The sequence below is a fragment of the Candidatus Ichthyocystis sparus genome (assembly GCF_900078745.1).
GTDB classification, from domain to species: Bacteria; Pseudomonadota; Gammaproteobacteria; order Burkholderiales; family 2013Ark19i; genus Ichthyocystis; species Ichthyocystis sparus.
The window spans coordinates 173,015-230,685 of the sequence record NZ_FKII01000049.1 but is presented as its reverse complement, the minus strand read 5'-3'; the positions used below and the strand labels follow the sequence as shown (position 1 = coordinate 230,685).

44 protein-coding genes, 1 tRNA gene and 1 other RNA gene (1 of these 46 cut by a window edge) are annotated in these 57,671 nt (G+C 37.1%); 24 read left to right on the top strand and 22 right to left on the bottom strand.

The features are described 5' to 3' along the window. Nucleotides 1-570 precede the first annotated feature (570 nt). The gene (locus A6733_RS04975; protein WP_092460537.1) at nt 571-2,907 is read left to right on the top strand and encodes a hypothetical protein; all 2,337 of its coding nucleotides are present in this window, start codon (nt 571-573) and stop codon (nt 2,905-2,907) included. A 460-nt stretch (nt 2,908-3,367) separates the two neighbouring features. Continuing rightward, on the top strand, nt 3,368-4,144 hold the full coding sequence (gene xth / locus A6733_RS04970) for an exodeoxyribonuclease III (protein WP_092411134.1): 777 nt from the start codon (nt 3,368-3,370) through the stop codon (nt 4,142-4,144). Nucleotides 4,145-4,150: 6 nt separating this feature from the next. Here xth and A6733_RS04965 read toward each other — a convergent pair whose 3' ends face one another. Both A6733_RS04965 and A6733_RS04960 read right to left on the bottom strand, forming a co-directional pair. Further along, a complete protein-coding gene (locus tag A6733_RS04965) occupies nt 4,151-4,819 on the bottom strand; it encodes a response regulator transcription factor (protein WP_092402830.1) in 669 nt (222 codons plus the stop codon). A 126-nt stretch (nt 4,820-4,945) separates the two neighbouring features. After that, nucleotides 4,946-7,507: a PAS domain S-box protein gene (locus A6733_RS04960; RefSeq protein ID WP_092402831.1), complete on the bottom strand. Its 2,562-nt coding sequence runs from the start codon at nt 7,505-7,507 to the stop codon at nt 4,946-4,948. A 295-nt stretch (nt 7,508-7,802) separates the two neighbouring features. On the opposite strand from A6733_RS04960, the gene A6733_RS04955 reads away from it, so the two are divergent. The 4 genes from A6733_RS04955 (at nt 7,803) to dut (ending at nt 10,298) form a co-directional block, all read left to right on the top strand. Beyond that, nucleotides 7,803-7,879 (top strand) — tRNA-Arg (locus A6733_RS04955). A 164-nt stretch (nt 7,880-8,043) separates the two neighbouring features. Further along, nucleotides 8,044-8,511, top strand: coding sequence for an RNA polymerase-binding protein DksA (gene dksA / locus A6733_RS04950; protein WP_092402832.1), 468 nt, complete (start codon nt 8,044-8,046; stop codon nt 8,509-8,511). 46 nt (nt 8,512-8,557) lie between these two features. Next, nucleotides 8,558-9,868 carry a bifunctional phosphopantothenoylcysteine decarboxylase/phosphopantothenate--cysteine ligase CoaBC gene (coaBC, locus tag A6733_RS04945; RefSeq protein ID WP_141663098.1) on the top strand — a complete coding sequence of 437 codons (1,311 nt, stop codon included), beginning with the start codon at nt 8,558-8,560 and terminating at the stop codon, nt 9,866-9,868. Then, nucleotides 9,849-10,298 carry a dUTP diphosphatase gene (dut, locus tag A6733_RS04940; protein ID WP_092402834.1) on the top strand — a complete coding sequence of 150 codons (450 nt, stop codon included), beginning with the start codon at nt 9,849-9,851 and terminating at the stop codon, nt 10,296-10,298. The genes coaBC and dut overlap by 20 nt, the downstream gene beginning before the upstream one ends. Here the strand turns inward: dut and A6733_RS04935 are convergent. Continuing rightward, nucleotides 10,257-10,559, bottom strand: a complete 303-nt coding sequence (locus A6733_RS04935) for an RnfH family protein (protein ID WP_242641497.1) — start codon at nt 10,557-10,559, stop codon at nt 10,257-10,259. The genes dut and A6733_RS04935 overlap by 42 nt on opposite strands. 1 nt (nt 10,560) lies before the next feature. Further along, the gene (locus A6733_RS04930; protein ID WP_176695661.1) at nt 10,561-11,064 is read right to left on the bottom strand and encodes a type II toxin-antitoxin system RatA family toxin; all 504 of its coding nucleotides are present in this window, start codon (nt 11,062-11,064) and stop codon (nt 10,561-10,563) included. Here A6733_RS04930 and smpB point away from each other — a divergent pair. After that, complete coding sequence (gene smpB, locus A6733_RS04925; RefSeq protein ID WP_092402837.1) at nt 11,050-11,499, top strand: SsrA-binding protein SmpB; 450 nt, start codon at nt 11,050-11,052, stop codon at nt 11,497-11,499. The genes A6733_RS04930 and smpB overlap by 15 nt on opposite strands. Nucleotides 11,500-12,454: 955 nt before the next feature. Here the strand turns inward: smpB and A6733_RS04920 are convergent. The 8 genes from A6733_RS04920 to gyrA all read right to left on the bottom strand — a co-directional run bounded on the left by A6733_RS04920 (nt 12,455) and on the right by gyrA (nt 29,038). Continuing rightward, nucleotides 12,455-13,147, bottom strand: a complete 693-nt coding sequence (locus A6733_RS04920) for a hypothetical protein (RefSeq protein WP_092402838.1) — start codon at nt 13,145-13,147, stop codon at nt 12,455-12,457. 1,082 nt (nt 13,148-14,229) lie between these two features. Next, nucleotides 14,230-15,222, bottom strand: coding sequence for a hypothetical protein (locus tag A6733_RS04915; RefSeq protein ID WP_092460535.1), 993 nt, complete (start codon nt 15,220-15,222; stop codon nt 14,230-14,232). A 2,266-nt stretch (nt 15,223-17,488) separates the two neighbouring features. Beyond that, nucleotides 17,489-19,288: a hypothetical protein gene (locus tag A6733_RS08840; protein ID WP_092460530.1), complete on the bottom strand. Its 1,800-nt coding sequence runs from the start codon at nt 19,286-19,288 to the stop codon at nt 17,489-17,491. Between the two features lie 1,525 nt (nt 19,289-20,813). Continuing rightward, complete coding sequence (locus A6733_RS08835; protein WP_175330590.1) at nt 20,814-20,966, bottom strand: hypothetical protein; 153 nt, start codon at nt 20,964-20,966, stop codon at nt 20,814-20,816. A 464-nt stretch (nt 20,967-21,430) separates the two neighbouring features. Beyond that, nucleotides 21,431-22,549 carry a hypothetical protein gene (locus A6733_RS04900; protein ID WP_092403472.1) on the bottom strand — a complete coding sequence of 373 codons (1,119 nt, stop codon included), beginning with the start codon at nt 22,547-22,549 and terminating at the stop codon, nt 21,431-21,433. A 1,194-nt stretch (nt 22,550-23,743) separates the two neighbouring features. Continuing rightward, nucleotides 23,744-24,694: a hypothetical protein gene (locus tag A6733_RS04895; protein ID WP_092403476.1), complete on the bottom strand. Its 951-nt coding sequence runs from the start codon at nt 24,692-24,694 to the stop codon at nt 23,744-23,746. 493 nt (nt 24,695-25,187) lie between these two features. After that, entirely contained in the window at nt 25,188-26,432 is a 1,245-nt protein-coding gene (locus A6733_RS04890; RefSeq protein WP_092411136.1) for a serine hydrolase, read from the bottom strand. A gap of 59 nt (nt 26,433-26,491) precedes the next feature. After that, nucleotides 26,492-29,038, bottom strand: coding sequence for a DNA gyrase subunit A (gyrA, locus tag A6733_RS04885; RefSeq protein WP_092411153.1), 2,547 nt, complete (start codon nt 29,036-29,038; stop codon nt 26,492-26,494). A 155-nt stretch (nt 29,039-29,193) separates the two neighbouring features. Here gyrA and ispF point away from each other — a divergent pair, with 155 nt between their 5' ends. From ispF to A6733_RS04850, 7 genes are all read left to right on the top strand, one after another. Continuing rightward, on the top strand, nt 29,194-30,414 hold the full coding sequence (ispF, locus tag A6733_RS04880) for a 2-C-methyl-D-erythritol 2,4-cyclodiphosphate synthase (protein ID WP_175330545.1): 1,221 nt from the start codon (nt 29,194-29,196) through the stop codon (nt 30,412-30,414). A 150-nt stretch (nt 30,415-30,564) separates the two neighbouring features. After that, the gene (locus A6733_RS04875) at nt 30,565-31,362 is read left to right on the top strand and encodes an OmpA family protein (protein ID WP_092460528.1); all 798 of its coding nucleotides are present in this window, start codon (nt 30,565-30,567) and stop codon (nt 31,360-31,362) included. Between the two features lie 54 nt (nt 31,363-31,416). Then, nucleotides 31,417-32,085: a bifunctional 2-polyprenyl-6-hydroxyphenol methylase/3-demethylubiquinol 3-O-methyltransferase UbiG gene (gene ubiG / locus A6733_RS04870; RefSeq protein WP_092402570.1), complete on the top strand. Its 669-nt coding sequence runs from the start codon at nt 31,417-31,419 to the stop codon at nt 32,083-32,085. After that, complete coding sequence (locus A6733_RS04865) at nt 32,082-32,732, top strand: HAD family hydrolase (RefSeq protein ID WP_092402572.1); 651 nt, start codon at nt 32,082-32,084, stop codon at nt 32,730-32,732. Before ubiG ends, A6733_RS04865 begins: the two co-directional genes overlap by 4 nt. An 82-nt stretch (nt 32,733-32,814) precedes the next feature. Continuing rightward, nucleotides 32,815-33,199: a transfer-messenger RNA gene (gene ssrA / locus A6733_RS04860) on the top strand. 227 nt (nt 33,200-33,426) lie between these two features. Beyond that, entirely contained in the window at nt 33,427-33,987 is a 561-nt protein-coding gene (locus tag A6733_RS04855; RefSeq protein ID WP_092402574.1) for a YbhB/YbcL family Raf kinase inhibitor-like protein, read from the top strand. Between the two features lie 110 nt (nt 33,988-34,097). Continuing rightward, nucleotides 34,098-35,567 carry a catalase gene (locus tag A6733_RS04850; protein WP_092402576.1) on the top strand — a complete coding sequence of 490 codons (1,470 nt, stop codon included), beginning with the start codon at nt 34,098-34,100 and terminating at the stop codon, nt 35,565-35,567. A 63-nt stretch (nt 35,568-35,630) separates the two neighbouring features. Here A6733_RS04850 and A6733_RS04845 read toward each other — a convergent pair whose 3' ends face one another. The 3 genes from A6733_RS04845 to mutS all read right to left on the bottom strand — a co-directional run bounded on the left by A6733_RS04845 (nt 35,631) and on the right by mutS (nt 38,928). Then, the gene (locus tag A6733_RS04845) at nt 35,631-35,909 is read right to left on the bottom strand and encodes a hypothetical protein (RefSeq protein WP_092402578.1); all 279 of its coding nucleotides are present in this window, start codon (nt 35,907-35,909) and stop codon (nt 35,631-35,633) included. A gap of 152 nt (nt 35,910-36,061) precedes the next feature. Continuing rightward, nucleotides 36,062-36,262, bottom strand: coding sequence for a hypothetical protein (locus A6733_RS04840; RefSeq protein ID WP_092460525.1), 201 nt, complete (start codon nt 36,260-36,262; stop codon nt 36,062-36,064). 86 nt (nt 36,263-36,348) lie between these two features. After that, nucleotides 36,349-38,928: a DNA mismatch repair protein MutS gene (mutS, locus tag A6733_RS04835; RefSeq protein ID WP_141663522.1), complete on the bottom strand. Its 2,580-nt coding sequence runs from the start codon at nt 38,926-38,928 to the stop codon at nt 36,349-36,351. Nucleotides 38,929-39,102: 174 nt separating this feature from the next. On the opposite strand from mutS, the gene A6733_RS04830 reads away from it, so the two are divergent. Further along, nucleotides 39,103-39,918: a hypothetical protein gene (locus tag A6733_RS04830; RefSeq protein WP_092415116.1), complete on the top strand. Its 816-nt coding sequence runs from the start codon at nt 39,103-39,105 to the stop codon at nt 39,916-39,918. Nucleotides 39,919-40,050: 132 nt separating this feature from the next. Here the strand turns inward: A6733_RS04830 and A6733_RS04825 are convergent, their stop codons facing one another. Continuing rightward, a complete protein-coding gene (locus A6733_RS04825; protein WP_092402638.1) occupies nt 40,051-40,638 on the bottom strand; it encodes a superoxide dismutase in 588 nt (195 codons plus the stop codon). Between the two features lie 952 nt (nt 40,639-41,590). Between A6733_RS04825 and A6733_RS04820 the strand changes: the two genes are divergently transcribed. From A6733_RS04820 to A6733_RS04810, 3 genes are all read left to right on the top strand, one after another. Then, a complete protein-coding gene (locus tag A6733_RS04820; RefSeq protein WP_092460521.1) occupies nt 41,591-42,214 on the top strand; it encodes a hypothetical protein in 624 nt (207 codons plus the stop codon). 68 nt (nt 42,215-42,282) lie between these two features. After that, nucleotides 42,283-43,008, top strand: a complete 726-nt coding sequence (locus tag A6733_RS04815) for a hypothetical protein (protein ID WP_092402634.1) — start codon at nt 42,283-42,285, stop codon at nt 43,006-43,008. Between the two features lie 193 nt (nt 43,009-43,201). Then, a complete protein-coding gene (locus tag A6733_RS04810; protein WP_092402632.1) occupies nt 43,202-43,747 on the top strand; it encodes a hypothetical protein in 546 nt (181 codons plus the stop codon). A 410-nt stretch (nt 43,748-44,157) separates the two neighbouring features. Here A6733_RS04810 and xseA read toward each other — a convergent pair whose 3' ends face one another. Beyond that, the gene (gene xseA / locus A6733_RS04805) at nt 44,158-45,507 is read right to left on the bottom strand and encodes an exodeoxyribonuclease VII large subunit (protein WP_092402630.1); all 1,350 of its coding nucleotides are present in this window, start codon (nt 45,505-45,507) and stop codon (nt 44,158-44,160) included. Between the two features lie 254 nt (nt 45,508-45,761). Here xseA and A6733_RS04800 point away from each other — a divergent pair, with 254 nt between their 5' ends. From A6733_RS04800 to A6733_RS04780, 5 genes are read left to right on the top strand one after another with little or no spacing between them, the layout of a single operon-like run. Further along, on the top strand, nt 45,762-46,400 hold the full coding sequence (locus A6733_RS04800) for a MotA/TolQ/ExbB proton channel family protein (protein ID WP_242641594.1): 639 nt from the start codon (nt 45,762-45,764) through the stop codon (nt 46,398-46,400). 38 nt (nt 46,401-46,438) lie between these two features. Next, nucleotides 46,439-46,879, top strand: a complete 441-nt coding sequence (locus A6733_RS04795) for an ExbD/TolR family protein (protein WP_176695660.1) — start codon at nt 46,439-46,441, stop codon at nt 46,877-46,879. Between the two features lie 21 nt (nt 46,880-46,900). Next, the gene (locus tag A6733_RS04790) at nt 46,901-47,098 is read left to right on the top strand and encodes a Trm112 family protein (RefSeq protein ID WP_092402626.1); all 198 of its coding nucleotides are present in this window, start codon (nt 46,901-46,903) and stop codon (nt 47,096-47,098) included. Between the two features lie 46 nt (nt 47,099-47,144). Beyond that, nucleotides 47,145-47,801: an adenylate kinase gene (gene adk, locus A6733_RS04785; RefSeq protein WP_092402624.1), complete on the top strand. Its 657-nt coding sequence runs from the start codon at nt 47,145-47,147 to the stop codon at nt 47,799-47,801. Then, nucleotides 47,798-49,522: a gamma-glutamyltransferase family protein gene (locus tag A6733_RS04780; RefSeq protein ID WP_092402622.1), complete on the top strand. Its 1,725-nt coding sequence runs from the start codon at nt 47,798-47,800 to the stop codon at nt 49,520-49,522. Before adk ends, A6733_RS04780 begins: the two co-directional genes overlap by 4 nt. Here the strand turns inward: A6733_RS04780 and murJ are convergent. Further along, nucleotides 49,519-51,066, bottom strand: coding sequence for a murein biosynthesis integral membrane protein MurJ (murJ, locus tag A6733_RS04775; RefSeq protein WP_092411141.1), 1,548 nt, complete (start codon nt 51,064-51,066; stop codon nt 49,519-49,521). The genes A6733_RS04780 and murJ overlap by 4 nt on opposite strands. A gap of 102 nt (nt 51,067-51,168) precedes the next feature. Here murJ and rpsT point away from each other — a divergent pair, with 102 nt between their 5' ends. Beyond that, nucleotides 51,169-51,444 (top strand): 30S ribosomal protein S20, encoded by a 276-nt coding sequence (gene rpsT, locus A6733_RS04770; RefSeq protein ID WP_092460519.1) that lies wholly within the window; start codon nt 51,169-51,171, stop codon nt 51,442-51,444. On the opposite strand, the gene murB is transcribed toward rpsT, so the two are convergent. The 4 genes from murB to A6733_RS04750 form a co-directional block, all read right to left on the bottom strand. Next, on the bottom strand, nt 51,436-52,446 hold the full coding sequence (murB, locus tag A6733_RS04765) for a UDP-N-acetylmuramate dehydrogenase (RefSeq protein WP_092411142.1): 1,011 nt from the start codon (nt 52,444-52,446) through the stop codon (nt 51,436-51,438). The genes rpsT and murB overlap by 9 nt on opposite strands. A 766-nt stretch (nt 52,447-53,212) precedes the next feature. Continuing rightward, nucleotides 53,213-54,085: a hypothetical protein gene (locus A6733_RS04760; RefSeq protein WP_092411143.1), complete on the bottom strand. Its 873-nt coding sequence runs from the start codon at nt 54,083-54,085 to the stop codon at nt 53,213-53,215. Beyond that, the gene (locus A6733_RS04755; protein ID WP_141663097.1) at nt 54,085-55,779 is read right to left on the bottom strand and encodes a hypothetical protein; all 1,695 of its coding nucleotides are present in this window, start codon (nt 55,777-55,779) and stop codon (nt 54,085-54,087) included. The genes A6733_RS04760 and A6733_RS04755 overlap by 1 nt, the downstream gene beginning before the upstream one ends. Nucleotides 55,780-56,449: 670 nt before the next feature. Next, a protein-coding gene (locus A6733_RS04750; protein WP_092411145.1) for a hypothetical protein crosses the window boundary here: on the bottom strand, nt 56,450-57,671 show its final stretch. Its footprint extends 1,754 nt past the window's final position; only the last 1,222 of its 2,976 coding nucleotides appear in the window; its start codon lies beyond the right edge, outside the window — the gene reads right to left on this strand; its stop codon occupies nt 56,450-56,452.

Genomic DNA, 57,671 nt, shown 5'->3' with positions numbered 1-57,671 from the left:
TGTTTATCGATACATCTCGGTACGCTATTCTTGTGGAATAGGATGGCAACGCTGTACCTTTGAGTAAATTTGCTCCCATATATATTCGGGCTACACAATCAACTACTTGAACATAGCTTAGAACGTCTTCCCCAAAAGCCTCCCGAAAAGAGGTTTTCTAAGTCAAGATGCAGGTCAGGCTGATATTTGGGGGGGGCTAAATCAAAGTTAAGTTATGGTACTTACATAGTTTCGTTAGGTATTACACGTAAATAAATCCCGACGTCCGGCATTATAGTACACATCTTTCTAAATTACAACGCATCGTATGGTCATTATTTTTAATGCTTTGTATGCTACGATTGTATCGCCTGTATTTACAATGTATTTAGTACTAAAATGTGTTTATCTTTGCTTATAATATATTGTGTTGCGTATTTGTTGTTGTAAATAAGCGTATAATCGTCGCTTCAATACATTGTATGTGTACGCCTGTGTTCGATTTTTGTGTAATTATGTTCACTAAATTAACTTGGTCTTATTGTCGTCAACTTTTATTATAAGTTCTTTAGTAGTAGCTTTGGTCATACTATGAACCCATCAGGTGTTTTGTCTTGTGTAATACATGATTGTTATGGTTGCGATTGTTCAGTAAGTGATAATTATCATAGTATACGTGAAACGGAGGGTATTGTTGATACAGCTCTAGGAGCTATTACAGAAGAAGAAAATGAAATCAACGAAGCTGCAGAAGCCCTTGTTTTACTATCGTCACATTCAAGAGAAAAAGAAATTGAAACTGCGGAATCACTCATTTTATTATCGTTATGTTCTGAAAAAAATGATGAATCGCAACATCCGAGCAGCTCAAGCTACCAACAAGAAACGATTCTTCCAAAGCATCACTCTATATTGTTAGCATCATCCTATAGTAATTATAAACTAAAAGTTAACATTAATTTATTACACGAAAAAATTTATAGTAGTTTTTTTAATTTAAAATTGTTGTTACGCTCGTTGATTGAAATTAATAGAAATCAATTAATATCATTATTGTTTAAAAAAGAAATACTCATAGTAAGTAAATATTATATTATAGGCATCATAAATAGTGCCATTGATAGAATTTTTTGTGATCATGTTGATACTATTTTTTCGATGGATGAAGTTGATAGGTTTTTAAAATGCTCACATATTTGTGTGATTAATTCAAATTTCATGGGAGATATGTTTTTAGATGAGAGTGGGATTAATCTACTTAAATTAGAACTTGAATCGGCCATGATTTGTTGTAATAAAAGTATCAAGAAAGCTGTGTTAGAGCTTGATAGTAAACATTTATTTACAGCTCACTTAAGTAATACTGTCAACTGTTCAATTGTGAATTTATTTAATAACTGTGTGAGTAAATTTATAGAATTGATTACTTCTAGTTCTTTTCTAAAGGGAGTATTCTTCAAAGAGGTTTCCTGGTTTGATATGAGAATATTTTCTCCAATTGCACAAAGTGTATCAGATTTTAGTAGGAAGATTTTTTGCGATATATGTTTTTTGGAAAATAAATATTTAGTTAGTATGCTTTTTGGGGCAAGGGCAAGAAATAAGAGTTGTTTTACATTTATCAAAATAGATATTCCAGAAGCTTTTGAATTGGTAAATTTACGCATAAAGGATTTGGAGTGTTTGTTTGATGACATGTTTAAGAAAGAATTTCCTATTTTGGACCAAGACGGAACCGTTGTATCTTTGCCTGTTTCTGCCAGGGATGAATTAATAACAAGAGTATCGTATTCTTTAAGATGTGAGGTGTGTTATAGGATATCTGCTAGGAAGAAAGTTATTAAAAGGAGAGTGTATAAGTCAGATAAATTTTTAGAGTCGACAACTTTAAATGAAGGTATTCGTAGTAATAGTTGTTATGAATTACTAAATTATTTAATTAATGATAGTAATAATTATATTGGTAACGGATTTGGATACTATCTTATGAGGATGTTTGCTCCTATTTGTTTATCAATGGCATGTGATATAAAAAATATGGTGGTTAATAATCTAGGTACAAGTGCACTAGTCATGAGTACACAATCGAGTTTTACGTTAGAGAGTAATGTGCGGGCTGGAATGTTTGATTTATTTCTTTCCGTTATATCAAGTATAAAATTTTTGGAAGTAATAGATAGTAGAATTAGTTCAATTTATCCTTATGTAGGAATGAACATTTGCGAAGTGTGTTCTGAAATATTTTCTGATAATGTAGTTGAAAATGTAAAGGATGCTATTAGTCGTTTAGTCACTATTAGGAAATTTAGAGATATTTTCCCCAGGAGGATATCAGTTATTTGTGAAAATAAAAGTAAAAGTATGAATCTTTCTAGATGCATGATTAGGGGCATATTATCAAATTCTATTGATGATTTTCGTAAAAAGGTAAAAAGTGCCGAGATGGAGTTGGGGTTTTTACTTTTTTACTTCAAAAATACCCTTTTTACAAAATTTGGTAATTTTGATTTTGCTGTATCAAATGTAGATGTATCAAAAATTTATTCTGTAAAGTTGGATTTGCTTTATAAAATTGTTAGAGAAATTGATAAATCATGTTACATAAGGGTTATGTCAGGTGACTCAACGAATTTTGTATCTAATTCTAATATTTATGAATCAGTAGCGGATGAATTTACTCCATGGGTGTATGACAAAATTAAAGTGTTTATTACCAAATCCATTTTGGTTTTGGGTCCTGATGAAGTGGTGTTAGAGTTGGGAGAGTCAATAGATGCCTTATTGAAAGCAATTTCTAGTTCTATAATGAACGAGTGCGTTGAAGCCGCAAGAGATATAATTTCTGTTGATAAAACTCTCAAAAAAAATAAAATCAAGCAAGAAAGTCAAAAAACAAATCATGATCTTGATCATTGCTATGCCATATGATCATTACTCATCAAATCAGCCTACGATGTATGTATTTATGTTGCCGTTGTCGATTCCAACAAATCTTTAATTATATATACCATATATACTTAAAATAGATATTAATCTATACTAGGCTGATAATTAATATTAGAAACTATTGTTTTATGCTTCATTTAACTTTTCTGACAATTCGCAACTACCTAAATACAAGCAGTTATACAGATAATATTTTTATGGATGTTTTTTTAAGTACATTGTTAATCCTAACTTTTAAGTAGGAGATGCGTTAGTAAGGATGTAAGGAAAAACATTAGCCTATAAGCCTACCCTTGATAGGAGAATTATGTGTTATATACTATAAGGAACAAATGCTTAAGTGTACTCTATGCAACTTACGTTGTATTCGTGTGCAGTCATACTAGACAAAATTTATATAAGGCGTGACTATATGTTTGTTGATTTATAGGAGTGTATATTCATGCCTACATTGAAAATAGTAACTTGGAACGTTAATTCACTTAGAGTGCGAATGCCGTATTTGTTAGAATGGTTGGACGAGCACAAGCCGGACATTATTGGTCTGCAAGAACTAAAAATGCAGCACGAGGATTTTCCAGTAGATTTGTTTAAAGACAAGGGTTATGAGTCTGCTTGGTATGGACAGAAGACTTTCAATGGTGTTGCAATTCTTAGTAAATATCATATTTTACGACAATACAATGGACTTCCCGCATTTAATGATGAGCAAAGACGTGCAATAAGCATAGAAACTGAATATGGATGTTTTATTAATCTCTATTGTCCTAATGGCAAGGAAAGAGGTACTCCATCTTTTTCGTATAAAATGCTCTGGTACAAGCACCTAATCTTATATCTAAAGGAAATAAATAATTATGGGAACAGGTGTGTTGTATTTGGAGATTTTAACATAGCTCCTGATGAAATAGATATATATGATCATACACTCTTCGAAAACAGAATTTTATGTACTTCAGAGGAGAAAGAGTGTTTTAAATCAGTGTTAGATGCAGGTTTTATAGATATTTTTCGCAGATTACATCCAACAGAAGAACAATACTCATGGTGGGACTATAGAGGTGGGTCTTTTAGGCAAAACAAAGGGGCTCGCATAGATCACATACTAATAGACACGAAACACGAATCCGATGCCGTATCTTGTTCTGTAGACCTTAAACTACGCAAGGAAGAGCGTCCTTCCGACCATGCCCCAGTGGTTGCTGAAATAAAAGCCTAAATGAACTCAGCCGTTACTTGTGGGATTATCATTATTATGAGTAATACCGCTCTTCTTAATGTTTTGCCCCAGGACAATTTGTACCGCTTCCGCAACGCTACGAGCACCTAATTTGCTCATAACATGGGAGCGGTGAGCCTCCACGGTTTTTATGCTTATTCCAAGCTGATCAGCAATCTGTTTATTTAATTTTCCAGCCACTACACAATCTAAAACTTCACGTTCGCGAGGGGTTAACTGATCTAATAAGCGGGCGCTTCTTGCCCTAGTTCCTCTTTCCTCCCAGTTAGACATGGCACGCTCGATGGCTCTGTCTATGAGACCGAAAAGATCCTTGTCCTTGAATGGTTTTTCGATGAAATCTATGGCACCCCTTTTCATCGTTTTAACTGCCATCTGGATATCACCATGTCCAGTGACAAATATCACTGGCAAAGGAAAGTCCTCTGGCTTCATTCTAGAAAGCAAAACCTCCTGAAGTTCCAAACCACTCATGCCTGGCATTCGAACATCCAATAGCAAACAACCAGGCTTAGAGGTGTCATATTTTTCCAAAAAAGCATCAGCGGAAGTGTAGCAGGAGACGTTGTATCCAGCCCCTTCTAATGTCCAGGAAAATGAATCCCGAACCGCCTCATCATCATCAACAACGAAAATCGTTACGTCGCTACGCATATCAAGTCACCTTAGTGATTAAAAATTATTATCAAGTCTTGACTACTCATAAGCCATAACTTTCGATTTCGAAGAAATATATGTATCTATGGTATATGGTAAACGAATAAGACACCGTAACACCAGTTACTCTATTACGCAAGGAAGGGTAAAACGAAAAGTACTTCCCCCACCCGGATTATTTTCAGCCCACAGCCTACCCTTATGGTATTCTATTATGGACCTGCATATATTGAGGCCCATTCCCATTCCCTCTGTTTTTGTAGTGAAGAATGGTGCAAATAATTTATCTACTATATCAGGGTTAATCCCATGTCCTTTGTCTATTACTGAAATCTCTAATACTTCGTCATGTGAGGTTGCTATAACACGAATAACACGATCAGTACTATCCTGCATTGCATCTGAGGCATTTTTAATAAGGTTAATTAAAACCTGCTGAATTAATATAGGGTCTACACTTATTCTAGGTAAACTACCATCTATAAGTAAATCTATGGATATATTTTTCTTTGATGCATCAACTTCAGTAAACTCAACTGCTTCTGCTAAAAGTTCACTCATGTTGCACAGAAAAAACCTCGGTTCATTTTTCTTTACAAAATCCCTGATGCTACGGATAATTCTACCTGCTCTTTCCGCCTGAAAGGCAGTTTTACGCAGTACCTTTAGTACTTCTTCCAAACTCATTGTTCCAGACTCAAGTCGAGAAATTGACCCTGTACTGTAGTTGGAAATGGCAGTCAGTGGTTGGTTTAGCTCGTGAGACAGTGATGATGCCATTTCACCCATAGTTATCAAGTGCGATGTTTGTTGAACTTTTTCTTGTTGTTGTTGGTACAATTGCTCAGCAGTTTTTCTTTTAGTTATATCAGTTGAAACTGACATAACTACGTTCTTATTGCCATCTACCCATGGAATTAGTCTCACCCTAACTTCAAACCACCGCTGTAGCTGTTCCAGGTATACTTCTCCTGAGGCACATTGATCTGATCCTGATCTTGCAGCCTTAGGAATGCCCCTAGACAATTGTAAATGCATATCAGGAGATGATCCAAAATTTTTATAGTAATAAGCATTATAAAATAGTACTTTTGGCTTTAGATGATCAAAAACACAAACCGCGGCCTCTAGGGAGTTTACTACTGTAGTAAACTGTTGGTGACTGCTCTCAAGTATACGACGAACACGGTTTTTTTCTGTAACATCAATAACTGAGACAATCCATCCGAAAGTTTTTTTATTCTGATCTGTTAATGGAGATACGTATAAGTGTGCCTCAAAGCTAGTGCCATCCTTTCTTATTACCCGTACTTCTAAACTGTTACCAAAGGAGGATTTGTTACATCCTTCATTGATAAATTCTTCAAGAGAGAATTGTCCTTGGGTAATCTCATATGGAAACGGTAGAGAAGTTCCTAGGCACTCCTTTCTTGAGTATCCAGTCATAGCTGAGAATGCGGGATTTACATACGTAACAGTACATTTCATGTCTGTTACCTGAACCCCAGTGATCATTGAATCTCCTATAGCTTGCCCGAAAGCTTTTTCTTTTTGTAGTGCTTTTGCGATTTTCTTGTGAGCTGTTAGGTCTTGAGCAATAGCGGTAAAGTATTCTCCACAACTAGATCTATGTATTTCCCATACTAGCCAGTAAGTGTCATTATACGTATCTTCAGAATCTGATGGATTTTTAAATATAAACTCAGCCTCAAAGAATACACGGCTTACTGGTCCTGATGAAATTTTTGACAATTTATCAGCAACTAATTCCTTATATTCTTCTGACACAAACTGAATTAATTTCTGTCCTATTACCTGTAGTATTGATCCAGCATAGCTGGTAAAAATCTCGTTTACTTGACGGAACCGAAAGTCTTTATCAAATACACACAACGCCGCCATTGATAGACTCAATATATCTTGTTTCTGAGACTCAATGTATTTGCTTTTACCCCTATAAAAAAGTGAAACAGATAAAATGATAAATAACATTAACCAAATTGACAGGCGCACATAATCTTCCCGCAAAAAGTATGTTATTTCTTGTTCTTTAACAAGAACATTTATTGATTGCTCATTGTCTTTTACGGTAGTTATCCTTTCGTATGGAAAGCTAGTATTTTTTCTGCCTACGCTTATAGAGCAATTGCTACTCGCAGCTAGTACGTAATTATCAAAATCGCTAATTATTTTTATACATGCTCTATTATTTATGTAGGGTGAGATAATCTCTGAGAAGAAGTTTTGTGTGTGGTACAAGAAGGCAGATGTGCCTACATAATTACCGCTATCGAAGTGAGGATAGTAGACAACAAAATAGTATGATTCGGGAAAATTTTCTATCCTACCCATAACTATGCTAGTTCCTGGTTTACGTATGACTCTAGAATTCTTTTCAGAAAAATCAGATATTTTATTTTCGATTTCACTTTTATGCTGGGAGAATGGACCGCACGATAGAAATGTTTTATTATTCTTATCAAGCTCTATGATCCTTAATAGATCACTTCTGAGTACAAATTGCATCTCTATCCTTTTACACATACCTTCATTAGTGCTATTAGCTGAAGTGGTCTCGTTTGTGTTGGAAAAAATAGAATATGATAATTTTTGGTCATTCAGCAGTTGTCGGTGAACCATAGAAGTATATATAAGAGCGTCTCGGTCAAGCCTGCCATCAACCATTTTGCGATGAAAGTTTTCTGACGCAACTAAGAAAAGGAATACAAATGATAAGGATGCTGCTGACGCAGGGGATAACCTTAGGTACCGCCGTGTATACCTAATTAGAATAGCGCGTATTTTACTTATCCTGCGGGTGTGATTTGTATTGTTCAACTGTATCTACCCTTTATAAAAACACTTTTATGCTTTTCTAAAAAAAGAGATTTAAACAAAATTATGGTACCTCTTAAAGTTTTCTATATTCTCACTTGCAAAGACTGTCCTGTAAGTGTGATAATGGCTAGCTGCTCCTCATGCGCCCGTAGCTCAGTTGGATAGAGTACTTGGCTACGAACCAAGGGGTCGTGGGTTCAAATCCTGCCGGGCGCGCCAAATTTCCCCACTTACTGACTACTCGCTGTCTAAATACTCTTGTGATATGATCTCGTAGCACTCAGTTTGGCGGGAAATATCCACCAGAGCATAAGTGATTTGGGTTATTTTCTAATGATTGACAGAGTTGTTTATCGGTGCCTGCACTATGGGAGTTTCGGTTTATGACGAGTAATGATGGAGACAGCAGAGCTATCAATGATCATAAAAAGAAGAGCGATGATACCATTATCACTGAGGAAGTTCTGCTTAGTATGACTGAGGACGAGTATATGAATTCTGAGCAGATAAAGTTTTTTCGTCACAAGCTTGAGAAAATGCGTTCTGAATTGCTTGATAATGTTGATAAGACTGCTGAAAAACTACGAGATACTCCTGTGCTTCCTGATATTGTGGATAGAGCTACTATAGAAGAAGAGTATGCCTTGGAGTTGAGGACACGTGATCGAGAAAGTAGGTTGCTTTCTAAGATTAATAATGCTTTAAAGAGGATTGAGGACGGTTCCTATGGTTGGTGTGAGGAGACAGGTGAGCCCATAGGAATTAGGCGTTTGCTTGCTAGACCTACTACTGCTTTGAGCATAGATGCGCAGCATCGTCGTGAAATACGTCAGAAACTGTACAATGGCTAGATTAAGGTTAAGGTTTTGATTTTTTGCTTTATTTGAGACCCAAACCGTGGTAGTGGTTGTTGCGCATTTATTTGGTACACGACTGTTATTTTTGAGGTTATTAATGCAACCATACGATCAGCAAAGGCAGAAATATCGAGTTGCTCTTGGGGTGACTGCTGGCATTGCGGCCTATAAGTCCCTGGAATTAGCTAGGATTATGGTGAAGAATGGATGGGGAGTTGAGGTTATTATGTCCCCCAATGCTGAAAGAATGATTCATCCATCTATGTTTAAGGCTGTTACACATCAAAATGTATGGGTGGACGATTCTGGTAGCTATGAGTCGTATTCTGGTATGCCTCATATTCAGCTGTCGAGGGATGTCGACGTTATCTTAGTTACTCCAGCAACTGCAGATTTTATTGCAAAATTGGCACACGGTATTTCTGACAACTTGCTCTTGACAACCGCTTTGGCAAGGAAGGTTCCTCTGATTGTTGCTCCGTCGATGAATTTACAGATGTGGTGCAATTCTGCCACACAAAGGAACGTAAGCGTTCTTGCAGATGATGGGGTACATATTATAGATCCAGATAACGGCGAGCAAGCTTGTGGTGAGTATGGTATGGGTCGTTCTCGCGAGCCTAGAGACATTTTCTCTTACGTGGAAAATACTATTTTTGCCAGGGGTATTTTTAGTGGCAAAAAAATTATGATTACGGCTGGTCCTACTGTAGAGAAGATTGATGCTGTTCGATGCTTAACAAATCGTGGTTCGGGTAAAATGGGGTATAGACTAGCTGAAGCAGCTCGTGACATGGGTGCCGAAGTTACTCTAATATCTGGGCCGGTTTGTATTTCCCTTCCTACATCTGTTTCTACGATCAATGTTAGCACCCTAGAAGAGATGTACAGTGCTGTAATGAAACATGTGTGTGAGCAGGATGTGTTTATATCTGCAGCCTCTGTTTCTGATTATGTTCCCGTGGATTATTCGGATGTAAAGCTTCCTAAGCAGGATGAGCTAACCATTAGACTAAGGAGGGGCGTTGACATACTTGCTTCTGTTGCAAAGGAGTTTGCTAATTTATTTTGCGTTGGTTTTTGCTGTGAGACTAATGATTTAGATGAGAAATCTGAGAGAAAACGTGTTAACAAGAACGTGTCGTTAATAGTGGGAAATTGGGCTAGTGACTCAATTGGTAAGGATAGCAATATCGTAGTACTTTATGACAAGTATGGTAGAACACCACTTCAGGAGAACTCTAAGATAGTTGTAGCTAGGCAGATTATGAGTCATATACATTTCCTAATGACGGCAACGGATGATTGTCATAAGATTAATGAGGGTCAATATGCTATCGATAGATGTTAAAATTTTAGATGAAAGAATTCGCGACTGCATGCCTACGTATGCTACGGACGGTTCTGCTGGTATGGACATTCGTGCCTGTATCGATGCTCCGATAATTTTAGGTCCTAGGCAGTCTGCACTTGTTCCCAGTGGTATAAGTTTTAGTATTGATGATAGTCAGTATGCTGCAGTTTTGTTACCAAGGTCTGGCTTAGGGCACAATCACGGCATTATATTGGGTAATACTATAGGTCTTATAGACTCTGATTATCAGGGATCTTTGCAAGTGTCTTTGTGGAATAGGTCTGACAAAAGCTTTTCCATTGAGCCCATGGATAGGGTTGCTCAGCTGGTCATAATTCCAGTGATTAGAGCACAATGGAGAGTTGTTGAGGAATTTGGGGCCGTATCAGGTCGTGCTGCTGGTGGGTTTGGATCTACTGGGCAGTAGGTTTTTTTTTGCTCTTAGGCGGCGTATATCCTTGGGGTCTACCAAAAGTTGGCGATATATTTCTATTCTATCGCCATCCTGTACGCTGGCTGCAAGGTTTGATAGTTTTCCATATACCCCCACCTTTTGTTTGCTGAGATCTATTTCAGGAAATCTATCCAGGATTCCGGAGAGCTTTATTGTTTCTTCTATACTTGTTTTAATGGGCACTGACAGTTCAATGATTACAGCTTCTTCTCTGAGTGCGTAGGCGACCTTCACCTTAACTTTCTCTATAGACATCGTTTATTCTCTTCACAAAAGAGTCTACAATACTATTGGTGATATGTTTGAACGATGCACCTATGATTTTTTCGAGCATAGTATTGGAGAATTCGTACTCTATGTCGAATGATACCATACACCCTTTTGATGAATGACCTTCTATAGGGCTTAAGAGCCACATTCCATGTAACTTACTGAATGGCCCATGCAGCAAAGAAAGTTCTACTGACTGGTCTGTGATCATGGTATTTTGTGTTTGGAATGACTGTTTTATGCCATGGAAGTTGATACCTAGGGTTGCGTAAACTACGCTTTCGCTGGGTTTTTCATCTATCTTGGCTTTATCGCACCAATCCAAGAATAGGGGGTAGCTTGGTATATCAGTAATAACAATAAATACCTGGTGTGCTGAATGAGTGAGTAAGGCTTCTTTGTGAATGTGTACCATATCTGCATTTTTCCATTTCGTTAGGAGATTATTGTAGTCATGATTATTGTCCATAATAAAAAGGCTCTTCACGACTATTTTATAGAAGAAAAGCATGAAGCAGGTATAGTTTTGCTGGGTTGGGAGGTCAAGTCAATACGAGCAGGTCGTGCTCAAATAAAAGAAGCTTATGTAATAGTAAAGAATATGGAAGTATGGCTTATTGGTGCTCATATAAGCCCGCTTTTGTCCGCATCTACCCACGTAAAAACTGATCCAACCAGAGTGCGAAAGTTGCTTTTAAGCAAGCGTGAAATAGGAAGGCTTATAGGTTTGACTGAGCGTAGAGGATACACTATGGTTCCCTTGAATTTTCATTACAGTAAAAGGGGGCATATTAAAATAGAAGTTGGTCTTGCTCGTGGTAAGCAGCAACATGATAAAAGAGAGAGTGAAAAGAAGAAGGATTGGGAGAGGGAGAAGGCACGCCTTATGAGGAGGCCTAACTGAAAAAGCTATATGGGTGTCAGTTTTTCTTTATAGTTGTTCTATAGCAACATGTTTCGATATTAGTGCTAGGTTTATATGCAGAGACATGCATGCATAAGTTGAGGCGCACTTGGTTTTGTTCATAAGTTGCAGCATGCCTAGTGATGGGACAAGTATCCCAAAAAGCTTTCTTTGTGTATGTAGTAAGTATTTAGATAAGGTTAAGCGAGAGTGATTTAGTTTTTTTTCATCTGTACAACAAATATATCTGTCTTTTAAGACTAAGCAGTTGCCGTTTATGCTACTAATCATGTTACTAATGGGGCAACCTATTGGAAAATCAAAATGGCGGTTGGTGAATGTTATTTAATTTTTTCAGTTTTTAGAAAATAGGTAGTTTTTGGAGAATAAGCTTTCTATGTATCCAATATAAGAAGATTTGTTCATTCTTAAGAAGAGCAACAGCATAGAATACGAATATAAACTATATTAAGTAAAATTTTTACTATAATTGTTAAAATATTGTACTAATGATAATTTCTAGAATAACAAGCTTCACACCTCCATCTCGCATCCAAATAAGCACACGCTAAAAACTATGTGCGCTATAGTTATAGATGCAAAATAATGTTGAGCACACATGGTAAGCTGGGGAGTAACCACAACCCTAAAACACTTCCCACCTTATATGCGTCAAAGTTTTCGATAAACGGCCCACTCAAATTTATTGCTAAATTACAATAATTAACATTTATCAGGGCTATGACAGATTTTAGTGCACCATGACATGTTCTTACAATGGTTCTGTTACTTCTTTTTCTTATATTACAGAACATTCCCATATATAACATGATCCAGTAGAACTTATTTTCGTACCAGAAGGTAACTTTCTTTCCAGCATCGGCACTACCTTCATGGTAGCAAGCTTACCGGTATTAGTAGTAGCTTTGATACAGCAACCTATAGAAAAACTCTGTTATTTTGTATCCGTATATGGCAATGCAACTTGTCCTACACATTCTTGACCCAATACTGAGGTGCAACTATTGCCACTACTAAGATGCGACAATGCTTTACTCACATGGTATCTTAACTCTTCCAACAAACTAAGATTACTACATTCTTTAGGTTGAATATACCCACGTGGCAGTACGCTTATCCACAATAGTTTAAGTATTTCTTCCAACCTTGAAGCACTAGTAAAATTTTTAAGCCATTTACTTGAATGGTAATGGAACTCCAATTGATATCTATATACATCTTTCCAGATTGCACATACCTCTTCCTCACGTGTGCTAGGTCCATGATATATTGATGAGATTAAATGTGGCAAACATGACATTTTTTCCTTGGCTTGACGGCAATTTTCCAAATGATTGCCCCTACACGCAAGTATGCCCATTGACCGAAGTACTATTTGCTCCAATACACCACCTCGTACACCTTCAAACATACCAGAAGAGTCACTTTTTGATCCCATATTAGCTATTCTATTTATGATATATGAAGCCTCTTCATCAGTGTCAGTATCAAGATCAGGACCATGACCAGGACCACGATAAGAATTTTTCCTGATACTCTCCTCTTCATCAGATTCAGTTTCACAACTGTTGCTATCACTAATAAATTTATAATTTTTACCTAACAGACGACAACGCATATTTTCCATATCATCAATACCTATAATTTATACAAAAGTTATTTTTTTCTACTCTCTCTATATACATGTTGATATATTGTTTTCGTTACTTCTTAGATTTCATCGATCTAGGTGACACAAGGTATATATAATAATAAACGCTGCCAATGTATGCTTACCAATAACCTAACAAAAAAGTTAACAATGTCAACCAGCACTCAACAATCACTCTAAAACAATGTTACGTTTCCAGTTAGCGTGAATTATATTCTATTCAGTACATACTGACGCAAGCAGAACATTGTCTCAAGAGCAGGTATCAATTAACAGTGTTGCTAGTCAGATTTTTGTTGACGATTTAATTGTTAGAACAATTAACAACCAGTTCCATTTTGATGTGAGGCCTACGGTAGTATTAGCAGAGACAGAAAAAAGCATAGCCATTTTTACATACCGCTACCGCTACTAGTTGCAACAGCTCTCTCCTTAACTAACTGCGCAACATGTGTAATAGTGCAACTAAAATATTAGCCGTCTTTTCCATGGAGCTTTACTGATTTTTTACATGATTGTCTTAGTGATTATACTCTTCTACATATTATATAACGACGAGAGTGGACTACACCTCAATTTTCTCTATACACACACAGATGCACAGTTTTACATATGTGCTTCTGCATACGCTATGCAGTACTACCACCTTTAAAGGTAGTATAGCGATACTATGGTTAAATCATGTGCCAACATTTCATGTACCAACATTTTTTCTTGAGCGCAGTATGAATTAGAGCCGTACGTCTAATAGTGCCATATGCTATTGCTTATGAACTACTTTTCATTTACGACCTCATAGTTCATGTAACTCACTTAATTTTACCTTAAAAATAAGTATAGACCATTAATTGTTGTTTTGACGCATCATAGAGGTTTATAGGAAACAAATTTTGCACTAACAAAACCAAATTACACTCGCAATAATGATGCGATGTCTATGGAACACAATAATACTAAAATATCTCTGCTGTTTGCCTATATATTGGTGCTAGAGCAATACCTGTTAAGATAAATGATCTTACTTAAGCTTATACTTAAGCTTATATATATCTGGTAAATTATTTATATTTACCACTGTAAAATCCCTGTAATCTGGAAAGTACGCTAGCCATTCTGTAACTCATTCTTTTATCAGAAGATAGTTTTTCCTCAGAATAATTATTACTTTTATCATTAGTAGCAGTTTTGGCAACATTACAAGCTCTGGAAGCGGAAGCGGAAGCGGAAGCGGAAGCGGAAGAATAAGTTAAGTTAGTATCTGTTTGAGTTCCAATGCTTGAGTATCTATGCGTTTGAGTTACGATATCCGAAGAATTATATGTTTGGGTTTCAACATCTGAGGTGCTGTTTGTTTGAGTTCCAACATCTGACGAATTATGTGCTGGACTATTGCTGTATGATGCATTACATGTTTGAGTCTCAGCACTACATACTACAGGCATAAATGTGTTTAAAGATGATAACACTTTCCTTATAGAACTTCTGAACTCTTCTAAAAACAAACAGACATTCCCTGCAGTAGATGTATTATCAGCATTTTCATTGGGCAGTATACTCTTCAACAACCTCCTGAGTGCAGATTCTATACTCAAGACGTTATCAACCTCCGATGACATGTTCTCTAAAAGGAGTGCAGATACGGAGTAAGCCATTGAAACATTTCGGATATGTTGATTCCTAAAAGCTAATGGAATATCAGGTACTTGGTTTCCTACAGAAATTAATGAAATTGAATTCATCAAAGATAATACTTGCTCACGCATCTTGGTATATTCTTTAAAATGATAACCTCGGAGCATAACCATAGCTTTTGCTAAGAGCATTACATGATCCAACACTGCCCATGAGCAATGTTGGAACATGCCTGTAGTGTTACAATCATCTTCCATATTAGTTACCGTGCTAACTATATGTAAAGCTTCCACATCAGGATCAATTCCTTCTACGTGACATACTTCCATAGCTAAGTTGACCCCATCTGGGGGAGATTCTATTTCACAAGTATAAGTGTCACTGCTGTAACCGTAAGAACTACTTTCTATATTACTCATTCCAATACCTATAATTCATATCAAAATTTTTGTTATTTTATTGCTGTGTACTTAGCGTTATATTATTTCTTTGCCATGATTTTTTAACCATGTATCTAGTTATAGATGTAGCTATATATATAGCATAATATTATAAAATTAGGAACTCCGTATGTGTATATTTAGAAGAAACTAAATGAAAATATCTAGAGTTATAGTTAATATTATCATCCTATTTTATTTTTAATTATTATAAATTGCACTTGATACGATACATATTGATGTAAGTAAAGTATAGCTCCATGAATGTTATGTGTTAATGGCATAACTGTTGATTTTTATTAACAATATAAGTTACTGTAATTTATAATGAGCTATATAATTATTAAAATAATACAATGCTAAAATAGTTAGTGATAAATTGCTATTTTTCTGAGTAGTTTATGGTTATAGTAATAGAGATGGAGCGTTTTTCGTATCTGTATATGACATATATCATATACGCTATATGGTGTTGTATTATAGATATTTTATTACTTGCTGTAGAGAAGTTTAATTAGTATTTTTGTTTGCTCCTCATATATGCGGATATTTGTGATAGTAGTTATGAATTTTGCTGCCATGTACAATGGTGTGACTAAAGTATTTGGTGCCATTTATTCGGTTTTATTGTTTTTTTTCTGTACTTTTTGAATGAATTGAATGGCAGCGCAATGGTCACATAATTGGTGTAGTACGCCTGCACTTTAACTTTTTCATAGACATTGGTGATATGTTCGAACATATCTATATATGGTCCCCTAGGTCCACAGTATTTGTGAATTAGTACTCTCTACATTTAATGTGTACTATATGCACATTCTGGTGAATGATAACTTAATATATATCTACACATACTCCAGTAGCTATACTCAATAGCACATTATAAAGAAGCTTATAAGTGACAAATTTAGCATTTGCGAAACTGACGGTATATATATGAAATCAATCTGTGAGAGAATATACTAAGATAAGCATGAGATTATTGTTACAGCACTAATTGTTGTAACATGACCATAAGCAACAATACTAAATATTCTGCTACCATTTTTTCACACTTTCAGCAACGTTTGAGTGGAAGTGGTTGCTCAGTTAAACTTGTAACTGGGAAACTGTTATAGAGGGTAACTAGTTTTTCTAGTCTAATATTTGACCCGTGGTGGAGTGAGTGTTTTTGTGTTTGCAGTACGACATCTATGGCGCTATATCTTTGATATCTACTATCGCAGGTTACCAGTATGAACGTGTTTGGTTATTTTAGAGATGATGGTGTTTTTCTTATCTAACTTTTGGGCTCGTATAAAAATAAACTTCCGTTTGGTGTAGATATAGGTGGGCTGTTATTATATTCATATAGCAGAATGTCCTTTAGCAATTTTTGGAGTGTTATTTCTATGCCAAAAATTATATCAATCTAAGAAGTTGTTATATAAGTAATAACAACAACAAATATCTTGTATTACTAATGAGTAAGTGCTGTATTCTTTGTTAATGTATATCATATCTTCCTTTCATTTCGACCATTTTATATAAGAAAAGAATGAAATAAGCATAGATTTGCTATGTTGGCAGGTCAAGTCAATACAGGCAGATCGTACTCTAATAAAAGAGGATTATCTAATTAGGGTGTGTTTTTTAATTGAGCATTTCTTTTTCACCAATCAGTCATTGATCGATGCAAGGCCATTACGGTAGAGTACGTCGATGAGTTTTCTATAGTGTATTGCTTAGGGAAAAGACGATTTACATGAGCACCGTCATCTAAAAAGTTGTTTATGCAAGCATTACAAGTAATACAGTTGCTAATTGAAATACTCCACTTGACTGATCGAAGGCACTAGGGGAGCTTTCTTATTCAAAAGGTTAAAGGATAAAGCCACCGATTACTTTTATCGTGTCTTACTACAACACTAGTCTTAATTGTGGACATAGTGTGTCTGTGTTTACGCACACAGCACCAACAAGGCTTTAATTCTATCATTATAACTCCAGCAATTTTACGCTCATGCATTTCTTTAATCCATGAAATACACACACTATGGCACCACACACCAGGCCTTGTTGACCCCAAGCCAACCCAAACAAACTTATGATGAGCATTGTCAGGCTGAACATAGTGACAGGGACAATACCACATACGAGAGAGAGCGTTAGTAAGGGGGGGCATATCTCACAAAACCCCCACCCACAAACTCCCTATCACACACGAAGTCAACATTCGTATACATTGCTTGGTGGCCGCGCACCGCTACCTAGTCATGTGTTTGTAAAATCCTGGGACTTTCGAAGTAGTAGAGGCATGTTCTCTAGAAGAACTTCTTCTTACAAGAGCACCTACCCTTTCTTCTCCAGCATCAGCTTCTCCGGCAGCAGCTTCTCTGGCAGCAGCAGCTCTTCTTCTAGCTCTAGCAGCAGCAGCAGCTCCTCTAGCAGCAGCAGTTGTTCTTCTTCTAGCTCTAGCAGCAGCAGCTCCTCTAGTGGCAGCTCCTACTCCCGTTCTAGCAGCGGCAGCTCCTCCCCTTCCTCTGGCTGCTTCACCGTCTGATGGTCGCCATTCATCATCACTACCATGCACGCTACTATCATTGCTGCGGGGGCCACTATCAGCAGGAGAATGTACACTACTACTATCACTTCCAGTTTCAAAATCTTCCTCTTCCTCTTCCCTTTCAGCTCCGGCTAATGGTGGCCGCCATTCATCACCACTAGAATAATGGCTACTATCAGTAGGAGAATGTACTACACTACCTCCACTTTCAAAATCTTCCTCTTCCTCTCCTCCTGCTCCGCTTCCTGATGGTGATTGCCATTCATCATCGCTATGACGACCACTGCGACTGCTGCCCGCAGGAGAAGATGCACTACTACTTTCAAAATCACGAACTTCTTCTTCCATTACTTCTTCCATTACCTCTTCCATTACTTCTTCCATTACCTCTTCCATTACTTCTTCCATTACTTCTTCTGATGATTGCAATTCATAACTACTACCACTGCTGGTACCACTGCTGCTGGTGCTAACAACGGTAGAAGATAAATCACCTTCACGAGATGAAGTTCCAGTAGTTGATGTTGGAGGTTGTCGCCAATCATGACCATAGTCTCCAAGAGGGGAAGGTGTACCAGCACCGCCTTCAGAAGCGCTACCACCTTCCTCACTAGCAGCAGATGATAATGGTGGCGTCGTTGTTGAGTGTCGTTGAGATTGCCTACTATCTCTGCCGTGTGCACTGTCAACAGCTGAGATGGTAGAAGAAGATGTACTATCACCTCCACCCCCCACATCTGCAGAATCTTCTCCATGTTGTGTTGGCTGTGGGGCTCCCCATCCAGCAGCCGATGTAGATGCCATTGCTAACATCATCAATCCCGCCAATCCCGTCTCTACTGCAGGCGCTCCCGATGATGTGGACGCAGTTGCTGTTGCCGCAGATGATGTGGACGCAGTTGCTGCAGCCGCAGCCGCCGTTGCTGCAGTTCCCTCCAGTGATGCAAGTCTTTCCTCTACAGAAACAACTAAATGTCCATATGCTGCACCTCTAGCACCTCTGCTACTTGCATCGGGAGCTATACTAGACAACAAGAGTCTAGCGTCGTGCACTAAACCAGAAGCGCGATCTGTATTCGAAGATGCCTCATCTATGAGTGCACACATCCTAAGTTGTCTTCCTAATATGGAAGAAAAATTACCCGCAGTTGTCTGCGGCATTGAAACTTGCAATTGACGTACCTGACCCCAAATCAAGCCATTTCTATGTACCAGAGCACCTCTTTCAGCAAGCATTGATTCTACACGCCTCAACATAGCTTCTATAATGCTCCACGGTGAGTCCCAAAACATTCCCCTTACTAATCCAATTGATCCTATGGCCATTACTGTATCAGCCATACGCTCAACTTCCTCCTGCAATCCTGTCGCAGGAGAAGATGCAGCAGCCCCAGACGCCTCAGCCGCTGCAGAATCTACTGCATCACCAACATCATCATCAGATGATGAGGATCCAGTTTCGGGATTCTGCCACGACCTACCACTGCCCAAATTTCTCATAATTCACTTACTCCCTTGTTGTTGTCACTCTTTTGTTATTTTTCTACCAGTAGCCCAGTAGCACATTATTCAACTAGCACCCACTACTCGATTTAGCAGCCACTTAAAAAAAACAAACACAATCACCGTAGACTCTTGACCAGTGATAACCACATAATAAACACCTATGGTAGCAATTACTGTAGTAGCAATTCATATTACTATTAACTACTAGCTCACGTATTTGCTATTCCATGCATCTATGGCAACAACGAGCGCAACAACGAGCCCACAACTTATCAATTAGCGTAAACCACTACGTTATACTGATGTAGGACGAATAGCGCTTCAGGAAGAGGTATCCATTAGTGGTGAATTTGAATAGTGCTAGTTTGAGTTTTATTTTCAGTTTTAAGCTCAACTAAATACTCCAATTCCTTTACTGCTCTTATCTACCCAGTGCCACAACGCCAACCAGTAATAAGTAGCGATAAATTGCCATATTTATGAATAATTTTCTATGCATATGTGCAACCTATACGCCTATACATTGCATAAAACTATCTAAACGCCTTTAGGCTTCGCTTTGGTATGTTTGAAGATATTGTAAACTGAAATTTAGTTAATGGATACTATTTGTTTTGCTCTACGGTGGGGGTTAAGTTGTCTATTAATAATAATTTATTACATTATTGCACTTGTTAGTTGCGATATAGCTATGGATTTGTACACACACGATTTACCAAAAATACTATTTAGAATGTAAGCGCACATAGAATTGTTAATTAACGATGTTTTTAATTACGTAATATAGGCAATCAAGTAGTAATAGCAGAGTGATAACCATATTTATCTGCTACCAGTTCATTGAACCTAATTTCACTAAAACCCAACTAAATTTTGTATGAAGCACCTTGTCTTAGATTGCCTATCACACAGCATCTATTTATTGTTATGGGTAACTTCACATGAATGCTACTAATTCTACCGTCTCCCTATTTTTTTAATTTGCTGTTACACCTTTAACCTAGCAAAGTTGTATTACTGGTATTTAATGGTAAAGGGCAACAATAAGCTGTGTAAAGGCATTAGATATTATTGTTATATGGTTGTTGCTAATTTAAGTTTGTTGTATTTGTCAACTCAAACTGACTAGAATATTTTTCTACTCTTGCATCTCATGTTTGCCGTTACTGCACAATTATCCTAAAATAGGTTTCTACTAATTAAGACTCGGATATTTTCTTTTTCTGTTGCTCTGCTATGCTACATATGACGGAAGTGTCAATTCTATTTACAATACAGCATAGTAAATATTATTTATACCCATCTCAGTGATGCACTGCATGCATTTTAGGAAGTGTTGCGCTAGCGACTTCGTGTGATTTATTTTTGTTCCATAGTAGTGCAAATTCACCGTCTGTACTTTCATAAATTTACTAATTGTTTGAGGAAAACATCATTGAAATCCATTGTCGTCTAACATTATTTGTGACAGTATTTCTAGTTCGTCTACGCACGAGAGTAATTCTGTATTGCCAGAGATTTAACTAAAGGAATAAACAGTAGTTTCGTCTTGTACTTCTCCTTGGATGACGTCGACTCTGGCATTAGGAAAATAAATTGAGTCGTTACTAGTATTTCCATAAGTATCAGTAGCAGCAAAATCTTCTATTGGCAGACCAAGTTTTCTCTTCAACCTATAACTATTCTCTTAAGTTCAAGTTTTTGATAGATTTCATATTCAATAAATGTACCTTCACTTGTTTCAGTTAAGTTATATTATTCAATAATTAGTCCCAATGGGCATACCCTAATATTACTATACTGGGTTTTGGTGTCCGGTGAATTTATTAATGGTACCTGTGGCAGAAAAGATAGATCTTGTTCATTCTTGATTAAATAGGTTGCCTGCTACTTTGGGATCATAGAACTGATAATTTTTTGGCAATCTAGATCGATGCTGTAACGGCATTTATCAGTAACACTATCCTTTTTCCTATAGCAAAGACTAGGAGTTGTCTTACTTTTTTGCTTATACCCAGCTGTTTGTTGTCAAAAAGCTCCATGCGGATTTGCATATACTTTAGTTAATTATGCCAATTATATAGCATATTTACTGTAGTTGATTACGGATTGTCTACTTCTCTGTCGCAATTTTATCTATGTGTATGTATATTGTGGTTTCTTAGTGGTTGGTTTTTTTATTGTATTTTTTCCCTTTTCGCCAGAATGCAATCTTTTTCCAAGACTATTATTGTTTCTTTTAGCAGCAGCTCTGGAAGCAGCAACAGCAGCACCTTTGGAGGCAGCAGCTTCGATAGCAGCAGTAGCAGCAATTTTGGAAGCAATAGCAGCAGCCCTAGAAGCATTATTAGCAGCACCAGAAGCAGCGGCAGCAGCTTCTGCAGCAGCGGCAGCAGCTATGATGGCATCGTCATTATTGGCGGCAGCAGCTGCCTCTACAGAAGCATTAGCAGCTTCGATAGCAGCAGAAGCAGCATTTCTAGCAGCGGTAGCAGCAGCTACTATAGCATCAGCAGCAGCTTTAACAGTGGCGGCGGCTTTAGAAGTAGCAGCAGCAGCTTTTTCAGTTCGAGATTCTTCAGTAATTTTTACGGATTCTCTATCCTTAGGATCTTGACCAAGAGATGCTAATATTTTACGTGCAACTGATTCTGAATATGGTGATAAACCAGATCCTGAACTGATTGTTACACCTGTAGATGTAGATGGATGATAATTACTTGTTATATCTGAAGTGTCACTATTATCAGGTGGCAGTATCCCTATTAACAATCGTCTAAGAGTTGCTTCTAATGAAAGAGCTGAATCAGCTGCGTCCAACATCTTATCTAAGAGTACTGCCCGTACAAATTCTGCTCTTACAATATTGGATACTACACTGCTAGAAGCATCAGAAATATTTTTAGACATTGATTCAATTAATCTATTCAAAGGTGGAAGATTCCTCAGCAGTTCATGATTTCTATTCCAATAACTATCTCTAGACTTTAGCATGTCTTTTACTCTATCCATGGTGATTTCCAAGACTTCACTTGAGCAATATGAAAACATTCCTGCGAAGTAGCTACCATTTGTCATATTGGATGCTGTGCTAATAATCATTGAAACTTCTGCTTCATAGGCGGGATTATTATTGATTACTATAAACTCTCCTGCTGATATTTTTCCTTCAGTAGGATTGCTTTTATAATTTCCATTATTACATTCATGTTCATATATTAGATCATGACTATATCCCAGACCTACGTTCTTCATGACAACACTCCCTAACTCCCGATTTTACATGATATTTAGTACCCATATAGAGCTCAAGACTAAAACACAACATTCATTAATGTCTACCTAATATCTAACTTACAAACTACAACTAATCTGATCATATTGATTTAAGTAAAATAGTGCTTAGATAAATGTTATGTATTAATAACTATTATCTGAATATTAAAGTCATATAGATGCAAAAATTATTAATAATCAATCGCTATTTTGGTCACCAGTTCATGATGTAAGCAATATATTAATAGCATAATTTGCACACTGTATCCTAAGATATTTTTTTATTGACCGTTATTATTTTCATAAATATATCAAATCATCATATGGTAACATTAATTTGTGTATTTCATGCTAAGCAAGTAACAAGTGATAGAGGTTTATATATAATATAAAGTTTTTTATGCTGAGTAATCATCTATGTAGTAAATTAGATATAATTACATATCAACTGATTGCTAGATAATCAATCTGAAATGTGTTTGGATAAATTTAAAAACTGACATTTTTTGTTTAATTACATCATAAAAGCATTGATAAAAATTTGGTATATAAAATATTTTTACGTATCATATATGATGTGCTACATATGAATCATAAAGTCTGTTAATAGCAACTTAATGTGATTTTATTTTGTGCCAAAGTAGAGTTAATTAGCCATCTGTATTTTTTATTCATAAATTTACTAACTGTTTGAGGAGGATATTGTTAAAACTCATTGTAATTATCACCAATTAACATTATTTGTGTCAGTATTGATAATTTTTTATGTACGATAACTATTTTACATAATCATAAATTTCTCTAAAGTAATAAAAAATAGTTTAGTCTCGTACTTCTTTTTAAACTATTTGTGTTGATTATAATACTAGGCTAATAAATTTAGCCATTACTCTTATTTATACAAGACCTATTAGCAGCTAAATTTTCTACTTGTAAATCAAGTTGTTACTTATAAAATTATAATAGTTTATCATGGGTTCAAGTTTTTTATAAAGCGCATACTCAATAATATATATCTACACTTGTTTTGGTTCTGGGCTATATATTTGTTTATTGGAATTTTATCTACATAGATATCATGTTTATGATTAGATATTTTTTGCCCAGATGTTTTTCTTTTTTTACCAGAAGATTATTTTTTATCAGAACTATCATTACTTCTCTTGCCAATAACTATTGAATTGGCCAAGTAGCAACGTTGGAAGCAGCATCTTCCATAGCAGCAGAAGCATCGTTGTAAGCATTATTAGCAGTACTGTAAGCTATAGTAGCAGTTTCTACAGCGGCAGAAGCTAAGATAATAGCATCATAATTATTGGCAGCAGCAGCAGCTTCTACAGCGGCAGTAGCAGCTTCGATAGCAGCAGCAGTAGCATCTACAACATTAGCAGCAGCTGCTTTGACGGTAATTGCAGCTTTAGAAGTAGCAGCAATAGTTCTCTTAGTTCGATCTTCTTCAGCACTTTTTACAGATTTTTTATTCTTATGAGATTTGCCAAGTGATGCTAACATTGCACGTGCAACTGACGCTGAATATGATGACAAACCATATTCTTCTCTGATTGTTACACCTGTAGTTGCAGATGACTTATTATTACTTGTCATATTTGAATTGTTATTATTTTCAGATGGCAGTATTCCTATCAATAAGCGTCTGAGAGTTGTTTCTAACGAAAGAGCTGAATCAGCTGCGTCCAACATCTTATCTAAGAGTATTGCTCGCACAAATTCAGCTTTTACGATACCGGATAGCACACTACTTGGAGCGCCAGAAATATTCTTAGATATTGACGAAATTAACATATTCAATGGAATAATCTGACCCAGAAGTTCATGATTTATATTCCAATAAGTATCTCTGGACTTTAGCATATCATTTGCTCGAATCATGACATTTTCCAATATTTTGTTTGAGCAACATGAAAACATTCCTGCAATGTAGCTACTATTATCCGCGTTGGCTGCTATACTAATAATGGTTGAAATTTCTTCTTCATAAGCAGGATTATGATTTACTACCACAGGTTCTACTGTCGATCTTTCTTCTTTAGAGGGGCTGGTTTCATAATTTATATCCTCAGCATAATCACACCCATATTCACATCTTAGACTTACATTATTCATAATAACACTCCTAAGTTCCTAATTTTAAAAAAGATATTTTTTGTTATCTTTTACATGGTATTTAGTACCTATGTAGTTCAAGATTAAAATACAATCTTTATTAATGTTTGCTCAATATCTAATCCAATAATAGTAAATAGTGATTAATATTCCTAACTTATTTATAACTTACAAACTATGAACTAATTAGATCATGTCAAATACTGACCCAAGAAATATTATTTATTAGTAGTATTAGTTTTATTTTTTTGTTGCTGATTGATATAGATGAAAAAACAATTAATAATCAATTGCCGCTTTGACTGTTAGTACATGTTATAAAAAGAGCATAAAATTTGCATGTATACACAATGCATAACTTACACGTTGTAACCTACAGCATTTTTATTGATTATTTGCTATTTTTGTGAATATATTAAATTATTATTCGATGATACTATTTTATTTATGTGTTTCATATTAGACAAATGGCAAATAGAGGTTTGCGTATGAATTAACTAAGTTTTCCCATACTAATTAATCCTCTATAGAATAAATCAGCTATAATTCCATATGTGCTGGTTACTGCACAATCAGCCCAAAATGTGTTTGGATGAATTAAAACTTGGCTATTTTTTTTGTTACTTAGGTATATGATGGCAGCGTTAGCTTTATAATCTAGCATAGAAAATGTTCCTACCCACCCCGTGTGCCACACTGCATTTGGCTTAGGGAGTATGCCAGTAGCGATTTCGTATGGTTTATTTTTGTGCCAGAGTAGTGCAAATTCACCATCTGTACTTTTTTCTTTCATAAATTTACTAACTGTTTGGGGAGAGCACCACCGAAATCCATTGTAGCTACCACCGTTTAACATCATTTGTGATAGTATCGCCAGTTCGTCTACGCACGAGAATAGTCCTGCACTGCCGGAGATTCCATCAAAGGAATAAAAAGTGGTTTCGTCTTGTACCTCTCCTTGGATGGTGTTGGTTCTAATATTAGGAAAATAAATTGAGCCGTTACGAGTATTTCCACAAGGCTCAGTAGCAGCAAAATCTTCTATTGACAGGCCAAGTTTTTCCTTTAACCTATATTTAGTTCTCTTAAGTCCAAGTTTTTGATAGAGTTCATATTCAATAAATTTATCTTCACTTGTTCCAGTTATATTTTCAATAATTAGTCCCAATAAGCATACTCCAATATCACTATACTGAGTTTTAGTGTCTGGTGAATTTACTAATGGTACCTGTGGCAGAAAAGATAGAGATCTTGTTCGTTCTTGACTAAATAGGTTCCCTGCTACTTTGGGATCATAGAATTGATAACTTCCTGGCAGTCCAGAGCGGTGCTGTAACAGCATTCGTACGGTGATACTGTCCTTTTGCCCACAGCAAAAGCTGGGAACGTAGTAACTTACCTTCCTGCTTATATCAAGCTGTTTGCTATCAAAAAGCTTCATGCAACTTTGCATAGTTGCATATATTTTAGTTAATGATGCTAAATCATATAGCGTATCTACTGTAGTTGGTTCTGGATTATCTATTTCTTTATCGCAATTCCACCTATTTTTGTACCCATATGCTTTCTTCCACACAACAATTCCATCCAGCATAAGAAGCAATACCGCACCGGTTAATCCCTGCGTTACAGATAAATCAAGGGTGCGATCTATGCAAAGCAGCTCCTTTGGTGGATATACTGTATTAGCGCAATGTTGCACCACAACATCTTCTCTTGAAAAAATATCAGTTTCCATGAAGCTTGGTCTCGAATACTTAATTTACAATAATCACCACTCTTTATTGCCAAAGTTTTCTATACTATGTCTTCAGATTCAACTATTTTTTGAACTTTAACTAGTATGTCCCCACCCGATAAATTTATAAGAGTAACACCCTGCGCGGAACGTCCAACTGCACGAATTTCATTTGCATATAGACGAATTAATACGCCAGAAAAAGTTATAAGCATAACTTCATCATCTGGTGATACAAGAGCAGCAGATACAACTCTACCATTGCGTTTAGATTGTTGAATTGCAATAACACCCTTGGTTCCGCGCCCATGCTTCGGATATTCCTCAATCAAGGTTCTCTTGCCAAATCCATTTTCTGTGGCTGTCAAAACTGCTAGGTTTTCTTCCGTATTAGTGACCAACATAGTGATCACCTTTTGATCCTTAGCAACTGTTATACCACGTACTCCTCTTGCCGTACGCCCCATTTTTCGTACATCTTGTTCTGAAAATCTTACTGCCTTGCCAGCATCTGAAAACAACATGACATCCGAGTTTCCTTGCGTAATAGCTACACCAATTAGATGGTCACCATCATCAAGGTTGATTGCTATTAATCCGGACCTTCTTTGATTATTAAATTCAGATAATGAAGTTTTTTTAACAGTTCCCATAGAAGTTGCCATGAAGACAAACTTATCCTCAGAGAACTCCTTAACAGATAAGATAGCTGTAATTTTTTCTCCTTCTTGTAGTTGGAATATATTCACTATAGGCTTACCCCTGGATACACGATTGCCCTGTGGTATTTCATATACTTTTACCCAATAACACCGCCCACGGGTCGAAAAACATAAAACGTAATCGTGAGTATTGGCGGTAAATACATGTTCTATAAAGTCTTGCTCTCTGGTTTTTGCAGCAACCTTACCCTTACCTCCACGCTTTTGCGAACGATAATCAGATAGTGGCTGTGATTTTATGTATCCAGCATGTGACATAGTTATCATCATGTCCTGAGCAGGTATCAGATCCTCATCACATAGGTCTTGTGTAGTGGTTAGTATTTGTGATAGGCGCTCGTCCTTAAATTCTGCTCTGGTGCTAATTAGTTCGTCTTGGATTATTTGATTTATACGCTCAGGCTTTTCTAACACATCAAGTAGGTCACAAATGGTATTAACTATATTATGGTAGTCGTTGAAAATTTTGTCTTGTTCTAGTGATGTCAGCTTAGACAGCTGCATATCTAAAATAGCCTTGGCCTGGGGGTCAGAGAGAAAGTAACCATTCTTCGATAATCCATGATTATCTTTAAACTCGTCTGGTCGTATTAATTTCTTGTCAACTTTGCTTAACATTTTTTCTACTAAAGACGATGGCCACGATTTTTTCATTAATGCTTCGTGTGCATCTTGGCGTGATGAAGATGACTTTATCAGTTTGATGACCTCATTAATGTTTGATAGCGCAACAGCTAAGCCCTCTAGAAGGTGGCCTTTTTCTCTAGTTTTCTTTAGATCAAATATAGTGCGACGAGTTACTACTTCCCTTCTGTGTTCTATGAAGTATTGAATTAGATGTTTAAGGTTAAGTAGCTGCGGTTTTCCTTTAACCAATGCTACAATATTCATCCCGAACGAGTATTGTAATGATGTGAAGCGGTATAAGTTGTTAGTCACAATTTCTGGGTTTTCTCCCCTTTTTAGCTCTAGTACCACCCTCATTCCATCTCTATCTGATTCGTCACGTATATCAGAAATTCCCTCTAGTTTCTTGTTATTAACCAGGTCAGCAATTTTTTCCAGAAGGTTTTTTTTGTTTACTTGGTAAGGCAGTTCGTCAATTATTATAGATTGTCTGTTGCCCTTATCTAAATCTTCAAAGTGCACCTTGGCTCTTATTACTACTCGTCCTCGTCCTGTACGGTAGCCTTCATGTATACCATGTACCCCATATATTATCCCCCCTGTTGGAAAATCTGGGGCCGGTACTATCCTTATTAGTTCTGCTATGTCTATTTCAGGATTATCCAGATACGCCAAACACGAGTCTATTACTTCTGACAAGTTGTGAGGCGGTATGTTGGTTGCCATACCTACAGCTATTCCCGATGAGCCGTTTATTAGCAAATTAGGTATTCTGGTAGGTAGTACTAGTGGCTCTGTTTCAGAATTATCGTAGTTTGGACCAAAGTCAACTGTTTGGCTACCAATATCATTCATTAGTTCTTGGCCAATGCGCGATATACGTATTTCTGTGTAACGCATAGCAGCAGCATTATCTCCATCTACGGAACCAAAGTTTCCCTGTCCGTCAATTAGGGTATACCTAAGAGAGAATGTTTGTGCCATTCTAACAACTGTATCGTAGACTGCAGAATCCCCATGTGGGTGATATTTACCTATAACATCACCAACTATACGAGCAGATTTTTTGTGCGGCTTGTTCCACGAATTACCAAGTTCGTTCATGGCATACATAATTCTACGATGAACTGGTTTTAGACCGTCCCGTACATCAGGTAGTGCGCGTCCTACTATTACGCTCATCGCGTAGTCCATGTAGGAAGACTTCATTTCTTCCTCAAGACTGACGGATATCATTTCTTGTGCAAAAGGTTTCATGGCTATCAACACTTTTTCGAAGGTTAGTGTTACATCACCCTGTGTGAGTTACATATGATCAAGTGATGATCAAGTGATGGGTTTTTGATTACAATATTTCTAAACTGCACCGATACGATATATCATACGTTAACTATGTTTACTAGAAAATGGTTATGTTTGAGCAGTCATTAAGGTTGTGGGCGATTGTTGTTGCTGCTGGTTCTAGCTCTAGGTTTAAACATGGCTCGCCTTTTGGCTTGAACTTACCCAAGCAGTATTGGGTTGTTGGTGGCCACCCTATAATAGCTTATTCTTTGTATACTGTGTCTCGTTTGTTTGGCATACAGGGCATTGTTTTGGTTTTGCCCAAGGAAGGAGATTATGCTCGAGTATCATTTACTTGGGAAGACTATGTTGGAGATGTTCCACTAATTACTTGCAGTGGCGGCGATACCCGTTGTGAGAGTGTTAGGTGCGGTTTACGCTTACTTTCTACTATGGCCAATGATGATGATTGGGTTGCTGTTCACGATGCAGCTCGTCCCGCACTTACATTTCAGGATTGTCAGTCTCTAATGATCTCTCTGGTTAAGCCAGGCATTAAGGGCTCTTTTTTGGTATTTCCAGAGGTGGATGCTATAAAGGAGATAGATGATGGCGGGCAGTTCCTAAAGTCTGTTCAGAGATCCGGGCTTTATAGGGCTCAGACTCCGCAGATTTTTCGCTACAAATTACTTTATGAGGCTTTGTCTGTCTGTAATGATGCATGCGATGAAGTTTCTGCTGTTGAATTTGTGTCAGGAAGCGAATTTATCCGTGCTGTTCTAGGCGGTTCACACAATATGAAGCTTACCTATAGCCACGATTTATCAGCGATTAAGTCATATCTAGAAACGCACCCACTCTTTAATTGCCTTTCTTCTCTTTCTCTACGGGTGGGGTACGGCTACGACTCTCATCGTTTACTAGAAGGGTTGCCGCTCGTAATAGGAGGAGTTTCTATCCCGCATTCAAGTGGGTTGGTTGGGCACTCAGATGCTGATGTTTTACTGCATGCACTTATGGATGCTATGCTTGGTGGTAGTGGCAAGAAAGATATAGGATATTACTTTCCATCCACCGATAGTAGGTACAAAAACGCCGATTCCTTGAAGCTGTTGGGTGAAGTGTGTAGTAAACTTGTTCCTATGAGGGTTGTCAACGTTGATGCTACCATCATCGCCCAGGAGCCTCGTATCTCCTCGTTTATAGATAGAATGAAGCAGAATATTTCCATGATTTTGGGCATAGATGTATCTAGAATAGGTATCAAGTGCAAGACAGCTGAGTTAATGGGAGCAATAGGTAGGTGTGAAGGTATTGCTGCTCAGGTAGTAGTTTCTCTAAAAGGTTGACATCCTCTGAGGTAGTGATGTTGTTCTACTCTGTGACCACGCTTTCGTAGATAATGATAATTATATTGGCAACTTGTTTTGCATATATTTTGTGTAAAAATCGGTTGCGTTCCTGTGATTTTTAAGCAACTAATCTTTTCGGGGGAGACAATGACAAAGGTAAGTTTGGTATATTTTGCTGCTGTTTTTTTGTCTTTATTGTCTTTTTCGTGTGTGTCATTAGCATTGACCAAAGAACAGAAAGATGCTTATATTATTGATTCTAGTGGAAAACATTTTAGGGATTCAAATCACAATTGTGTTCGTTCGTCTTCATGGACACCAGGTGCGAGTATTGCTAATTGTGAGGAAGAGGGAAGAAGTAAGTTAAAAGAGAAAATTATTTACCGTAAGCTTGTCATTTCTGCCAGCACTTTTTTTGATACTGCTTCACACACGATACGTAAGTCTAGTTATAAGGTCTTGGACTCTCTGGTTGATTTTATTTTTAAAAAAATTAAACTCAAAGCTGTGGTAGTTACTGGATATACTGATGATCGTGGTTCTGATGAATTTAATTTGAAGTTGTCACAGGATCGTGCTGATTCTGTTTCTTCTTATATAGCTGATAAAGGTATTAAAGATTCTTACATACGTGCAGAGGGTAGGTGCAAGTCTGATCCTATCGGTGATAACAGAACTAAAGATGGCAGGGCTAAGAACCGTCGTGTTGAAATAGAGGTAATTGGCACAACAAGTTCTGGTGCTCCTGATGTCGGCCGTAGCATGTTTGTTGATGATGATAATACTAGGGATTATATGTCTGACAGTTCTTCCAGTAAGCTTATGGTGCTACATAAAAAACGTGGAAGTGGAAAAGCGTATGCAATTTGTAATAAAAGGAGACATAATACCGTTTCTAGTCCTATCAGTAAGACTGCTGATCACAGTGCTACCTCTATCCAATAAAAGAGCTCTTCTTGGTACTCGGGGAGGGCTTTTTCATTTTTCAGGAAAACACATATGGGAGTTTTTGATACTCTAAGTTCTGCTTGGTGGGATCCAAATGGTCCCATGAAGGTTCTGCATCATATTAATTCTCTACGTGTTGATTGGATTCGTTCGTTTGGTTCGCTTCACGGTAAGAAAATTTTAGACGTTGGATGTGGTGGAGGTATCCTGGCGGAGAGTTTAGCTCGTCTTGGCGCCGATGTTGTAGGAATTGATGAGTCACCGTCATTGATCAATGTTGCTAATTTACACGCATCTTCTGAATCCATCAGTGTAGATTATCGCAACATAGATGTTGCTAATTTTTGTGATACTCATGAGCATCAGTTTGACTGTGTAATGTGCCTCGAGGTTATAGAGCATGTTTCATCACCTAGAGAATTTCTTGGACACTGCATAAAATTACTAAAAGAAGGTGGGTATTTGTTTTTGTCTACAATAAACCGCACTGCCAGATCGTATTTTTTAACTATCTTGATGGCTGAGTATATCCTGGGTCTTATACCACGTGGCGTGCATAACTGGTCTTTTTTTATAAAGCCCAGCCTACTTTCTAAGTGGATAGAGGAGTATGGGTTATTGGTTAGCGATATTAGGGGTATGAGTTATAATCCTTTGACCCGGTCTGCTTGTTTTGCGTCGTCTGTGGATGTTAACTATTTTATGGTTGCGCAAAAATGAGTCGAGGTTGGGATGCCATTTTTTTTGATTTAGATGGTACTTTAGTTGATACTACGACTGACCTGCGGTTGGCACTTAATAGGCTTTGTGAAGAACGGGGCGCTTTGCCGGTAGCTCAGGGAGAGTTTCTACCATACACTGGGCAGGGGGTGAATAAGATCATTGAGAAGTTTTTTTCTCTTGATCAGAGAAGTTTGGAATTTAAAGCCGCTAAAACCAGATTTTTGGATTTCTACTATGCTGCTAGTCATGTAAACAGCGATTTTTTTCCGGGGATGTTGGATATAATAAGTGCCATTGAGAAACTTTCTATTCCTTGGGGTATTGTTACTGGTAAATGGCGTGCTCCTACCTTATCTCTTCTTGACCACCTCAAGCTAAATTGTCCCTGTCTTGTTTGTGGTGATGACGTTTCCCGTCCTAAGCCTTCCCCTGATCCATTGCTTAGGGCAGTTTCGCTTTCAGGTGTAGACTCATCCCGGTGCGTTTATGTTGGCGATGCTTTATGTGATTATGAATCAGCCAGTTTGTGTGGGATGGAGTTTGTTGGTGTTTCGTGGGGATATCAGCCAGACATGTTGTTTAGATCGAAGGTGTCCCATGTAGTATCTTCAGTTGTAGAACTAAGAGATTATCTTTTTAAATAGATAGTCTTGTATTTATAGTGCTACTATATTAGTTGTATATGTATTTCTTGTGGTAGAATGAGCTTTTGTTTTTTTTGAAATTGGGGGCGACCTGGTTTCGACGTGGGTTGCGAAGCAGTGTAGGGCATGCCGTGGGCCGGTTATCCACGTAAATACAGCCGGAGGCAAATATAACTGCCAACGATGAATGTTTTGAGTCATGTGAGGAATTAGCCGCTTAATAACCGGCTTTCCTTCCGCTGCACCACCTTGCGTATGAGGTGGGTGTGTGGTTGCACATACAGCAGTGTCATTTTAGTACGATAAGGTAGGTTGAATCTGTGGCTCCCTACCCGACAATCTAGCAGATAGCGTGGTCGGTGTTTGCGCGTCAATGCCGGGTACGTGATTTTAATGGCGTTGCTAAGCATGTAGATCTTGCTGTGTAGGACTTGCGGACGGCGGTTCGATTCCGCCCGTCTCCACCATTTTGGTTTTCATCTTTTGAGTTGCTGCTCTGTCTGTGTTTGAGCATGGCGTGAGTTTGCTGCAGTTATGTTTGCTGCAGTTATCTATCTTTTTTATATCATTGAAAGTACAGAAAAGATTCGGTATATCCTACCCATACTCCAAATAATGTATGGACTTCTTCATAATATGTTAATTTTTTGGCAATATTGTGCAGTTACTGTTCTTCTTATTCTGAGGGGCTTGTATGTCGGTTAGAGGTGGTTTCTCTTTATTTTTAATTTCTTTTGTATTTAGCATTAAGAGTGTTGTGGCTTTTGCTTCCTTATTTCACCTTGAGAGCAACGATGTATCAAACAACAAAAAGCTTAGTATAAAGCAAGTCTACAATGGCTTTGGCTGCCATGGTGGTAATTTGTCTCCGCAGCTTTCATGGTCCCATGAGCCAGAAGGTACCAAGAGTTTTGCTGTTACTGTTTATGACCCAGATGCCCCCAGTATCAGTGGTTGGTGGCATTGGGTGCTTGTTGATATCCCGGTTTCTGTTCATCATTTAGATACTGGGTCCTCTTCTATGGGTAAATTACCTGATGGGTCATTTGAAGTTCGTAATGATTTTGGTACAAGACACTTTGGTGGTCCTTGTCCACCAGTTGGTGAAAAAGCTCATCGTTATTTTGTGACTGTGTGGGCCTTGAAGGTTCCCAAGTTGCCGTTAAGTGTTGACTCTACAGCTGCCATGGCTGGTTTTATGTTGGTGTCTAATGCATTAGGCAAATCAGAGGTGGTTCCGTACTATCAACGCTAAGCAAATATTTTAGTTAATATTTTTATAGATCAAGCTTCATCTTGTTTTTTTTATAGTAGCTGTATTGACTGTTAACGGTTCTTTTGTTGAATTTAGATTGGAGATGCTGGATGTCACGTAATAAAAATGAGAAGTTGATGATGACTACAACAACTGGTTCGCCAGTTACTGATAATGATAACTCTGTTACCGCTGGTCCACGCGGTCCCGTTCTTATTCAGGATTGGCACTTGCAAGAGAAGTTAGCCCATCAAAATAGGGAGCGTATTGCAGAGCGTGTGGTTCATGCTAAAGGCTGGGGTGCCCACGGTGTATTTACTGTAACGAAGGATATTACATCCTACACATGTGCTGATTTTTTGAGTAAAGTTGGTCTTAAAACGGATGTTCTTGCTCGATTCTCCACGGTTGCTGGTGAACTTGGGGCAGCAGATGCAGAGCGTGATGTCAGAGGTTTTTCCCTTAAGTTTTATACAAATCAGGGAAATTGGGATATGGTTGGTAACAATACACCAGTATTTTTTATTCGAGATCCCCTTAAATTTCCTGATTTTATTCATACTCAGAAACGTCACCCACGTACTAATCTTAGATCTCCAACCGCTATGTGGGATTTTTGGTCCTCTTCCCCTGAGAGTTTGCATCAGGTAACTATATTGTTTTCTGATAGAGGACTGCCGCAGAGTCCTCGTTTTATGAATGGATATAGTTCTCATACTTTTTCGTTTTGGAATAAGAAAGGTGAGCGTTTTTGGATAAAGCTACACTTCAAGACACAGCAAGGACATAAATTTTTTACTAATGCCGAGGCGTCTGAGGTTATAGGCCGTTCCAGAGAGAGCTATCAAGAAGATCTCTATTATTCCATTGAAAAAGGTGATTTTCCTAAATGGATTATGTATGTTCAGATAATGCCAGAAAGGGACGCCGAAAAGCTTAGCTTTAATCCTTTTGATTTGACTCGTGTGTGGTATCACAAGGACTATCCATTAGTTGAAGTTGGTGTATTGGAATTAAATCGTAATCCCGACAATTACTTCTCTGAAATTGAGAATGCTGCTTTTTCTCCGTCTAGTGTTGTTCCAGGTATTGGATTTTCCCCAGATAAGGTATTACAAGCGCGTTTGTTTAGCTATCCAGATGCACATCGCCACCGATTGGGTGTACATTACAATATGTTACCCGTTAACCGTCCGCGGTGTCCTGTTAATACGTATAACAGAGATGGTCAGATGTGCTTTTTTGAGAATGCCCCTCATGGAGATGCATATTATGAGCCAAATACCTTTAATGGTCCGGTGGCTGATCCGTCATTTAGTGAACCACCATTGAGGATATCTGGTGATGCCTATTCTTATGATGGTTCTGATGGCTGCAATAATTATGAGCAACCAGGCAAGCTCTTTTCTTTGATGAGTAAGGATGAGAAAGAACGCCTTGCCAAAAACATAGCTGAAGCTATGTGTGGTGGTGTGTCCAAGGAGATAATTAGACGCCAGCTAGAACACTTCGACCGTGCCCACAAGGACTATGGTTCCATGGTTAGGGACGCTCTTGGTAAATTGAAGGTAGCGTTTTGATGCACATGGAGACGTCGGCCCAGTTGTTACACATGAGCCGACGTTGAAGAAATTAGCTGTGTTTTATTTGGTCTTTCTGTTTGACCCAGAACCAGATGTAGATTTGTCTGCTTTTGTTGACGTTTTATTATCCTTTACTTCACTACCTTTACCAGAGCTATCTCTGCTGCTGTTAGGTTTTTCATAGGAAGAATTATCGTCTTGCTGCTGGTCATAGTACTGCGCTCCGGAGGATGCTACATTTTGTTGTCCCTCGGTTGAGGAAGAACCACCCGTCCAATCGCAACCAGCAAGAGCAAGAACTGCAGCCAATAAAATAGATATACCAAAGGCCCTTTTCATTACAAATACCCTCCTTTTACGCGGATAAACGCTTAAGAATGCGTCCCTAGCCTTGTTTTATGCACAAAAAAGCAGCGTCAATGGTATAAGCTGATTGGTAAAATGTAAAGACAGAAATTCTTGTATATAAGGTGGAAAGTTTTAAAAAACTGCTAATCTACACATGATCTACCTGATCCACCAGCACCTCCTATAATTGAGGGTGGGGCAGGGGCTGGCATTGGTTTGCCACCACCGGATGATGGGTACGACGGTACTGTTCCTTCGGTTGTTTTTTCTGGGGCACAGGATATTCCAACAAAAAACGCACATGCTATAAGTGAAATGCAAGAAAAAACTCTGTGTAATTTCATAATTTTGCAAAAACTCATGAGTAACTTGTGGGTGATATTTTCGCCGATGCTATCACGCTCGGTCTTTATTTAAGCCAATGTCTCAGCTAGGGTAGGGGCTTACGCATTTCTTCTTGCCATGTTTTTAGCAAATCTAGAGATTCCATTGGTGTTATATTGTCTATTGATAGTAACTTTATATGATCTATTACACTGTTATAGTTACTGCAAATTTCATCTTTGCTTTTATTAAACGAAGACATGTCATTTCTTGTTAAGTAGGAACCAGATTCACGCTGAGTTAGCAACTCTTGGGCATAGTAAATTACTTTTTCTGGTATTCCAGCTATACGTGCTACGTGTATACCATAGCTTTTTTGTGCTACGCCATCTTCTACAGTGTGTAGAAACGTGATATCGCTGCTGCTCTCGTCTACGCATAGGTGAATATTAGTGGCATTCTGGTAGGTCGATATAACCTCTGTTAGCTCGAAGTAATGAGTAGAGAATAAACACAGTGATTTGTTTGTTTCTATGATGTGCTTCATTATGGCTTGAGCTAGTGATAATCCGTCATATGTTGAAGTTCCACGGCCAATTTCGTCTATTAGAAGCAGGCTTTCCGCCGTAGCTTGTCTTAAGATTTTGGCCATTTCGGACATTTCTACCATGAATGTAGATTGACCCTGAGAAAGATTGTCCGATGATCCTATGCGGGTCATGATACGATCTATTGTTCCTACCTTGGCGAATTTTGCCGGTACAAAGCTACCGCAATAAGCTAACAAAACAAGTATGGCCGTTTGACGCATGTAAGTCGATTTACCACCCATGTTGGGTCCGGTGATCATGGTAAACTTCCTTTTTGAAGACAGGTTTACATCATTTGGCACAAACTGAGTAACATGCTGCTCTACTACTGGATGACGCACCTCTAGTGCTTCCAAGTATGGTTCTGAGCAAAATTCTGGGCGTATGTACCTATTGTGATGGGCTACATACGCAAATGAGCAAAGACCGTCCAATAGAGATAGTGATCTTCCACACTCCTGCAATTCCTTAACAAATACCTGACATGACTCAAGCAATTCACAAAATATTTCTAATTCTCTTTCTATTGATTTAGTTTGCGCTAAGGATATTTCGCTTTCAAGTTTCATTAATTCTTCAGTAGTGAAGCGTTCCGCATTTTTTAGGGATTGCTTTCTTTGGTAGTAGGGAGGAACTTTACTGCTGTGAGATGGTGTAATCTCAATGTAATACCCACATATACGGTTATACGCAATCTTAAGAGAATTAATCTGAGTTTTTTCCCTTTCACGATCGCGTAATTCCTGAATGTAATTTTGGGCATTTTTGTACAAATTGTAATAATGATCTAATTCTTTATCGTACCCCTTACGTATAACGTTTCCGTCTTGTACACATTGTGATGGTTCTTCTGCAATAACATTATCCAACAAATTTACTAATTCATCAGGAAGTAAAAAATGCGAAGACATGTCTTGCACTAGACGGGGGGAATCTTTGTGTTGGTTAATGTATCCAAAAAGCTTGGGTAGTACGTGTCCTGTATCCCTCAGGGAAGCAAGTTCTCTAGGGCGTATCGTCTTTATAGATAATCGTGCTGTTATTCTCTCCATGTCAGCCGTGCTTTTTAGGAAAGAATGAACGGTTTCGTAATGTTTTTTGTGTGCTGCATTAATCTTTAACAGCCAATCGATAGCATCATGGCGATCAGAAGCTAGGGATTGTTCACTAAATGGATGATGCAAGGCATGTCTTACCCATCTGCTGCCGGATGGAGTTACGCAATGATCGAATATGGATAATATGGTGTGGCTATTCTTCTTATGCAGGCTGTCAGTTATTTCGAGATGTATCCTAGTTTTTTCATCAATGGCAATGTATTTATCCGAGCTTTCTTTTACTATTTTATTGATGTGTTGGCCAACCTTTTTTTGTGTTTTGTTTATGTAGCACAGTATTGCGTAAGCTGCTCCAGTACTAATGTCCTTACGCCCAATGTCAAAGCAATCTAGTGAAGTTAGCGAAAAGTGTTGGCATAAGCGATCATATCCATGCTCTGAATCAAATGACCATTCGTCCACCTTGGTTATTAGGTACTGAGAAGGATCAATTGAGATATTAGAGTGTTCTGAAATAATTATTTCAGCCGGCCTTATGATATTTAAGTAGTCATTTATATTTTTATATGTAATTTCAATAACATTTATGATGCCTTGGGTTACCGATATCCAAGCCATGCCGAGTCGGTCATTTTTCTTATGTAAGGCAAGCAGGCAGGAATCAGATTTAGATTCTAGTAATTGAGAATCAGTTACAGTACCGGGGGTGACAATCCGTGTTATTTCCCGATCAATTACAACTTTGCCCTTGACCTTTCTTTGTCCAACTTGATCACATATTGCTACCTTGTACCCAGTTTGTATTAGCTTTGCCAAGTACTGCTCTAATTGGTGAGCTGGTATTCCAGCCATAGGTATATTGGATCTGGCAGTTAATGTTATTCCCAATATGGATGAGCACTGTACAGCATCATCAAAGAAGAACTCATAAAAATCACCCATGCGGTACATTAGGAAGGCATCTGGGTGATCATTTTTTAGACTGACGTAATGCTGCATGGACGGAGAGAGCACCACTGAATCTTCGGCAACGGGCATATAAATTACCACAAGCAACCTATTACGAGCTAATAAAATGCCATTCTTCTCCACTAAAGTAAAGTACAGTGTTAACGCTATTTAATATCGTTAGTGATTGCATTTATTTAGTGCGGGAGAAGAATGCAAGTAGGGAGGGTCTATACCTGATTCGCTAAAATGTGGAGAAGGTTTATGCGCCCTTCAAGTTCATCTGGTAGAAATAGTTCTGTTGCTAATGAAGCAGTTGATAGCGTTGATCATCATAAAGGCGAGGATAGAGGTAGGGTTTCTGTTGCTAGTGATGATGGTAACTCTAGGGCACAGCGTTCTTCCTCCCATGGGAGATTCTCATCAGGAGAGGGACGGTCACTTCTTCGTTCATTGAAGCAAATGTTTTCTTCTACAGGTCGTAGAGGAGATAGTGGTCCTAATCCCGCGGAAGGGAATTTTGTCAGAAATGGTCCGGGACGTCGTGCTGTTTCAAGAAAACGCAGTGGTCATAATAGATCAGTTGCTGCGGGCGCTGCAGGAGCTGCGGAGGCTATTTCTAGGAGTGATTCTATCAGATCTGAACATTCAGTTAGGTCGATTTCTAGCGATGATTCAGTAAGGTCAGATCATTATTATGATGACATAGAAGAAGGTTATGCTGGTGATAATGATACTTATTCTGTAAGCTCATTTGGTTCAGTTTTTACTGATGATGGTTCGATACACTCTGACGATGACGACGTATATCTTGATCCTTTAGGCGTAAGGTCAAGGAGTGACTACGATTCAGACGATGAAACTATGGAGGCTATGTATCTCTATGATAGAGCATCTGAGGGGGGCTCCGGAACAATCGGAAGAGAGAGTTATTCTTCTGAGGGTGTAGTTAGTTCTTCTGAGATTGACAACTACGATGAAGGCAATGAATTGCCTACAGTACTTAGTGAGGATGAGGAGGAAATTTTAAGGCAGATCATGTTTTATGAAAGATTAGGCAACTTTGATGGCAGAGAATAGCCTGCCCGATGGTCTTCCGTACTATACGTACACCTTGCGGCATAGAAACCCCGCAAGCTGTACAGATATAGGCACGAGCTAGATTTATCATCTATATCAGGACTTAATGATATATTTCGTGGTTGATTTTTGTTATTGGCTAGATAGGTTGTTTTGTACAAAATCCCAATTAACCAGTGACCAGAATGATTCAAGATAGTTTCCTCTTACATTTCTATGATCAATGTAGTAAGCGTGTTCCCATACGTCACATGTGAGTAGTGCCTTAGAATCGGTAGTCAATGGAGTACTGGCATTACTTGTTCCAAGCATTTCTATTGTGTTGTCTGGTGTAATTACTAGCCAAGACCATGCAGAGCCAAACAAAGCAGCAGCAAAGTCGGTAAATTCTTTCTTGAAATTGCCAAATGATGTCCAGCGTTTTTCTATAGCTGCTAATAAGGTTCCAGAAGGTTTATTGTCTTCTAATGGTTCACGTAGGCATTCAAAATAAAAATTATGATTCCATACTTGAGCTGCGTTGTTAAATATCTTGCCACTAGATTGGCGGATAATATCCTCAAGTGTGGCGGTTTCAAACTCAGTTCCAACTATGAGCTTGTTAAGATTATTTACATATGCAGCATGATGTTTATCATGATGAGTAATCAGTGTTTCCTTTGATATAAGGGGTTCCAGGGCATCATAAGCATAAGGAAGTGGTGGTAGCTCGTGCTTCATTTACGGTCCTTTCTATGCCAATTTTAAACTCAAAAAATATCAGTACTACGCATTAATTATTACATGATACCAATGTTTTTGTAGTATGAGTAATTTCTATAAATTAAAGTTTGTGTATTGTATTTATAATTAGCAATGAGGCGATAGTGTCCTATAGTAGTGTTTGCACCATGCCAATAGGTGGTTTCACATTCGTTACATTGGGCAACTACACTACCATTACATCAAGTAATATTAGATTATAAAAGCTATTAGTTGTTTCTGCCGTATGGTTTTTATTATTAATTCTCATTCTCAATAAGCGACAATGGCAATCACTACAACCGAAGTTTAAGTAACGTTTTTATAGGTTCCTGTCTGTAGAGGGAGGCTCCAATTTGTAGAGGATCTATAACTTATAGAGAGGAGTCAAATAAAATTGACAAATGTTTTCAGTTTATCCCATGTCTATATTTCTGCATTTTTAAAGTTTATTAGCTTAATTGGAATCATGTAAAAATTAATACTTAAGATCACCCTAATTTTTTATCAATGATTTCTATTTATAAATAACGCTAGCAAAAATTGTATTTACCTAATTATGAAGAAATTGTGTATTCATTTATGTCAATATATTGCAGATAATTTTGCAGGTGATTTGTTGCTTAAATTTCTAGTTACTGCATAAACACATAATGTAAGTTCTTGATACTTAGTTTATGTATTCTTTTAATGATTTTTGGTTCTCTTATAGCTTATACTGCATTGATTATGCTTGGTAATTTAATTTCATAATTATTAGATGATGAAGTACGGGTAAATAGATATTCAAAGGCATTGTCTGATTTTTAGTGATTTACCTTTGTCTATATTGGATTGTATTCATAGATTAATTATTAATGACATTGATATTTATCATCCATGATTTATTTGCTTTTATTTATTATAAAAAATAATAGTTAGGAGGCGGACAATGAGTGGTCCGATTCACAGCAATGGTATGCCACCTAATGTTTCCTATCCCCAAGATATTTATTCTAAAGAAGATGAAGTAAGTACTGCAAGAAGTGGAAGTCGTACCTTAACTAAGATTATTGGAGGTAAATTTTCTAGAGCGAGGCGTGAACATGTTGGTATGGGAGATAAATTAACTAAAGTTAGGAGATCATGGAGCAACTTTCGCTCATTATTTACTAAAGCTAGAGCTAAACCTAAATCTGCTAAGTCAGGTGTTGTTGAAACATCCTCGAAACATACTACTAATGGAGAGCAGGTGATTCGTAGCGGGTCGTTCGAAGCCTTTGAGAAGGCGCGTTCCAAATTTGTTAGTGAGATGCGCTCAGGGCATAAATTTGGAGGCGTTGATAAATCTAGAGCATATGCGAAAGAGGGATTTAAGAGAGGGTTAGCTGCTGGATACAAAAAAGGATTGGCTAATGAAGGTAAGAAATTATCTGCCTTTATTGAGTCTTTGGGAATTTCTGATATTAGTGCTGCAATCAGAAAATCTCCCAAAGACGCATTCAGTGCTGCTTATAAGGAAGGATTTAAGAGAGGCTTCAAAAAGGCTTCTTCCAGGGAGGGTTTACCTGCCTAATTATAGATATCACCTTATTTCTTATAACTAGTAATCCGTTTATTACCTTAGGTGGGAGGTGCATAAAAATGAATAATATTAATAATAGACCTACAGTAATTAGACATACGGAAGGAAAAAAATCTTCAACGGAAGATAATTCTGGAAGCTCTGGTGCTATCAGTAGCGGTTCTGGACCCAAGCCTACCTTGAAGGTACGAAGAGTAATTTTGAGTAACAATGCATCGAGTAATGCTTCTTCTGGCAGCAGAGGTGTTATTGTTAGAACACCTAAGGAAAGATCTCTCGTGAGCGATCCCGATTCCTATCCTGCTCCAAAATTGAAAAGAGTAGAACACGATCATACTTATGCGAGACCTGGTGTTTCTGATATGCAAGAAGGATCAGTTGGTGGTTTGAAAAGAAAAGGAGCTATGCGGCACCATGGTAGTAGCTCAGGTGCTAGTGTTTTGGAAGCTGCTAATCAAGTTTCTACTGGCTATGATACTGCTTATGGCAGTAGAGCAGCTGGCGGTACAAAAAAACCTGTTAAAGGTATTTTAAAAAATGAACCTCATGTTTTTCGTAAGAAACATGCCGCTGTTTTTCTTGATAAAGTGGATGATTTTTTAGGTAGAAAAAATCGTTCTAATGGTGCGAAGAAAAAGGTTGCTATTTCCAATATACACCAAGTTCATACATACGATCGCCATTTAGATCCTGATGATGTTGGTTATGCATATGATGAAATAGACAACAAATATGCTAGATACATAAATGATCCAGATAGACAGGATGATTCAGATTTCGAATAAATAGTATTTGGATGATATTTTTTACATTTAGTATTTATTGTTACAGGAGGCATTTTTTCCCATAACATGAATGAATTAGGTTGCTAAAGCTATAACCATATGTAATTTTTGATTAATTATCTGTAATTATTTAAGTGATAAAATTTATTAACATGATTTTTTGTACAGATAAAAATAAGATGATGGAGGGCTTATGATACCTGTTAGCGGCAGTGATGATAAGGTTAAGGTAAAGAGGGTTAGTGTTGCTGGGTTGGGTGATAATGTCTCCGGTACTTCTGATATTAAGGTAGGAGTAGACACACCTTCATCTTCTAGGGCAGACAATACACTACCTGATGTTCTTGCAAAGTTAAGATTGCTTATGATTAGAAAGAAAGATGTTGATGCTTCTGTTAGGTCTAATGAGACTAGATCCATCGTTAAGGGCTCTAGGCTAGGTTACTTATCCGGAGGCAAAGACAAACCGTATACTAACACCACTGGATCTTTCAGTAGAAAAGGTGCTTTTCGTGCTAAGGGTAAGCGAGCAGATAATGTTAGAGGTACAATTTATAAAGAAAGTGCTAGTGCTTCTCTTGCTACCAGTGTCTCGGTTTATGAAAAAGAGGATAATGTTGGCAATTTCACCAGGGCATCACCTCAAAAGGGAGAAGCACGCTCTAGATGTGTTAAAAATAAGAGTAAATTTTCTGATGTGGAAGGTATTGCTGCAACATACAAGGATGTTGGATACTAGTGACATTAAAAAGTCTGCTAATAAAATGGGTAAAATGTACTATTTGTCGATACGTTTTATATTGCCAAGGCCTAATATAGACATAGTACGACTGATGTTTATGATTATGACTTAGTTCTTGATGATGACTGTTAGAGACAGTTAGTTTAAGGTCTGCTTCCTAAATTAAATTCAGTTCTTCTAAGAAGAGATTCAATAGAGCTTATAGTGTAGTAATAGCTTTGCAGATTAGGATTATCACCCGCATAATTAGGATGTGTAGGACTAGAGATTAGCAAATAATATGGCTTCTCTGTTTTTCCTTCTCTTTGTGGTAAAACATGATCTGTAATAAATTAAATATCCTGATAGACAATTGTATTTGTCTGTTCTTGTTTATACTAGCTACGTACTGTGGTTTTTTATTGCACTTATTTAGTATTGTCATCATTGTCTGATGGTGGGCAAGAAAGTGTTACTGAGGCTTCCAAGTGTCCAGACCCGAGTATAATTTTTACTTTTTTAGGTGGTGATACTTCGGAGAAGCTGCTAATTACACGGCATTCGTTATCCATGGTCATGCTATATCCTCTTTCAAGAACAGCCTTAGGGTTGAGGTGCATCAGTGACTGAGATATTTTTTGTACACGATTTTTAGTTGTTTCAAATGAAACACGTAAACATAACGACAGACGGTGCAGGAGTTTCTCGTAAGTCCTTCTTTGCATATTGCAGCAGGGGATAGACCTATCAAGGCGCTGCGATAGGTGGTAATAATATTTAGTTATTACGCTCAATTTATTATGAACCTGTCCAGTCATCTTGTGGCACAGGCTTTGTAGCTGTTGCCTGAGTTTGTACAGTTTGGTTATGGGGTGCTGGAGCTTCATTTGAGCACGATCTAGGTGTTGTTGTTTTTGGTGCCACAGGCTGGATACATGTTGATTCATTCTTTGGTAGATATGTAGCAGATTTTTTTTCTCTTGTGCTGTATTGCCTAGTAGATGGGCAGCAGCGGTTGGTGTTGGTGCTCTAGCGTCTGCTACGAAGTCAGATATTGTAAAATCAGTTTCGTGTCCTATGCCGCTAATGGTAGGGATGGGTGATTCAAATATTGCACGTGCCACTACCTCTTCATTAAAAGCCCACAAATCTTCCATGGACCCGCCACCTCTAACCACTAAAAGAACGTCTACCTCATAACGCTCGTATATGATGCGCAGAGTCTGCGCAATTACATCGCCAATTCCTTTGCCTTGCACAGGTATAGGGTATATTATAGTTTCTATATCTGGTCTGGTTTGTCGTATAACATACATTACGTCCATAAGTGCAGCAGCTTGCAGAGATGTTGCTATCCCTACTGATAACGGGTACCTGGGCAATTGGCTCTTACGTGTGACATCAAATAATCCTTCTTTCTCTAGTTTATTTTTGAGTTTTTCAAAAAGAATGTATAACTGCCCGCTGCCACGAGGTATTATTTTTTTAACTTGTATTTGATAATCCCCACGTGCTTCGTAAACCGTTAAATTTCCATATACAAGGAATTGGTCGCCATTTTGAGGTATGGTTTCGAGAGTACCTACTATGCCGCGCCATAATATGCACCTAACTTGCGCTAGGTCGTCCTTGAGTGAGAAATAAATGTGCCCAGACGATGCACGAACGCAATTTGAAATCTCACCTTCCACACATACAAGACTTAAGTTCTTTTCCAATGTGTTTTTTATTAATCTATTCAGTGCGCTAACAGTAAGAACATCTTGATCCGGCAACATTCGTAGTGATCCTAATTTTCGCTCCTAGTATGATGGCAATTATAGATTACTTTTACTTACATGTGTAAATGAGGTCCGTTCTAATTTAGGTTCTTGATAATTTTTTCATCAAAGCAAGGACAATGGAATAAAAACGGCTCTTGAGGGATATCATACAAGTCTAGCCCACAAACTTATCCACAGTCTTTGTGGACGTTTGGGGACCTCTTTTTTAAAAGTTGTATGTTTGGCATAATGTTTGTATTACATACTTTATGTGCTTAGAGACGATGTCTATATTTCGCTTGATCATTGCCGGTGGGTGGCCGATTTTTTTGTTGTTAAGCTTGTCCGTGGCCTCTCTTTCCTTTATTGTTGAGCGTTTCTTGTTTCTTCGCAGGTCCCGTGTGCTTCCACCGGAGTTGCCCGAGCAGGTGCTCAATGAGTATAGGCAAACATACATGCTTCCTGACGTTACTTTGGAAAATTTGTCTTCTCACTCCCTTTTAGGGCGTTTCCTCTCATTGATAGTGCGGCATGCCAATTCCTCACCTGAAAAAATGCGTGAGCTTTTGTCTGTTGAGTCCTTACTTGTGTCACGTCAGCTGGAGAGATTCTTGAATGCCATTGGAACTATAGCGTCTATAGCTCCTCTCATGGGTTTATTTGGTACCGTTATTGGTATGATAGAAATTTTTGCTGCACACTCTACTGATGGATCGTATGATCCTCTTGTTCTAGCTCATGGTATATCTGTTGCACTGTACAATACGGCTCTGGGACTGGCTGTGGCCATACCTTCGTTGATCTGCTATCGCTATTTTCGTTCCGTTGCAGATGGCTTTTTGTCTGATATGGAGCACATATCCATGAATTTTTTTTATGCTGTGCAAGAAGCTTACGCTGAACGATGATTTTTTCTACTACTACAATTGCAATAAGGCATTTTGTTATGTTTTTCCGCCGTCGCAATCGCGATAATCCAGAGATTAATTTGATTCCTATGATAGATTTGCTACTGGTGGTTCTTATATTTCTTATGTTATCAACTACATATAATCGTTTTTCCCACTACCATATAAACTTGCCTACTGCTATTAAGCGGGATCATCTGCATCCTTCTTCTGAATTCGAGGTTTTGGTTCTTAGAAATGGGAATTATGTTGTTTCATCGCATCACATTTCTTCCAAGTATGTTGGTAACCTTGCTGATTCGATTCTTGATATGATTAAAGATCGGCAAGTTTCTCCTTCTGAGGCGATTGTAGTAATAAATGCAGATGCACAGGCCCCCACTCAGTCTGTAGTTGGTGTTATGGAGGCTATTGAAAAAATTCACGTTGCTCATTTAGCTTTTACTGTTCGTGATCCTTTTATGTATAAAAAAGATTAGATTGAGGAGATAGTAGATAGTATGAGTAGGCTTGATCCTAGGCTTATTGATCTTCTTGTTTGCCCACTGTGTAAAGGCCCACTGAAATTTTTTTCTAGTGAACATAGTTTGGTTTGTTGTGCTGATGGTCTATCATACCCTGTCAGAAATGGTATTCCAGTTTTGATTCAATCTGAGGCCGTACCGTTTGATGGTGAATTTGATGTGCCGCATAAATAAATTCGCTGGCTATTTTAATGATTGAGATTGACAAGGATGTACAGTAATGCGTCTTGTTTTGTTAGGTCCACCAGGCGCAGGTAAAGGAACCCAAGCGGCATTGATTTGCCAGCATTTCCGTATTCCTCAAATATCGACTGGAGATATGCTTAGATCTGCTGTTAAGGACTCTTCCTCTGAGATTGGTGCCAAGGTTAGTGACATAATCCAGAAGGGTTTGTTGGTTCCAGATGGTTTGATTATCAGCATAGTTGAGAGTCGTGTTCAGCTTCCAGATTGTGGCTCTGGTTACCTGTTGGACGGTATTCCAAGGACCGTATCTCAAGCTATGGCTTTAGTTAGCGCTAGTGTTAAGTTGGATGTCGTGGTGGAGATACATGTTCCCGATGCAGTGGTTGTAGAGAGGTTGAGTGGTCGGTTATTACATCCAGCATCTGGACGTACTTACCATACTCACTACAATCCCCCTCGTGTTCCAGGTTTTGATGATGATACTGGAGATCCTTTGGTACAACGTGATGATGACTCAGCAGAGGTAGTTTTAAGGCGTCTAAGTGTATACCATGAGCACAATAGGCAGTTGGTTGAATTTTATAAGAATTTAAGTGGAGACTCCTTGCCTTTGTTTTTTTGCGTTGATGGCATAGGTTCGGTAAACATAGTTTTTAGGAAAATTTTGTCAGTATTAAGGGAGGTTGCATGAACATGCCTTTTTTCAGGGCCGTACTTTTCTTCTTACTTGTACTTGTTTTTAGTGCTTCTTATGCAATTGTCCCCCGTATGCCAGAGGCGCACACCGGCTTCAGTATACATGATGTTGCACATTCAAAGAAGGCAATGGTGGTTACTGCTAATCCTGTGGCTACTAATGTTGCTAGGACTATTCTTATCAAGGGTGGTTCAGCCGTAGATGCTGCGATAGCTGCGGAACTAGTACTTAATTTGGTGGAGCCGCAAGCATCTGGTATTGGTGGCGGTGGTTTTATGACGATTTATGACCCAAAGTCTAGGAAAGTGATATCAATAGACGGCCGTGAGGTGACTCCAGCTAATTTTAATATCAACAGGTGGAGGGATGATAGTGCTAATTGGCACGAATTTGAACATCTAATTCTTTCTGCAGATGGCGTAGGTGTGCCGGGTGAGTTATCGATGTTGTATAGTGCACATAAGAAATTTGGTAGATTACCTTGGGCTAAGCTATTTGAACCAGCCATTAATATGGCTCGCATGGGGTATCCTGTGGCTCACCGCCTAGCAGTTCAATTGCAAAAAGAGGATATGTTATGGCACGATCCAAGCGCGAGTGCTTTGTATAGACCAAAGGGGCATGTTGTAAGTGAAGGTATGGTTTTGCGTAATCCTGCTTTAGCAGAGGTTTTTGAGGATTTAGCAAAAAATGGGATTAATAATTTTTATAAAGGTCGTTGGGCTAAGGATATAGTTGCGGCAGTTAATAATCGTGCCGGAGATAATATTATCTCCATGAAAGATTTAAGTTCTTATCGCGCCAAGGAGTATGCGTCTTTGTGCGGTAGATATCGTGCATGGAAGATTTGTAGTACCAGGTTGCCGTCCTCAGGTGCTCCTATGATTTTGGAATGGCTTGGCTTGTTGGAGAACTCTCCTTTCTTGAAATTTCCTCCTCACTCTGTTAGTGCTTGGCATTGGTTTATTGAGACTGGGCGTGCAGCTTATATTGACAGATATGCTTACGCTGGAGATACAAATTTTGACAAAGATTTTACTGATGTCTTGTTGTCTAAGGAATATCAGATTTCTCGTTTACACCAGCTAAGTCCTGATAAAGCCTCTGTTGATCTTAAGCCAGGTAACATTTCTGGTGTTGGTAAATACAAGAGTACCTCAAATGAGAGACCATCTACATCTCAAATTTCTGTGGTTGATTCCTATGGTCAGGTGGTCTCTTTGACTAGCTCTATTGAGGATGCTTTTGGTTCACGTCTGATGGTTGATGGATTTTTGTTGAATAATCAACTATTGGATTTTTCTAGACCAGATCCTAAGGAAGAGGTGTCAAACTTGCCTGCTCCCGGTAAACGTCCAAGAAGTGCCATGTCACCTACCATTGTTTTTGATAACCAGGGTTTACCGTGTTTAGTTTTGGGTTCATCCGGTGGTTCTGCAATTCCTGCTTATTTGGTTGGATATTTGGTTCGTTCCATTGATTGGCATGAGGATCCAGATAGGAATATTGCTGAGGCTCATATTTTTTCAAGGGGATTTGAGACTGAGGCAGAGGAGGGTCTGGTATCGCTCAATCTTGTTAGGCACTTAAGATCTTTGGGGCACAAAATAGTTCTGGTTCCTGAACCTAGTGGCATGTCGGTTATTGAGAGGGTTGGTGGTGAATGGTTGGGTATTCCTGATCCTAGACGTGATGGAGAGGCGGCAGGCATTTAGATTTGGCTTTCATTTCTAAGAAACTTTTTTATATCTATTCCTGTAGCTCTCAGGGATATAAAGTATACGACGCACCCGCTAAGGCACATAGCGGTGATGATTGATATTCTCTTAATCGCAGACCATTGAAACCACATTGGGGCCTCTGGTTCTACCATCTTTAGATATATAAGCATTATTGACGATCCAATGATTGTTTTTATTATGAGATTTTTCCATCCAGGCTTGGGCGCATATGATCCTTTGCTCTTAAGCTTGTAAAATAAGAAGGTGGCATTGAACATTGCCCCTAAGCTTATTGATAGCGTTAATCCCATTTGTTGATAGAGCCTAACTAGTAGGATGTTTCCTGTTTGCGTGATTACTAGGACCAGGATAGCTAATTTTGCCGGTGTTTTTATATCTTGTTGTGCATAAAATGCCGGTGCTAGTACCTTAACTGCTATTATGGGTAGTAAACCCACAGAGTATCCAGACAGCGCTCTTTGTGTTTCTATTGCAGCTTGAATTCCGAACTTTCCGTATCCGAATAAGCTTACTATGATGTCGTACCCTATTGCGATTATTGCAACGCTTGCCGGTATGGCTAGCAAGAATGTAAGTTTCAGTCCCCAGTCAACTATGTTTCCATACCTTTCTAAGTTTCTCTTGGCTTGGGCTGTACTCATCTCCGGTAAAAGTACCGTTACTAGAGCTGCCCCTAACATTCCTGTTGGAAACTCCATCAGTCTATCTGCGTAGTAAATCCACGATATGGAACCAGTTTTTAGAAATGATGCGAATAAAGTGTTCAACAAAATGCTTATTTGTGTAACAGACACCCCAAGAACAGCCGGAGCTATTTGTTTGATAAGTTTTTTTACTAGTTTATCACCAAAATTGATATCCCAACTTGGTAGTAGGTTTCTAATTTTGAGAGAAGGTATCTGGACTAAGCACTGTACTATACCGCCAGTGAGAACTCCCCATGCAAGATAGATAATTTTGTTACTTCCTGACATCAGTTGGGACAAAATAGCTGCGGCTATCATGGCGATGTTAAGTATAGCTGGAGTAACTGAAGGAAGAGCAAAGTGATCATTCACATTTAAGATTGCCGCTGATAGCGTGGTAAGTGAAATACAAATAATGTACGGAAACGTTATTTTTAGTAAAGTTACACAAAGATCGAAACTGGGCTTGCCTATGAACCCAGGAGCTGAGATACTCACTATTTGTTTGGCAACGAAATACTCAAATATTGTTACTGATACAGTAGTTATTACTAGGATTGTGAAAACACGATTTATAAGTTGCTGAGTTTCTTCTACAGAAGAATAGTTTTTTGTGTGGCTTAGTAGCGGTATGAATGCCTGTGAGAAAGCGCCCTCCGCAAATATGCGGCGTAGTAGGTTTGGTAACCTAAAAGCTACTACAAAGGCGTCTGTGCTAATTCCTGCACCGAATATGTGTGCTATGCATGTGTCGCGAATTAGTCCAAATATTCGAGATACCAGGGTCATGCTGATTACTGTTGCCAGCGATCGTAGTCGATTAGTTGACATGATTGAATACACAAATTTGTTGAATAGTGATCATAAAATATCCTAGAATGCTTTCCTCTCAGTGAGATTTTTTGTTGCCTGCTTCAAGGAGGAGATCATTTTATGGCAAATTCAGCCTCAGCAAGGAAAAGAAGTATTCAATCAGAGAAAAGACGTAAGCGCAATGCAAGTCTTCGTTCGTCATTTCGTACGGCAGTAAAGAAGGTACGTGTTGCTATTGGTTCCGGTGATACAGATAATGCCTTGCTAGTCTTTCGATCTGCATCTTCCGTGATAGATAAGGTCTGCTCCAAAGGAATTATTCATCAGAATAAGGCAAATCGCTACAAGAGCAGGCTCAGTCAACGTATTAAGGCTATTGCTTCTCCCTCACAATGACCCGTGTATTACTACCTCTGGCTGTATTAGAACCCCTGTATCTGTTAGGATGTCTTTCTGGATCTCTGAGGAAAGTTCCAGTAGCTCCTCTGCTTTTCCTTGTCCGTTGTGCACTAGCACTAGTGCGTGTTCTTTGGATACTCCTACGTTTCCTCGCGCGTGCCCTTTCCATCCCCTCTTTTCTAGCAACCACGCTGCCGGGATTTTTGTGTCGGAGAATATTGGCACGTCCGGGTATTTACCCTTAATATGTTCAATCTCACTCTGAGATACCACCAGGTTGCGAAAAAAACTTCCAGCATGAAATTGTTTATCGGTAATTGCTGGTATTTTTTTCTTTCTAATGGCACAGATAGCATTTCCTATCTCACGTGGAGAAGGATTGTCTGGGAGAATTTTTCCCAAATTTTGGTATTGTAGGCACGGTGCCCATTGTTTTGGCAGTTTGAAGATTACATCTGTTATCAGTAGATCTTTTTTCCACTCCGTTCTTTTAAATTTGCTCCACCTATATTGTAAATCTAGGTCATTAGTTAACAAATAGTGGAAAGATTCTTCTTTATAATTAAAAACTATTACTCCATGTATAAATGGTTTTATTTCGACACCATATGCTCCTATATTTTGTACGGGTGCAGCGCCAACTGTACCAGGAATCATGGACAAGTTTTCAAGTCCGGGATAGTTGTTTTCTAGTGTCCAATCAACAAAACACGGCCAGCTTTCACCAGCTGCTACTTGAATCATGACGTATGACTCATTTTCTGTGAGAATTTTCTTTCCTCTAATAGCCATATGTATCACGCAGCCATTGTAATTTTTTGTAAATACAGTGTTGCTTCCCGATCCCAGAAAAACTTTTGAATTACATGACCTGACGATAGGGAGGCTGTCAATAATGTCGCTGTGTTTTTCCAGTCTTAGTAATACCTTAGCTATTATTGGGAATCGGAATGAATGAATATCGCGGATATCTACATTCCTTTTTACATAAAATGGCATGAACCTCTTGCTTTGTTTTAAAGTTAATCTAATTCTAGCCTAACATGTTTAGAATAAAAAATAAAAACTGTATTCTTTCTGTAGGAAGTTCTTACCTAATTACTCAAATACTGATGTTAATCTTAATTAGCATATTAATGCTATATTTGCTATATTTTTTGTTAATTGCCTACATGAAAGGAGCACACTTCAATACGTTCAAACAATAATAACTTTAAATAAGTTATTTTTAATAGAACTAGTTTGGTTAGTATAATTTTTAGTACAGATGAGTTAATTATTTTTTACAAAATTAATTAAATTGGTTTATGTTAAACTGCGGTGGTGTGTAGAGTACTTACTCATCAATATTAGCTTCTGGTATTTGATGTGTGGTAATTTTTATAATTTGCACTATAAAATTTTATTATATTATTATCTTAGTTGAACACAAATGATATTGTGGGAGATAATGAAATAGTTTTTACTATATTAAATTAGAGACTTTTTGGGGTTATTTTTAGATCAATTCCAACTTTACAATCATGATATGATAATTGTTGCTTTACCCGGTGTGAAAGTTAATGTCTGTTCAAGGTTTAAATTATTTTAATTCTTACGTAGTTTTGATGTTATCAGTTATTTTTTTCTCTGGCCATGTAAGTGTTAAGATGATTATTGATGTCATATAATCTGTGGCATTTTGTTATTGGGAAACTGCTTTATAACAATTGGCTCAATAAATGCCTGCATTAAGCGAATGTAGGTATCACAAATTTGTAAATTGTTACATTCTAGTATTGTTCTTAGCTATTTTTGTGACTCTATTATTTTGAGTCAAGTAAGAAGTATATTCATTGGCAATTTCTTCAATTATGTGTGGCACAATTGATCCTTTCGATGAATCATCCAAAGCACATATTTTTCCGCTCAGATTTAGGGCGAATTGGCAGTCATTAATAGCCTCCATAATCATATTTGGTAAATTAGGAGCTATGTCTAATAATTCTTCTTTGCAAATACCATAATAAGTTTTTTCACTAATATTAAAACATCTAGTTAATATTGAGAATTTATTTTCATATAATTTTTTTCTATGAAATGTAGTCATATTGGTAAATAATTCTACTTGTATTTTATATATTTTATCAGCATATTTATTAGGTAATTTTAAATTTTTATTGATGCGATCTGAAAATAACAATTGTTCTATATACTCTAAAAAGAATTTAGAATTTAATTCCAGTGATGTTATTTCATTATTATAAATTTTACGATACTTTTCCAAGATAATTTCATTTTCAGTTGATGACAATCTAGACATACGTCTTCCTATTTTTTGAGGTAGCGCTGTTTTTAGTTCTTCCATATATATAACAGATGATTCTTTGATCTCGTCTAATATTTCTTTGGTAAAAATATTACTAACATAATTATATGTGTAATCTCCATCTTTTAATTCTATATTAAATATTTTTGATTCTATAAGAGCTATATATTTTTGAGTCTTAATTTTTTCTAATATTAATGTGAAAATACCTTTGTATGTATTTTTTTCAAAAGTGTAAAGAGTTTTAGTGGTTTCAGGATTATCAAGTTTTTTGCATATACTTGAGATAAGTTTCGATATTTTATTTATAGATGTATGCAATGCTTTCATTATATATAAATGTAACCCCCTATAATAGTAGGATCCAGTATCATCCATAATTTTTTTTTTACTATGAGTCTGCGTACATAATCATTTTTAGTCTCATTTATAATATTAGAAGTAAATTTTGCAATTTGCCTTTTACTAATTTGGCAAATATTCAAACTATCACTTATAATAATGGCATTTTCTATTAATTCATTACTAATAAATTCTGAAAAACTATCTAAATGTTTTACCAATCTGCTAGATATTTCTGGCAGTGATTTTATTATACTCTCAAAGTTGGAAATCCTACATACCATAGATATAGATTTGAAATAATAATGTTCTACAGCATTTAATTCATAATAAATTTTATCTCTAAAATTAATAATTTTATTAAATACAGATAGTGGTACTTTGTTAGTATCTTTATCTGTTAAAGATTTCATTATGATTGACCTACAGAATTGATCTGTAGCCAGAGCATTAAAAAAATCATCAGCATATCTGTTAATTGTTATAAAAATAGCATTAGATGTTTTTTCTGAGATATTATAATGTTGTGGAGTAGGAAAAATTAATTTATTATCAATAGATAATCTAATCTCTTTAATTATAGATGCTATTTCTGATTTAAGATTTATTCTAGTCTCTTCAATTATGTTTTTAGGAAAAATTGATTCCGATAAGTTTTTTATTTCTATATCTGTAGTTAATTTAAAATTTTCCATTAATCTATCTAGTAGTGATAATGATTCCATTTTTCTATCGATAATGGCTTCTATTTCTTGTGTTGATTTAAATAAAACATTTTTTTTTGATACTGCGCCTTTTTTTAGTCCTATTATAGTAGCAGATGCTTCAGATATATATTTATTAATTACACTTACACATTTATCTTTAATAATGCTATTAAAAATAGCACTTATTCTAATTGGATATGGATTAATATAATTAAGAACTTCAGTATAAGTAAGTCGTTCTTCTTTTTGCATGCATTTTTCATATAATAATGTACCACACTTGCTGGTACTTGCCTGCTCTGGATCATATATGCTAGTGTCCAGCTTGGATTTTTTTGCAGCTCTATCAGAGTGTATTATATTTTTATCCATTGATTCTATTGTATAGTCATCCCTTTGACTAGTATTTGAGAGTTTTTTCCCATCGCTAGAGAGCGTTTTTTCACTATGGAATGAACTAGTAGATGGTTTCTGGAATACATGTATGTTAGATGATAGATCATTTTCTAATTTTTTTTCATAGATTACTTTAGTAGTTATATGTGATGGTGTATCTTGCTGTTGCTTTGTAATATTGTCATCCTCAAATAATAAGTCTGGCAGATCTTCATCTACACTAACTTCATTATAGTAACTATGGTTATATTCTCCTATATTCACACTGTTAAGTGTACCTATATGTGGTGTATTTAAAGAATATTCATCATATTGATACATATCGTGTTCAGAAAGTGGATATAATAGTGCCGTAGTATCATCTTGTTCTGAATCCATGGCGATATAAGATAAAACCTGATCATAACTACAATGTTGGTTTATTGATGTTTGTTGCAATGGTATATTATGACTGGTTGATGGAAAATACATTCCACGCATTTCTTCTTTTTCTACGCTTAACGTAGTGTTGTCTTCTGACGATACTGAAGTACCATCAGTATTTTTATTTTGCTGCTCCTGCTGATCAAATGATGACAATCTACACGGTGTCATGACTAAATCCTATGATATATACAATACTAATTCAACTATACATGATACATTAAATAAGTTTCATAGTATGTGTTGAGTTTGTTTTATTTATAAATTGTCTGACAGCATCTATCTTTACTAGAATACAATCTAGCGCATAAAACATGTGCTGTTTATTAGTAGATGGACACATATGCGTCAGAAGTTTAGATGTATGTATAGTCTTTTTAGGTGTATACAGAGTCATATGGAACCGCAAAGTAAATATGCAAGCACGATGAACATCAACAATATTGGCTAATCTTTATTAGCAAAGCTGCTAGTATATTTCTATGTCTATGGTATATTCTAGGAAATATTTGCTATTTCTATATAAGATGCTATTAATTATTTAATGTATGGGACAAACTTAGGGGCATAGTTATTGCTAAATAAATATATGCACAATTTAATTATAATTAACTGCTTATACATAATTCACTAATGACTTATATACAAGTTATATTCATTGATAATTTTTTAAAAACTGCATATATATTTTTTTCTATGCCAAAATAATGGCATTGCTAGGAAATAACTTTGATGATCTTACCTCATAGTTGCAAATTTTACGGACTTTGTCTAATTTAATTATGGTGTTTTTCTATTTATTTTTGACCTAAGAAAGTTTTTACTTTCAAGTAATCGCATCAGATCTTTTCTTAACTTTGATATTTTGATTCATATACAGGTTATATTCGCTGACAGTTTCCTCAATTATATCTGATACAATTGTTTCTCTAAGTGAATTATTTAAGCTACATATCATGCCCTCATTATTTAGAGCAAATGAGCAATTATTAACAACTTCCATTATCATGTTGGGTAAATTTGGAACCATATCTATTAATTCTTCTTTAGAAATATCATTATTATCTTTTTGGGTAGCATTATAGATTCTAGTTAGTATTGAAAATTTATTTCTATATGATTTTTTCCTATGAATAATAAGCGCATAAACAAATAAGTCTATCTTAATTTTTAATATTGTATCTGAATATTCTTTAGGTAGTTTCAATTTATTACTAATATTTTCTGAAAACAGGAAACTTTCTACATATTCTGAAAAAAAGTCGAGTGTTAATTCTAATGAACCTATTGAATTGTTATAAATTTTACAATAACTCTCTAAATCATTTTCAGTTTTAGTGCTGTATGAATGTGGTAGCAATTTGGATTGCCTGTTTCCTATTTTTATAGGTAATATTTTTTTTAGTTCAAACATATTAATAGTAGATGATATTTTTATTTCATTTACTATTCTACTGGTAAAAATATCTGTAACGTAATCATCTATATATTTTCCATCTTTTAATTCTATCTCTGTTATTTTTAACTCTATAGCACCTATATATTCTCTATACTTAATTTTTTCTAATAATAATGTAAAAATGCCCTTATACATATTTCTTTCGAAGTTTCTAAAAGATTTTTCGCTGTAACTAGGATGAAGTTCTCTACACGTAGTTAGGATAAGTCTTGATATCTTCTCTATTAATGGATCCAGTGCTTTCATTATATAGAAGTGTATTCCTCTATTAGTATACAGTTCATTTCCACCAATAACAGCTCTTTTTGCTCTTATTCTGCATAAATAATCATGTTTAGTTATAGCTATAAAATTATTAGTAAGTTCTGAAATTTTATTATTTCTAATTTGACAAATATTATTTTTATCTACCATAAAGATATAGTTTTCTTCTAATTCATTATTAATAAATTGAGAAAAAACGTCTAAGCATTTTCTAAAGTTAATAGCTATCTCTGGAGATAATTTTTCTATACTATAAAAATCATTAATTCTACATAGCATGTTTATAGATTTTAAGCATTTTTGTTCTACATTATTCAACTCGTAA

Coding starts and splice junctions, on each gene's coding strand:
- A6733_RS04975 (WP_092460537.1), top strand. CDS start 571: ATGAACCCATCAGGTGTTTTGTCTTGTGTAATACATGATTGTTATGGT.
- xth (WP_092411134.1), top strand. CDS start 3,368: ATGCCTACATTGAAAATAGTAACTTGGAACGTTAATTCACTTAGAGTG.
- A6733_RS04965 (WP_092402830.1), bottom strand. CDS start 4,819: ATGCGTAGCGACGTAACGATTTTCGTTGTTGATGATGATGAGGCGGTT.
- A6733_RS04960 (WP_092402831.1), bottom strand. CDS start 7,507: ATGGTTGATGGCAGGCTTGACCGAGACGCTCTTATATATACTTCTATG.
- dksA (WP_092402832.1), top strand. CDS start 8,044: ATGACGAGTAATGATGGAGACAGCAGAGCTATCAATGATCATAAAAAG.
- dut (WP_092402834.1), top strand. CDS start 9,849: ATGCTATCGATAGATGTTAAAATTTTAGATGAAAGAATTCGCGACTGC.
- smpB (WP_092402837.1), top strand. CDS start 11,050: ATGATTATTGTCCATAATAAAAAGGCTCTTCACGACTATTTTATAGAA.
- A6733_RS04930 (WP_176695661.1), bottom strand. CDS start 11,064: ATGGACAATAATCATGACTACAATAATCTCCTAACGAAATGGAAAAAT.
- A6733_RS04920 (WP_092402838.1), bottom strand. CDS start 13,147: ATGGAAAATATGCGTTGTCGTCTGTTAGGTAAAAATTATAAATTTATT.
- A6733_RS04915 (WP_092460535.1), bottom strand. CDS start 15,222: ATGAGTAATATAGAAAGTAGTTCTTACGGTTACAGCAGTGACACTTAT.
- A6733_RS08840 (WP_092460530.1), bottom strand. CDS start 19,288: ATGAGAAATTTGGGCAGTGGTAGGTCGTGGCAGAATCCCGAAACTGGA.
- A6733_RS04900 (WP_092403472.1), bottom strand. CDS start 22,549: ATGAAGAACGTAGGTCTGGGATATAGTCATGATCTAATATATGAACAT.
- A6733_RS04895 (WP_092403476.1), bottom strand. CDS start 24,694: ATGAATAATGTAAGTCTAAGATGTGAATATGGGTGTGATTATGCTGAG.
- A6733_RS04890 (WP_092411136.1), bottom strand. CDS start 26,432: ATGGAAACTGATATTTTTTCAAGAGAAGATGTTGTGGTGCAACATTGC.
- gyrA (WP_092411153.1), bottom strand. CDS start 29,038: ATGAAACCTTTTGCACAAGAAATGATATCCGTCAGTCTTGAGGAAGAA.
- ispF (WP_175330545.1), top strand. CDS start 29,194: ATGTTTGAGCAGTCATTAAGGTTGTGGGCGATTGTTGTTGCTGCTGGT.
- A6733_RS04875 (WP_092460528.1), top strand. CDS start 30,565: ATGACAAAGGTAAGTTTGGTATATTTTGCTGCTGTTTTTTTGTCTTTA.
- ubiG (WP_092402570.1), top strand. CDS start 31,417: ATGGGAGTTTTTGATACTCTAAGTTCTGCTTGGTGGGATCCAAATGGT.
- A6733_RS04865 (WP_092402572.1), top strand. CDS start 32,082: ATGAGTCGAGGTTGGGATGCCATTTTTTTTGATTTAGATGGTACTTTA.
- A6733_RS04855 (WP_092402574.1), top strand. CDS start 33,427: ATGTCGGTTAGAGGTGGTTTCTCTTTATTTTTAATTTCTTTTGTATTT.
- A6733_RS04850 (WP_092402576.1), top strand. CDS start 34,098: ATGTCACGTAATAAAAATGAGAAGTTGATGATGACTACAACAACTGGT.
- A6733_RS04845 (WP_092402578.1), bottom strand. CDS start 35,909: ATGAAAAGGGCCTTTGGTATATCTATTTTATTGGCTGCAGTTCTTGCT.
- A6733_RS04840 (WP_092460525.1), bottom strand. CDS start 36,262: ATGAAATTACACAGAGTTTTTTCTTGCATTTCACTTATAGCATGTGCG.
- mutS (WP_141663522.1), bottom strand. CDS start 38,928: ATGCCCGTTGCCGAAGATTCAGTGGTGCTCTCTCCGTCCATGCAGCAT.
- A6733_RS04830 (WP_092415116.1), top strand. CDS start 39,103: ATGCGCCCTTCAAGTTCATCTGGTAGAAATAGTTCTGTTGCTAATGAA.
- A6733_RS04825 (WP_092402638.1), bottom strand. CDS start 40,638: ATGAAGCACGAGCTACCACCACTTCCTTATGCTTATGATGCCCTGGAA.
- A6733_RS04820 (WP_092460521.1), top strand. CDS start 41,591: ATGAGTGGTCCGATTCACAGCAATGGTATGCCACCTAATGTTTCCTAT.
- A6733_RS04815 (WP_092402634.1), top strand. CDS start 42,283: ATGAATAATATTAATAATAGACCTACAGTAATTAGACATACGGAAGGA.
- A6733_RS04810 (WP_092402632.1), top strand. CDS start 43,202: ATGATACCTGTTAGCGGCAGTGATGATAAGGTTAAGGTAAAGAGGGTT.
- xseA (WP_092402630.1), bottom strand. CDS start 45,507: ATGTTGCCGGATCAAGATGTTCTTACTGTTAGCGCACTGAATAGATTA.
- A6733_RS04800 (WP_242641594.1), top strand. CDS start 45,762: ATGTGCTTAGAGACGATGTCTATATTTCGCTTGATCATTGCCGGTGGG.
- A6733_RS04795 (WP_176695660.1), top strand. CDS start 46,439: ATGTTTTTCCGCCGTCGCAATCGCGATAATCCAGAGATTAATTTGATT.
- A6733_RS04790 (WP_092402626.1), top strand. CDS start 46,901: ATGAGTAGGCTTGATCCTAGGCTTATTGATCTTCTTGTTTGCCCACTG.
- adk (WP_092402624.1), top strand. CDS start 47,145: ATGCGTCTTGTTTTGTTAGGTCCACCAGGCGCAGGTAAAGGAACCCAA.
- A6733_RS04780 (WP_092402622.1), top strand. CDS start 47,798: ATGAACATGCCTTTTTTCAGGGCCGTACTTTTCTTCTTACTTGTACTT.
- murJ (WP_092411141.1), bottom strand. CDS start 51,066: ATGTCAACTAATCGACTACGATCGCTGGCAACAGTAATCAGCATGACC.
- rpsT (WP_092460519.1), top strand. CDS start 51,169: ATGGCAAATTCAGCCTCAGCAAGGAAAAGAAGTATTCAATCAGAGAAA.
- murB (WP_092411142.1), bottom strand. CDS start 52,446: ATGCCATTTTATGTAAAAAGGAATGTAGATATCCGCGATATTCATTCA.
- A6733_RS04760 (WP_092411143.1), bottom strand. CDS start 54,085: ATGAAAGCATTGCATACATCTATAAATAAAATATCGAAACTTATCTCA.